Genomic DNA, 53,979 nt, shown 5'->3' with positions numbered 1-53,979 from the left:
CATGAACACTGCGGGCAGAAAGGCACTCTTCGATGAGTGCCTGCTTGAGTGCCAGGTTGTATTTCGTCATGGAACACCCTCCGGTTGGGGATCAGGTGTCCAACTTTCGGGGGTCAGTTCAACGGCGAGTCACTTTTTGTCAAACGCGACAAAAAGTAACCAAAAAACGCTGCGCTCCGTTCATCCGGCCCTGCGCTTCGCTCCGGGTCCCCTCACTCCGGCCTTGCTCCCGGGAGGACCGCGCTGCAGGGCCCATCCTGGGCCCCAGCGCTTGACGGGCATCCATGCCCGTCACCTCCCTCCGCAAGCCCTGCGTTCGGCCTCCTGAAGTCGCGAAGGTACGGGCGGCGCCTGGGCTGGCGTAGCTGTCGCTAGTGGAGAGGGGGTTAACCTTGCGATCAAGATCAAGATCAAGATCAAGATCAAGATCAAGATCAAGATCAACCCACAGCTACACCCGGAACTGCTCCATCAATACCTGCTGCTGGTTGGCCAAACGGTTCAGCGCCTGGCTGATCCTCGCCGACTCATCGGCCTGTCCGGCCAACGACTCGGTCACATCACGTATCCCCGCCACGTTGCGGTTGACCTCCTCGGCCACGGCGCTCTGTTCCTCGGCAGCCGAGGCGATCTGCAGGTTCATGTCGGTGATGACCGCCACTGCCTCGCCGATACGCTGCAGTGCCGGCAGCGTCTGCTCCATCTGCGCCGCGCTGTCCTGGGCCTGACGCTGGCCGGCGTGCATCGCGCCGACCACGTCCTGGGTGCCTTGCTGCAGCCCCTCGATCACCTGGCGGATCTCCTCCACCGAAACCTGGGTGCGCTGGGCCAGGTTGCGCACCTCGTCGGCGACCACCGCGAAACCACGCCCGGCTTCGCCGGCGCGGGCGGCCTCGATGGCGGCGTTGAGCGCCAGCAGGTTGGTCTGCTCGGCGATGGCGCGAATCACCTCGAGCACCGAGCCGATCTGCTCGCCGCGGCTTTCCAGGGCGCGCGCTTCATCCATAGCTGCGTCCATGCCGCCGGCCAGCTCGCCGATTGCCTCGCGAGTGGCGGCCACCCGCGCCAGGCCGTCGCGGGTCGCCTGGTCGGCGCCGCGCGCCGCTTGCGCCGCCTGGGCGGCATTGTGGGCGACGTCGTGGGCGGTGGCGCTCATCTCGTTGGCGGCGGTGGCTACCTGCTCGATCTCGCGGTGCTGTTGCTGCATGCCGTCACTGGTCTGACTGGCGATCAGCGCCGACTGGTCGGCCGTACCACGGGCCTCCTGCAGGGAACCCTTGAGCTGGGCGATCACCGGCTGGAGCTTGTCGAGGAAACGGTTGAACCAGCCGGTCAGCTGGCCCAGTTCGTCGTCGCGGGCGTAGTCCAGGCGTCGGGTCAGATCGCCTTCGCCGCTGGCGATGTCCTTCAGGCGCGCGGCCACGGCCAGGATCGGACGGGTCACGCCGCGAGCGGTCAGCCACACCAGCAACAGCCCCAGCACGGCGGCGCCCAGGCCGATCAGCAGGCTGACCAGGTTGGCGCTCTGGTTCTGGCTGTCCAGGCGCTGGTTGAGGGCGACGGCAGGGGCCTGCAGTACCTGTTCGGGCAGCTCGAGCAGGACCTGCCACGGCGCCGCGCCGGGGATCGGGGCGAAAGGCCGGGAAATGCGCATGGTGCCATCGTCCAGGCGCTCGACCGCCTGACCGGCGCGCAGCGTGCCGGCCAGTGCGGTGGCGCTGGCGCCGAAGGCCTGCTGCACGGTCTTGCTCAACTGGCTGGCGTCCTGGCTGTGGCCGGCGAGCAGGCCCGAGGGGCTGACGATGCTGACCTGGCCCTGGCCGTCGAACAGCTCCTGGCGGCCGGCCAGGCTCAGTTGCTGCAGGTTGTCCAGGCCGATGTCCAGGCCGACCACGCCCACCACCTTGCCGTTTTCCAGCAGTGGCAGGGCGATGCTGGTCATCAGTACCTGGTGGCCGTTGACCTCGTCGAAGTACGGGTCGAGCACACAGGCCTTGGCGGTCTCCAGCGGGCAGGTCAGCCAACGGTTGTAGGGCGAGCCGTTGGCGCCGATGCTGGTATCGGCGAGCATCGACTCGGGCATCGCCTCCACCTCGAGGTTGCCGGTGCCGGGCTGCGACCAGTACAGGGAGAAGCGGCCGCTGTCGTTGCTGCCGTTATCGGCCTGGCCGGCGAAGCGGGCGTCCTGCTGGTCCAGGGCGTTGGGCTGGAATACCAGGTACAGGCCGATCAGGTCGGCGTTGCCGGCCAGGGCGGCGCGCGCCTCGCGGCTGAGTTCGGTGCGCAGGTCGGCGCCGCCGCGGGCCTTGAGTGCCTGCACCAGACGGGCGAAGCCGTTGCCGTACTGATAGGCGTCCATGAAGTAGCGCTGGATACGCAGGGCCTGGGTCTCGCCGTGGGCCTGCAGGCGCAGGCGGGCGCTGTGGTCGAGCAGCTCGGTGTTGGCCTGGAACACCTGCTCGGCGCTGCGCCGGGCCTGGGTGAGCGAGGTGGCCACCAGCAGGGCGACAATGGCCAGCAGGCACAGGCCGGCAAGCAGGGTGATCTTCCACTGGATGGAGAGACGGCGCAGCAACATGGGCTTTTCCTTCTCGGGCAAACAGGACGCCCGCGGTCAGGCGGGCGTCGGCGGGGTCAGTCGGCGATGCAGTTCGGTGGCGCTACCCTGAAGGCCTTGGTCAGCCAGGCCAGGTAGAGCACGCCAAGCAGGGCCCAGACACCGCCGAACAACAACGAGTGTTCGTTCAGGTCCAGCCACAGCGAGACGATGATGCAGAAGCCTATCGTCGGCGCCACCAGATACTTGAGGTTGTTCGTCAGGCCCTTGTTGCGGCCCTCGCGGATATAGCAGTGGTTGATCACCGACAGGTTGACGAAGCTGAACGCCACCAGCGCGCCGAAGTTGATCACCGAGGTGGCGGTGACCAGGTCGAAGAAGATTGCCGACAGCGAGATCAGGCCGACCACGGCGATGTTCAGCACCGGGGTCTTGTAGCGCGGGTGCAGGCGGGCGAACACCCCGGCCGGGATCACGTTGTCGCGGCCCATCACATACAATAGGCGCGACACACTGGTCTGCGAGGCCAGGCCCGAGGCGATGGTGTTGATCACCGTGCAGGCGATGAACACCGACTGGAACAGCTTGCCGCCGACGTACAGGGCGATTTCCGGCAGGGCCGCTTCCTGGTCATGGAAGCGCGCCATGGTCGGGAAGTAGGCCTGGATGAAGTAGGACACGCCGATGAACACCACGCCGCCGATCAGCGCGGTGAGGAAGATCGCCCGCGGGATGGTCTTGCCCGGGTCGCGAGTCTCTTCCGACAGGCAGGTCACCGCGTCGAAGCCCAGGAACGAGAAGCACAGGATGGTCGCGCCGGCGGCCAGGGCGGCGAACTGGGTCTGGTCGTCGGCGAACGGCACCAGGCTCCAGGCGGTGCCCAACCCTTCGCCGTGGTCCAGGCCACGCCAGCACAGGTAGATGAATACACCGATGATCGCCACCTGCACGGCGACGAACAACAGGTTGAAGTGCGCCACCAGGTTGACGCTGCGCATGTTGATCAGGCTGATCAGGGTGACGAAACCGGCCACCCACACCCAGGCCGGTACCTCGGGGAACATCGCCGAGAGGTAGAGCTTGGCCAGCAGCGCGTTGACCATGGGCAACAGCAGGTAGTCCAGCAGCGACGACCAGCCCACCAGGAAGCCCACGTGCGGGTTGATGGCGCGCTGGGTATAGGTGTACGCCGAGCCTGATTGCGGGAAGCGCCGTACCAGGGTGCCGTAGCTCACGGCGGTGAACAGGATGCCGGCCAGGGCCAGGAGGTAGGCGCTGGGCACGTGCCCGGCGGTGATGCCGGAGACGATGCCGAAGGTGTCGAACACGGTCATCGGGGTGAGGTAGGCCAGGCCGATGATCACCACATGCCAGAGACGCAGGGACTTGCGGAATTGGGCGTTGCCGGGGGCGCTGTGGTCAGGCTGCATGCGGGCGCTGCTCCTTGATCGAAACAACGGGCACGGCGTATGACGGGCACGACAAGGTCGAGCGGATGGGCTCCATGTTGTTCACCTTTTATGTTGGAGCTGCGGGGGTGCGCGAAATAAACAACGACGGTCGTTTGGGTGTCAAGTTAAACATGACAGAGTGCCAAGTGGATGGAAGGTGAATCGGTTTATTTGGCCGTTATGCATTGTTTTTGGCCGATTGAGCAGATCGCAAGTCGATTTTGATGTTCGTAAAAATTGACAATTTTCCTTCGGCAAACCAAGTGCCCGGCTGTGCGTCGACACACAAAATGCCTCACGCATTACCGCGTGGGCCGGGTGCCAATGGTATTCTTGCCATCTGCGCGCGGCCTCGTTCCCGTGGACCGCTCTAACGACCTCCCTATGGACAGCAATCGGTTCTATTCATGAAGAAATCAGTAGGCATCCTCTCCGGTCTGGCCGTGGCCATCGCCGTCGCAACTACCGCTGGCGCCTGGTACACCGGCAAGCAGCTGCCCGCAGAGCTGGAGCGCTCCGTCGCGCGCGGCAATGAAGAGCTGAAGAAGGCCCTGGCTGGCAACGGTGGCAGCATGACCATCGAACTGGTCTCGCTGGACCAGCACTTCTTCACCAGCACCGCCCACTACCGCCTGAAGGCCGACAACGTGCAGCTCGGCGAAGCCGAGGCATTGAACTTCCAGGTGGGCGTGACCGATCAGATCGAGCACGGCCCGTTCCCCTGGTCGCGGGTCAAGGCCTTCAAGCTGATGCCGGTCATGGCCACCAGCAACAGCACGCTGGACAAGGATGACTTCACCAGCGGTTGGTTCACCGCCGCCGGCGACAAGCCGCCGGTCACCGCCCAGGTCAGCCTCGGCTATGGCGGCAGCGTCGACAGCGATATCCGCCTGGCGCCAGTCACGCTCAAGGAAGACGGCGGCAATGTCCTGGACTTCTCCGGCCTGCAGCTCACGCTGCGCGGCGACCGCGAAGGCAAGGCGGTGGAAATCCACAGCAGCGCCGAGCACCTCGAGCTGAACTTCGTCGACGAGCAGCAGGCGCCGGTGAAGATCCTGCTCAACGGCTTCAAGGCCGGTGGCAAACTCACCGAAACCGCCCACGACATGGTCTATGTCGGCAACTTCGACCTGGCCCTGGCCGACACCCAGGTGACCTTCGGGCCGAAGCAGGAAGTGCTGGTGCTCAAGGGCCTGCAGCAGAACAACCTGTACAACGCCGAGGGCGAGGCCAAGGACAAGCTGGCCGGGCGCCTGGAATACAAGGTCGACGACATCAGCTATGCCGGCCGCAAGGTGGGCAGCGCGGAAATGGTCCTGACCATGAAGTCCATCGACATTCCGGCCATGCAGGCGCTGATGGAGTGGTACCAGACCCAGCTGCCGCAGATGCAGCAGGCCGCCGCCGATGGCGAGGCGCCTTCGCTGGAGATGACCCCCGAGGAGCAGGCCAAGGTCCAGGGCGACCTGCAGAAGCTGCTGGTGGCCAAGCCGCAGGTGGCGGTGGAGAAGCTGGCGTTCAAGACCGCCAACGGCGAGAGCCACTTCAACCTGGCGATGGATTTCGCCAGCCCGAGCTCGTTCGACCTGCCGCCTGACCAGTTGGGCAAGCAGCTGCTGACGCAACTGAAGGCCAAGCTCAGCGTTTCCAAGCCGATGGTCGCCGACCTGGCCACCTTGCAGGCGCTGCTTGAGGGTGAGACCGATGCCCAGGCCATCGCCCAGCAGTCCAGCCAGGCCGGTGAAATGGTCGGCATGATGGCGCTGCAGAGCGGCATGGCCACGGTGCAGGGCAGTGATGTGGTGTCGAGCCTGCAATACGCCGACGGCATGGTCGACTTCAACGGCAAGAAGATGACCGTCGAAGAGTTCGCCATGCTGATCAGCGGCCACCTGGCGGCACTCCAGCCGCAGGGCTGATTGCTGGCTCGCGGTCCCTTTCGCGGGGCAAGCCCGCTCCCACGAGGTCGCCATGAATTGGATGGCTTCGTGGGAGCGGGCTTGCCCCGCGACTGCATTGGGGCGGCCAACGTAAAAACCTCTTTTGCATCCCTGCGATTGCCTGTAGCCTTCGCGTCCGATAAGAATCCGCGCCCGCAGAGGGGCCGAGACGCTGGCCGTCCGGCACCATTAGCCGATCTGCCAGGGCCGGGTGATACACTCGACTGACGCGCTCAAGCGCCCCGCAGGTCCAGCGATCATGACCCAGATTTCCGAACGCCTGTTGGTCCAGGCCCACCTCGATGCCAAGCAGCCCAACCCGCTGACGCCCGCGCAGGAGGCCGAATACCGTGCGGCCATCGCCGCCGAGCTGAAAAAGCAGAACGCCGTGCTGGTGGCCCACTACTATTGCGACCCGGTGATTCAGGCCCTGGCCGAGGAAACTGGAGGCTGCGTATCCGACTCGCTGGAGATGGCGCGCTTCGGCAAGAACCACCCGGCGCAGACCGTGGTGGTGGCGGGTGTGCGTTTCATGGGCGAAACCGCGAAGATCCTCACCCCGGAAAAACGCGTGCTGATGCCTACCCTGGAGGCGACCTGCTCCCTCGACCTGGGTTGTCCGGTGGAGGCATTCTCGGCGTTCTGCGACCAGCATCCCGAGCGCACCGTGGTGGTCTACGCCAACACCTCCGCCGCGGTGAAGGCCCGTGCCGACTGGGTGGTGACCTCCAGCTGCGCACTGGAGATCGTCGAAAGCCTGATGGACAACGGCGAGACCATCATCTGGGGCCCTGACCAGCATCTGGGGCGTTATATCCAGAAGCAGACCGGTGCCGATATGTTGCTGTGGGACGGTGCCTGTATCGTTCATGAAGAGTTCAAGTCGCGCCAGCTGGCCGACATGAAGGCGCTGTACCCGGACGCGGCGATCCTGGTCCACCCGGAGTCGCCGGAGGCGGTGATCGAGCTGGCCGACGCGGTGGGTTCCACCAGCCAGCTGATCAAGGCGGCGCAGACACTGCCGAACAAGACCTTCATCGTCGCCACCGACCGCGGCATCTTCTACAAGATGCAGCAGCTGTGCCCGGACAAGGAATTCGTCGAAGCGCCGACCGCCGGCAACGGCGCGGCCTGCCGCAGCTGCGCGCACTGCCCGTGGATGGCGATGAACACCCTGGAGCGCACGCTGGACTGCCTGCGCAAGGGCAGCAACGAAATCTTCGTGGAGCCTGCGCTGATCCCCAAGGCGATCAAGCCGCTGAACCGCATGCTCGACTTCACCCAGGCGGCGCGGTTGAAGTTGTCGGGCAACGCCTGACGCAAGGTGAGCATCACCCTGTAGGAGCGGCCTTGTGTCGCGAAAGGGCCGCGAAGCGGCCCCTGTTTTCCGCGTGAACCTGAACATCCTGGGGCCGCTGTGCGGCCCTTTCGCGACACAAGGCCGCTCCTACAGCGCGATCAGTGCCAGGCCTAGCGCCCCATCATCTCCTTGACCATCCGCTGCTGCTCCATGATCTCGCGCTGGCGCTGGTCGATCTGCGAGGCCAGCGGGAAGTTGCTGCCCGAGCGGCGCTTGGCGTAGTCGAGCTGCTGGATCGCCTGGTCGAAGTCGCCGACCAGGGTGAAGTACTCGGCGCGGGCGCGGTGCAGGCCGATGGTGTTGCCCGAAAGCCCGCGCACTTCGGCGACGTCGTACCACACGTCCGGGTCGTCCGGGCGGTTCTTGACCAGGTCGTCCAGCACCTTTTCAGCCTCGGCCGGCTTGTTCTGCTTGATCAGCAGGTCGGCGCGCACCTGTTTCAACGGATAGTTGGCCGGGTACAGCGCCTGCATGCGCTGGGCGCGTTGCTGGGCGTCGGCCAGGCGGTTGTTGGTGATGTCCAGGTCGATCTGCGCCAGGTTGTAGGTGATGTCGTTGGGCGCCTTGGCCAGCAGCGGCTTGAGGTTCTCCCGCGCTTCGTTGAGCTGGCCGCCCTTGATCTGCGCCAGGGCCAGGCCGTAGCGCGCGGCGTCCATCTGGGGATTCTCGTCGAGCTGGGCGCGGAAGCGCTTGGCGGCCAGGCCCGGTGTGCCTTCATAGGTGAGCTGTACCCGCGCGCGAATCAGCTGGTAGCGCAGGCTGTCTTCGACGCCACCCTTGGGCGCCTGCTCGGCGCGGTTGCGGGTGTCGGCCACCCGCGACTCGGTCACCGGGTGGGTGAGGAGGAATTCCGGCGGCCTGGCGTCGTAGCGGTACTGGCGCGCCAGGCGTTCGAACATGCTGGGCATGTTGCGTGGGTCGTAACCGGCTTTTTCCAGGTTCTGGATGCCGATACGGTCGGCTTCCTGTTCGTTCTGCCGGGAGAAGCGTCGCTGCTCCTGGATCGCCGCAGCCTGGGTGCCGGCAATCACGCCAATGCCGGCATCACCGCCGCCGCCCGCCGCCAGTACGATGCCGGCCAGCAAGGCCGCCATCATCGGCAGCTGCATGCGTTGCTGGGCCTCGACGCCGCGGGCGAAGTGGCGTTGCGACAAGTGCGCCAGTTCGTGGGCCAGTACCGAGGCGTACTCGCCTTCGGTCTGTGCATTGAGGAACAGGCCGCCGTTGACCCCGACGATGCCACCGGGCGCGGCAAAGGCGTTGAGCTCCTTGCTGTCGATGAGGATGAACTCCAGGCGCCGGTCCTGCAGTTGGCTGGTCTCGGCCAGCTTGTACACGCTGGTCTCGACGAAGTCCTTGAGCTGCGGGTCGTTCAGCTGGTTGACCTGGCCGCGCAACAGGCTCAGCCAGGCGCGGCCGAGCTGGTGTTCCTGTTGCGGCGAGACGATCGCGGAGCTGGCGTCGCCCAGTGACGGCAGGTCGTCGGCGTGGCCGGGAAGGGCCATCAGGCAGGCCAGCGTCAACAGGGTAGGGCGCAGTAGATTCATGCAGAAGCTCGCGTCGGTCAAAAGCCTTACTGTAGCCGGGTCGCGCGATGCCGACCAGTGGCGGTATCCTACCAGACCTTTCTGTCCATACCCCGGAGACGCGCCCGATGAGTGACACCCCGACCTGCGACGCCGAGCTCGACGCCAGCGGGCTGAACTGCCCGTTGCCGCTGCTCAAGGCCAAGATGGAACTCAATCGCCTGGCCAGTGGCGCGGTGCTCAAGGTGATCGCCACCGACGGCGGCTCCCAGCGCGACTTCCGCACTTTCGCCCAGCTGGCCGGTCATACGCTGCTGCACGAAACGGCCGAGGCCGGCGTGTACACCTACTGGCTGCGCAAGGCCTGAGTCTTTCCCAAGGATCGTCAATGTTCAAAGTGCTTCGCGACTGGATGCAGCGCTACTTCTCCGACGAGGAGGCGGTGGTGCTGGCGGTCCTGCTGTTCCTGGCCTTTACCGTGGTGCTGACCCTGGGCGGCATGCTCGCGCCGGTGCTGGCGGGCATGGTCCTGGCGTTTCTCATGCAGGGGCTGGTCAATGCCCTGGAGCGCTTGAGGGTGCCCTCCAGGCTGGCGGTCTGGCTGGTGTTCGCCCTGTTCATGGGCGCGCTGGCGGTGTTCATGCTGGTGCTTGTGCCGTTGCTCTGGCATCAGCTGATCACCCTGTTCAACGAGTTGCCGGGGATGCTCGGCAAGTGGCAGTCGTTGTTGCTGCTGCTGCCCGAGCGCTATCCGCACCTGGTGTCGGACGAGCAGGTGCTGCGCGCCATCGAATCGGTGCGTGGCGAGATCGGCAAGTTTGGCCAGTGGGCGCTGACGTTCTCGCTGTCGAGCCTGCCGTTGCTGGTCAACGCGATGATCTACCTGGTGCTGGTGCCGATCCTGGTGTTCTTCTTCCTCAAGGACCGCGAACTGATCGGGCGCTGGGTCAGCGGCTACCTGCCGCGTGAGCGCACGCTGCTCAACCGGGTGGGCGATGAGATGAACCGGCAGATCGCCAACTATATCCGCGGAAAGGGCATCGAGATCCTGATCTGCGGGATCGCCACCTATATCGCCTTCATTAGCCTGGGCCTGAACTATGCCGCCTTGCTGGCGCTGCTGGTGGGCCTGTCGGTGGTGGTGCCGTATGTCGGCGCGGTGGTGGTGACGGTGCCGGTGACGCTGATCGCGCTGTTCCAGTGGGGCTGGGGCGACCAGTTCATCTACCTGATGGCGGTGTACGCGATCATCCAGGCGCTCGATGGCAACGTGCTGGTGCCGCTGCTGTTCTCCGAGGCGGTGAGCCTGCACCCGGTGGCGATCATCTGTGCGGTGCTGCTGTTCGGTGGGCTTTGGGGGTTCTGGGGGATATTCTTCGCGATCCCGCTGGCGACGCTGTTCAAGGCGGTGCTCGATGCGTGGCCGCGGCAGGACAGGTCTGTGGCGCCAATGTTGTAGGTCTGGGGCTGCTTTGCAGCCCTTCGCGGCACAAGGCCGCTCCTACAGGGAACGCGATTCCTGTAGGAGATCACACAGCCCTTCCGGGCTGCGCTGTCGCGCAGGGAACTGTCCCCTGTGGGAGCGGCCTTGCGTCGCGAAAGGGCTGCGCAGCAGCCCCAGCAATTTCGATGATGGCTCGGAATATGGGGCCGCTGCGCGCCCCTTTCGCGACGCAAGGCCGCTCCCACAGGGTCCAGCTAAATCAATAAGTTACGGTTTGTTCCATGAGAGCGGCCTTGTGCCGCGATAGGGCGCAAAGCGCCCTCAAGATCTCAAGCCTTATCGAGACTCTGGGCTGCCGCCAACACGGCATCCACATGCCCCGGCACCTTCACCCCGCGCCACTCCTGGCGCAGCACACCGTCCTTGTCGATCAGGAAGGTGCTGCGGTCCACACCCATGTATTCCTTGCCATACAGCTTCTTCAGCTTGATCACGTCAAACAGCTGGCACAGCGCCTCGTCCTTGTCGCTGATCAGTTCGAAGGGAAACGCCTGCTTGGCCTTGAAGTTCTCGTGCGACTTGATGCCATCGCGCGACACGCCGAACACCACGGTGTTGGCGGCCTGGAACGCCGCGTGCTGGTCGCGGAATCCCTGGCCCTCGGTGGTGCAGCCCGGGGTGCTGTCCTTGGGATAGAAGTACAGCACTATCTGCTGGCCCTTCAGGTCAGCCAGGCTGACGGTCTGGCCGCTGGTGGCCTGGGCCTGGAAATCGGCGACGGGTTGGTCGAGTGCTACGGCCATGGGAGCTTCCTTACACGGGGTTCTGTGGGCGCCACGGTTCGATCAGCGCGTCCAGGTTCAGCGCGTCGGCGAAGTCGAGGAACTGGTCGCGCAGCCAGCTGATCTGGGTGCCGGCCGGCAGGATCACGGTGAACTGGGCGTTGAGCATGCTGCTGCCGGTCTGCGGCGCGAGGTAGGTGTCGCAGGTCATCGCTTCGAGCTCGACGCGGTGGTCGAGGAAGAACTGGCACAGCTCGTTGATGATGTCCGGGCGATAGGCGGCGCTGACGTAGGCCACGTAGGGCAGGGCCTGTGGGCGCACTTCCTGGTCGGCGCTGCGCACCACGTCCAGGGTCAGGCCGTGCTTCTTGCCCAGGCCCGGCAGGGTGGCTTCGAGGCGGGCCAGGGCATCCCAGCTGCCGCCGACCTGCAGCACCAGGGCGCTGGTCTCGCCGTGGCGCGACAGGCGCGAGGTGACCACCGCACAGCGGTTGTCGAAGGCCGCGCGGCTGAGAACGTTGGCCAGCTCCATGGGGTTGGGGCCCAGGGCGCTGATGACGAGGAATTGTTCGCGAACGGTGGGGGTGGACATGCAGCATTCCTAAAGCGATGAGCGGTCGATGCAGGACGGGGGCAAAGCCTCCTTTTTCAGCAGGGCCCGGGCCGGTTTTGGCGGCTGTGGACGCAGGCCGGGAGCACTGTCGACGGCCCGGCGGGCCGTGCTGCACCGATCAAAGGATCAAGGGTAGCGAAAAGCGACGCGAAGGGGAATGCTCCGCCCGCCTGCTTCGCTTGTGCAAGGCCGATGGCGCCAGTACCATTACCGCTCTCTTTTTCCGGCAGGAGCAGTTACATGATTGCGGGCAGTATGGTGGCATTGGTCACTCCCATGGATGCACAAGGGCGTCTGGACTGGGACAGCCTCGACAAGCTTGTAGACTTCCACCTGGAAAACGGCACCCACGCGATCGTAGCTGTCGGCACCACCGGCGAGTCCGCCACGCTGGATGTCGAAGAACACATCCTGGTCATCAAGCACGTGGTCGAGCGGGTCAAACACAGCAAGAAGCGGATCCCGGTGATCGCCGGTACCGGTGCCAACTCCACTGCCGAAGCCGTGCACCTGACCAAGAACGCCAAGAATGCCGGCGCCGACGCCTGCCTGCTGGTGGTCCCGTACTACAACAAGCCGACCCAGGAAGGCCTGTACCAGCACTTCAAGCACATCGCCGAAGCCGTCGACATCCCGCAGATCCTCTACAACGTGCCCGGCCGCACCTCCTGCGACATGCAGGCCGACACCGTGATCCGCCTGTCGAAGGTCAAGAACATCATCGGCATCAAGGAAGCCACCGGCGACCTGGTCCGGGCCAAGGCCATCCTGAACGGCGTCGACAAGGACTTCATCGTCCTGTCCGGTGACGATCCGACCGCCGTCGAGCTGATCCTGATGGGCGGCAAGGGCAACATCTCCGTCACCGCCAACGTCGCCCCGCGCGAAATGGCCGACCTGTGCGAGGCCGCCCTTGAGGGCAATGCCGAGAAGGCCCGCGCGATCAACGAAAAACTCATGCCGTTGCACAAAGACCTGTTCTGCGAAGCCAACCCGATTCCGGTGAAATGGGCGCTGGTGGAAATGGGCCTGATGCAGCAGGGCATTCGCCTGCCACTGACCTGGCTGAGCGAAGGCTGTCACGAAAAAGTCCGTACTGCCTTGCGCCAGTCCGGCGTACTGGTTTAATCGAGGAAGTACACCGCATGAAGCGACTGGCTGGTCTTTCCGCTCTCGCCCTGATCATCTCCAGCACCAGCGGGTGCGGCTGGCTGTGGGGCGAGGATGGCTATTTCCGCGACCGTGGCAGCGACTACCTGCAGGCGCAACCGACCGCGCCGATGCAGCTGCCGCCGGACGCCAGCAACGTCAAGCGCCTGGATCCGCTGCTGCCGATCCCGCGCAACGTGGCCGACGATCGCGCCACCGGCGAGTTCGAGGTACCCCGTCCACAGCCGCTGTCGGCCACCGCCGACATCAGCGATTTCAGCCTGCAGCGCAGCGGCAACAGCCGTTGGGTGCTGGCCCAGCGCTCGCCCGCCGAAGTCTGGCCGGTGACTCGCCAGTTCTTCGAGGACAACGGTTTCCGCATTGCCGAAGAACGTCCGCAGACTGGCGAATTCAACACCACCTGGCAGCGTTTCGACGAGCTGTCGGCCTCGCTCGGCCAGCGCCTGGCCAGCACCTCCAGCAGCCCGGATAGCGAAGTCCGCGTGCGGGTACGCATGGAGCCCGGCGTGCAGCGCAACACCTCCGAGGTGTATGTGGTCAGCGTCGAGCGTCCGGCCGGCAGCACTGCCGAGCCTGATTTCCCGTCCGCCTCCAGCAACACCGGCACCGACGCCCTGCTGGTCGACGAAATGCTCGCCAGCATGAACCGCAGCGCCGAGAAGGGCGGTTCGGTCTCGCTGCTGGCGGCGCGTGACTTCGATGCCCCGAGCCAGGTCAGCCTGAGCGAGGACGGCAGCGGCAACCCGGTGCTGTTCCTGGGCTCTGACCTGGACCGCGCCTGGTCCGGCGTCGGCCGTGCCCTGGAGCAGGGCGAGTGGCGTGTCGAGGACATCAACCGCAGCCTGGGCCTGTACTACATCAACCTGTCCGAGAAACCCGACGACAAGCAGAAGGAGCCTGGCTTCTTCAGCCGCCTGTTCGGCAGCGAGCCGAGCAAGGAAGAGCGTGAAGCCCGTGCCGAGCGCTACCAGGTGCGCCTGAGCAAGGTCGGCGACAACGTCCAGGTGACCGTCGAGAAGAACATCAACACCGTGGCCCCGGCCGATGTCGCCCGCCGCGTGCTGAGCGCGATCCAGGACCACCTGGGCTAAGTGCGCTTCGCGGTTCTAGGAAGCGGTAGCCAGGGAAACGGCACGCTCATCGCCAGTGGTGATACCTTCATCCTGGTCGATTGCGGGTTTTCCCTGCGCGAGACCGAGCGGCGCCTGGCGCTGCTCGGGGTGTCGGCCACGCAATTGAGCGCGGTGCTGGTGACCCACGAACATGCCGACCACGTGCATGGGGTGGGGTTGCTCTCGCGCCGCTACAATGTACCGGTCTACCTCAGCCAGGGCACGTTGCGCGGCATGCGCAAGCCGGTCGAGGTGGCCGGTTTTCTCGGTTGTGGCGATGTGCTGCAGATTGGCGATCTGCAGGTCAGCGCGGTCCGGGTCGAGCATGACGCCTACGAGCCGCTGCAGTACGTGATCAGCGATGGTCGTCGGCGCTTCGGCATGCTCACCGACCTGGGCAGTTACGACGCGCGGCTGTTGGAGCGCTATCAGGGGCTCGATGCCCTGCTGATCGAGGCCAACCACTGTCGCGACCTGCTTGCCCGCGGGCATTACCCGCACTTTCTCAAGCTGCGGGTTGGCGGCAGCCAGGGACATTTGAACAACCACCAGGCCGCGAGCCTGGTGGCCGAGTTGGGCTGGCAGAACCTGCAGCACCTGGTGCTGGCCCACCTCAGCAGCAAGAACAACCTGCCACATCTGGCCCGCCAGTGCTTCGTCGACGCCCTCGGGTGCGACCCGGACTGGCTCCAGGTGGCGAATCAGGAACATGGGCTCGACTGGCGCCAAATCGCCTAGCCCACCCACTCAAGCAAGCGGAGCCCATCATGGAAAAACGCGACGAACTCTACCGCGGCAAGGCCAAATCGGTTTACAAGACCGACGACGCCGACCGCTTGATCCTGCTGTTCCGTAACGACACCTCGGCGTTCGACGGCAAGCGCATCGAACAACTCGACCGCAAGGGCATGGTGAACAACAAGTTCAATGCCTTCATCATGCAGAAGCTCGAAGAAGCCGGCGTGCCGACCCAGTTCGACAAGCTGCTGGGCGACAACGAGTGCCTGGTGAAGAAGCTCGACATGATCCCGGTCGAATGCGTGGTGCGCAACTATGCCGCCGGCAGCCTGGTCAAGCGCCTGGGCGTGGAGGAGGGCATCAAGCTGGAGCCGTCCACCTTCGAGCTGTTCCTGAAGAACGACGAGAAGGGCGACCCCTTCATTAACGAATCCCACGTTGTCGCTTTCGGCTGGGGCACCGCCGAGCAGCTGGTCGAGATGAAGAAGCTGTCGCTGAAGGTCAACGAAGTGCTGAGCAAGCTGTTCGACGACGCAGGCCTGCTGCTGGTCGACTTCAAGCTGGAGTTCGGCGTGTTCCACGGCCAGATCGTCCTGGGCGACGAATTCAGCCCGGACGGCTGCCGCCTGTGGGACAAAGAGACCCGCAAGAAGATGGACAAGGACCGCTTCCGCCAGGGCCTGGGTGACGTGATCGAAGCCTACGAAGAAGTTGCCAAGCGCCTGGGCGTGCCGCTGTAAGCGGCGCGTTCACGCAAGCGCCTGATACCACGCGAATTTTTTTCAAAAAAGGTTTGCCAGAAACGAAATCGCTGGTATGATGCGCGCCATTGGAGAGATGCCGGAGTGGTCGAACGGGACGGATTCGAAATCCGTTGTACTGGCAACAGTACCTAGGGTTCAAATCCCTATCTCTCCGCCATACATGAGAAAGCCCCGAGATTAACGTCTCGGGGCTTTTTTCATTGCCCGTGTTTTTTATGGCGACTCGCTGATAGCGTGCGTCAGCATCGGGTCCGCGTTCCTGGAAAAGGAGTACCGGCAGCAGGAAAACCATGGGCCTTCGGCGCTTGCTGGCAACCTGCCACGATTTGCAGCGGCGCTGCTCTCGTAGAGAATCGCGACCTTTGTTTCGTAAGGACGCGTGCAATGAAGTTCGAGGGTACTTTTCAATACATGGGCAATCACGGGATCGTCTTCAATGTCTCGCAGATCACCCTGACCGACAGCGAGCGCGGACGCTTGCGCGAGCTGCATTTTGGCGAAGCGAAGAGTGCCCACTACGAGGTCAACAGCAAGGTCGTCGAGACGTACGACAAGATGCTGGCCAAAGGGCTGCCGTGCGTTATGAAGATCGGTATCTCCAAGCCGCTGACCCGCCAGCAGGGCGATACCCTCAATGCCCAGCGCACCAAGGTTGCCAACCTCGCCGCCTCAGCGTTCGCCGCCGCCGCCAGTTCTGTAGCATCGCCCTACGTTGGCGTGCCGGTGGGTGCTGGGGTGCGTGCCTATGCCAATGATGTCCTGCCCACCTACCATGCCGGCGATGTACTGGTCAGCATCGAGGCGCAGGTCAATGGCGGCATCGGTCCGCAGCACTCCACTTCGACCCTGATCATCAAGACCTGAGGGAGGCGCCTGTGTCCGAAATTACCTATGCGGTCATCGCACTGGTGCTTTATGGCCTGCTGGATCGGTTCCTCAGGCCTTACCCGCTGCGCAAGTGGCTCGGGGTGGCGCTGGTGGTGGTCGGTGTTGGCGGTTGCATCGTTGTCAGCCAGGCCCGTTTGTTCGGGGTGGACCTGGGGTTGCTGTCGGTGCTTGCCACGGGGTTGGGGGGGGGCCTGTTCGTGAGGCGGCGGCGATTCGAGCAGGTTGGTTGATGCGATAAAGGTCTTTACCGATATCTTTGTTGAAAGCCCCGTAGTTCGCGCCACGGGGCTTTTTGCATCAAATAGCGGGGCCATTTGTTACCGCGTGAGAGACATCTTGCGACAGTGCTTTGAAGCCGCCATTGCGTTCTGAGCTACGGCCTGTCAAAGCCGGTCGTTGAGTTGGCAACGACGGGTCGAGACTAGGCCTCGCATCGAGCAGCTGCAATGGCTTGAATGGGGAAAAGTGTGCTTGGGAAATGGACTACAGGGAGTCAGGAATGTCTGATGAAAATCTGTAGGAAGCTGAAAGGAACTACCCGCCTTTAACGTTTTAGCAAGTAGTTCAACCCGCTAGTTGCCGTGCCAACAACTTGTTAGTTGACCCCCGTCAACTAGTGCACCTGTACTAACGCCTTTCATTCTCACCGCCATTTCCCGTATGATCCGCGCGCCATCCGTTTGATGGTGGATCATGGACTTAAAGGATTTTTATGAAAAAGCTGATCAAAGCTACTGTCGCTGTTGCTGTCGTTTCGGGCGTTGCCCTGCTGTCCGGTTGCACTGGCCAAGTCTACAACCAGCCTAAGAACTGCTCGTACGACTACCTGTTCCACCCATCGGTTTCCATCTCCAAGATCATCGGCGGCTGCGGCCCGATCGATAAACTGCCTCAGCAGCAGTAATCTCGGAAATACCCTGATCGGGCCTCTTCTGGCCTGATCCAAGACCCCCGGCCATGGATGTGGCCGGGGGTTTTTGTTTGTCTGGGCCGCTCTTTGCCGGGGGGGCGCCTGGGGCGTGCATTGGCAATTGATCGCTGCTGGCATATCGCCAACTGTTCCATTGCCGTTCCCGGCCGCTCGCTATAGTGCATGACACCCTGACTGACAGCCTCAGGACGAGTCTGGATCCCCGACCATGGACGGCATACGGCCCGCATTCCACTGCGTGTGCCGTCTGCACGCCTGCGCGTTCGCGCTCCTTTCTTCTTCCCTGGCCCGTCGAGTCTCAACCCGGCGCCCCGGCGCTGTTCGAAGGCAAGGGAGATGCATCGAGATGGCCACCTACCCCGTCCAGATCACCAACAACACCAACCTGGCGCTGGACATCTACACCACCCTCAACAAGAACCCCGCGACCGATCCGCCTTCCACCAATCCGGCGGACTACACTGCCGTGTACACCCTGCAAGGCTCGGTGGGCGCCAACCAGAGTACTACCTTGCCACTCACCGAGAGCCTGGCGCGGCTGGTGATCGTGCGCCAGAGCGACCAGTTTCCCTTGCTGGTGCAGGTGGCCAATGCCCTGCTGCCGGACTCGGAGCAGGTGCAGGTCGGCAACCAGGATGTCACCACGGCCAACTCCGGTTGGGCGTTCTACCAATCGTTCATCAGCCAGCCCTTCACCCCCACCGCCCTGGAATTCTCCGAGCTGGTCAGCGATACCCCGGCCAACGCCCTCAACGACAAGGCCGCCTCTTTCTTCGCCGCCAATGGCTACCCCGGGGTGAGTTTCGCGCTGTTCTCGGCCCTGGGGTACTGGGCCAACAACCAGCTGTACGCCTATCCGGGTACCTATTACTGCTACGAGCCACCCAGCGGCAACTCCATGGGCTTCATCCTGCCCACCACCTCGGTGGGCACGCTGACCATTGCCGACGGCAAGGCCAACTACAGCCCCAGCACGGGCGGCGGCACTGCGCTGCAGTTCCAGTACGGCCAGTTGACCAGCCCTGGTGCCGACGACAAACACGGCTTCAACACCACCGGGTTCATCCGCGACCTGACCTGGGAAGGCAAGCCCGACGTGATCACCTGGGCCTTTGTCGGTACCTATGACGGCCAGCAGTTCATCGCCCAGTCCTACCAGAATCCGCAACTACCCTGGTACGCGGTGGCCTACGACATGGCCTATGGCGCGCTGTTCACCGTGCAGCTGGCGATGACCCTTGACGCCGCGATCAACCTGCTGGGCACCGTGGCCAACGGCATGCAGTGGCTGGCGCAGAACACCGGCAAGCTGATCAGCCGTATCCAGGACAGCCTCAACAGCACCGGTGACACCGCTGGCGCCGGGAGTGGCGTGGGCGACGCGGCCGATCCGGTGAACGTCGACGTGGATATCGACGTGGATATTGACGTCGATGTGGACGTGGATATCGACATTGACATCGATGTGGACGTCGACGTGGATATCGACATCGATGTCGACGTCGATTTCATCGCCGTGGTCGATGTGGACGTGGATGTGGACATCGACGTGGACATCGATGTGGTGACCGACACCGAGACGGACATCGACATCGACGTCGACGTGGACATCGACACCGATGTGAACGTCGAGCCCGGCGCGCTGATGAAGGTGGTCAACGGGGTCGGCAACTGGATCATGACCAAGGCCTTGCCGACCCTGATCGAGGGGGCGGTGATCTATGTCGCCTTCCAAAGTGTCGGCGCGATCTTCCAGGCCTGGAAGAACCAGGACGAGAAGGACATCGAGAACCTGCAACCGCGCCAGAGCACCGGGGTGGGCGTGCTGGTCAACTACATGTTGCAGGACGACAAGCCAGTGGCGGCTCGCTGGCAGACCTTCAGCCAGTACGTGGCCGAAGTGCAGGGCGATCCGAAGACCGTCGGGGTGACGATTTCCACGCTGTTGCAGACCGGCAACACCAAGGCCGACAACGATGCGGCCAACTGGCGCTGGTCCAGTGACGACGAGAACCAGGTGGTGGCCAGCATGGCGCCCTACACCGGTGACCAGGCCTACAAGGCCTTCGTGATACTCGGCAACGCCACCTACCAGGGCAAGCCACTGCCGGTGAAGGTGGGGGCGAGTGTTGCGATGAAGTACCTGGCCGCGCAAGGCGCCTGAGGAGCGAACCGCATGAGCATGACGACCCGCAACAACCGCGAACACGCGCAAGCCACCCATTACCCGAGTGCCGAGGAGCACCGTCGCCGCTGGCGGCGGCTGGCCCAGGCCATTGCGGCCAGGGCCGCGGACATCAGCGACGACCCGGCCCTGCTGGTTTCGCCGCAGCGCCCCGGCACGCTGGAGATCCTCGGCTCGGGCATCGAGGCCTCGGACTTCAGCCGCAGCGACGAGGCGCGGATCCTGGCCGCCGACCATGTGTTCTATTGCGTCGCCGACCCGGCCACCAAGATCTGGATCCTCTCCCAGCGTCCGGACGCCTATGACCTGTACGTGCTCTACGACGACAGCAAGCCGCGGTACCTGACCTACATGCAGATGACCGAGGCCATGCTGCATCACGTGCGCAACGGCGAGCATGTGGTCGCGATCTTCTATGGCCACCCCGGCGTCTTCGTGCTGTCGACCCATCGCGCCGTGACCATCGCCCGCCGTGAAGGGCATCACGCCAGCATGCGTGCGGCAGTCAGCGCCCTTGACACCCTGTGTGCCGACCTGGGCGTGGACCCCAGCCAACCCGGCATGCAGATGTACGAAGCCACCGACATGCTGATCCGTCGCCGCCAGCCGGACCCGGGGCTGCACCTGGTGCTCTGGCAGGTCGGTCTGATCGGCGAGCTGGGCTACCGACGCCAGGGGTACCTGAACAGCAACTTCGCCGTGCTGCTCGACTACCTGGAGGATCTCTACGGCCCGGAGCACCCGGTGATCAACTATGTCGGTTCGCGCTACCCGGGGATTGATCCGCTGATCGACCGGCAGACCCTGGCCAGCCTGCGCGATCCGCTGGCGCAATCGTGGGTGACCGGTATCTCCACCTTCTACCTGCCGCCACGCACCGCAGGGCAGTCGGATCCGCAGATGCTCGAGCGGCTGGGGCTGATCCGCCCAGGTCAACCGGTGCGCGCCGCCAGTGACCCGTTGCGGGTGATCGATCGCTACGACAAGCGTGAGCGTCGTGCCTTCAGCGATTTCGCCCGCTTCGATGTGCCGGCCAGTTACCAGTGGCAGGCCGACACCGGTGCCGGGCGTTTCATTCTTGCCTTGTCCGACGATGCCGAGTTGCGCCGGCAGTACCGCGACGACCCCCAGGCCGCGGTGCAGGCCTGGGGTGGGCTGGATGCCCGCGAACGGCATCTGCTGGGGCAACGCGACCCGGGCGCGGTGCAACTGGCGGCCAAGGGCGCCGATGCCCAGCGTCACCCCGGCAATCGGGAAGGGGTCGAGCACCTGCTGACCTATACCTCAGCCAGCAGTGCCTTGCACCGGGCGCTCAGCGCCGCCGCGCCGGGCGAACTGCGCGCTGTCGCCGCGGCCTGGTCGCGCAAGGCTGGCCTGAGCATCGACTGGCCGGGCATGAATGCCGAGCTCAATGCGCTGCTGCAGTCGAGCCTGGCGCCCTGGAGCGGCTTTTACCTCGACAGCAGTCGGCGCATGAGCCTCTCGTTGTTCAGCCGCATGAAGAACGCTGGCCTGCGTGTCGACCTCGATGGCAAACCGCTGGTGGGCGTGCGCTATCAGTCGGGTGTGCTGACCTGGAGCGCCGAGGCCGGCAATGGCAGTTCCGGCTACCTGCAATCCGATCTCTCGGTGCAGGGCGGGCGCAGCTGGATAGGGCTGGTGTGGCCCGCCGGGGAGCAGGCCGGGAGCGGCTACAAGGTGGCCTTGCGCGGGCAATCGCTGGCGCGTCCGGCCTGCCTGGCGGTAGGGGATTATCGGGTCGCCGGGGAGGCGCTGCGCATCGTGCCCTCGGCCTCGGCGAGCCAAGGGGTGGATGTGTTGCGCGAGGGCGTGGCATTGCCCGGCGAAGTACTGTTCAACGGACGTGACACACGCATCGGTGAGCGACGCCTGGCATTGTCGACGCGTCGTTTCGAGGATCTGGCGCAGTGGGCCCAGGGCGCTTACCGCCTGCGCCTGGTGCATGGTCGCCTGGCTGAGTTGCTGGCCTTGCGCCTGGGACCCTACGGGTTGGAGATCGCCGGCAAGCCGGTAACCGCCGAGTTTCGCGAGGGACGCATCCAGTGGCAGGGTGGCCCGCCGGCCGTGGAGTCCGGCCAGTTGGACGTGACCCTCGATCCGATCACGCTCAAGCCGCTGTTGCATGGCCAGGGCCGCAGCGCCGCAGGCAGCAAGGTGCAACTGCGCGGCATGGCCCTGATCGAGCCGCTGTGGATAGGCCAACTGCTCGAGCAGCCACGGCTGGGCTTGCCCGAATGGGCCTGGCAACACCTGGTGGCGGTGATGGTGGCGGCCAGCGACAAGGGCGGGATCTTCCTCTGGCATGGCTATGACCGCGCGCGCGGCAACCTGCGCCTGTTGCGCGAGGCGCTGGCGCGGTTGCGCCAGGATGAAATGGAGGATGCCGGATGAACATGCGCGTGCAGCCGTTGCTGGCCGGGGTGGATCGTGCCTGGCTGATGGCCGAGGCCGGTGCCCGGCCCCGGCGCAACCGTCTGGTTCTCGATTACGACACCCGGCGCTTTCCCTTCGCTGCGGCGCTGACGCGGGACGTGTACAAGGTGCAGCGCCTGGACCGGCTGCACCTGTATCTGCGCCAGCACTACCTCGAGCGTGGCCGCCCGGCGCGGCTGCGCCCCAGGGACAACCTGCTGCTCAGCGACATGATGGAGCGTCAGCCTGCCACGGCCGATTTCTGGACCCTCTACCACGCCTTCATGCTCCAGGTGCTGGCGCCGTTGGTTGGGCGTGGCATTTCCTATACCAGCCACCCGAAGCTGCGCGTGCATCTGGCCGGCACGCCCAGCGTGAGTTCGTTCCACCACGATATCTGCGTTACCGAACGTATCGACCAGGTCAACTTCTGGATGCCGTTCACCGATGTCGAGGCTGGCGCCGCCCTGTGGCTGGAAAGCGACTATGGCAGTGCCGACTACAGCCCGGTCAGCCTGCGCTACGGCCAGGTGCTGATCTTCGATGGCGGCTACCTGGGACATGGCTCGATGCGCAACGACAGCGAGCGTACCCGGGTCAGCCTGGACATGCGCTTCTCCTACAAGAAAGCCACCACCCGCGCCGAAGGGGTCGCCTTGCTCGACCACCTGGCCGGGATCCTCGCGCCTGACAGTGTCAGTGAAGGAGTACCGACATGAACAATCAAGCCTTGCAGAGCCTGCTCGATGGCCTGGTCGACCCCGGCTACGCCACCCGGCCGCCCAGGGCGGTGTCGCTGGTGCACTACGGCCCGGACGGGGTGAACGTCGCCACCCGGGGCCGGGCCGAGTACCACGCCCAGACTGATGGCGGCCTGGAGGTGCGCTACCGCTCGGTGGACGGCGGGGGCGCGCCGCATGCCGACAGCCACCTGCTGATCGATGCCCAGGGGCGGGCGCGCACCTCGATCACCCGTCTGCTCGATGACCAGGGCCAGGTGCGGCGCTCGGTGTTCGGCCAGTACGACGCCCTGCACCTCACTGCCGCCGGCACGCCGTCCCACGGCCTGGCCACGCTGTCGGTAAACGATGCCCAGGGGCGTGTCGTCCACCAGGCGCAGATGGCCTACGACGAGGAATGTTATGCCAGCTACAGCACCCGCCAGTTCGATGCCGATGGCCGTCTGTTGGGGCGCACCTGCGTTTCCTATGGGCAGGCGCAGATGGCCGGGACCCGACTGACCGGGGGCATGCTTGCCGTAAGTCATTCCGATGGCCGAGGCACACGGACCTACAGCGCCAAGTCCTACCTGGGTTCCACCGGGGTGCCTTACCAGGTGATCGGCACACGCTACATCGAAGGCGGCAATGCCGTACTGGAGCACATCAACTCCGACTACGGCGGCGTGCTGTTCGACGCCCGCCGCCAGGTCCATGGCGGCGAACTGGTGGTACGCACCTATGCCGCCTGCGGCAAACCCCGTAGCGCCACGGCCCTGCGCTATCGCCAGGGGCAACTGGTGGGCCGGCAGCGGCTGGACCTGGAAGGCGTCATGACGGTGCTCAGGCCTGCGCCGTTGCTCTGCTCCTGCGCCCCCTGGACACCCAACCGCGCCGCCGATCGCAGCAGCGTGCAACGGCGCCAGGACGGCAGCCTGTTGCAGCGGCGCGAAGACTGGTTCACCCAGCCGGGCAGCAGCGGCACGCCTCGCCGCACCCTGGTGACCCTGTATGCCCGCGACGGCCAGCGGGTGATTCGTGTGACCGATGTGGACTATGCCGGGGCGCAGTTCGACAGCCGCGGCCTGCCGGTCGCCGGCAGCATCCTGTCCACCCACTACCAGGCCGGGGTGCGCAGCACCACGGCGTGCATCGCGTATTGATGTGTCATTCACCGCAACCAGCAAGGAGAGCAACGTGAACACTGCCAATACCGCCAAACTGAGCACCGCCACGCAGATCAACGAGACCGTCAAGCTGAGCAACCAGTCCGGTGTCGACGTCGTGGTGCTCGATGCCCATGCCGCCAGCGGCACCAGCGAACAGGGCTACCTGCAGGACCTCAAGTTCCTGTCGATGGCCAGCGGCAACGTGCTGAAAAACGGTGCCAGCACCACCGCCACGCTGCATGACACCTATGTCAACAGTCAGCACCAGACCGCCGTTTCGCATCTCTACAACCTGCTGGTGTCCAGGACCGACTCGTTGTTTCCGGTGATGACCGTGGGCGAGCAGCTCGACTTCAACACCGAGACCTACCCCGACATCAATATCACCGCAGCGGCGGCGAAGAACATGCAGACCGCCCTGACGTTCTGCCAGAACATCATGACTTCGCCTTCGTCGCAGATGTCGGCCAACTTCCAGTCGGCCATGAAGGATGCCTTCAGCAGTGGTTCGGTCGCCGATGGCAATGCCAAGATGGCGGCGTTCTTCAACCAGTACCCAACCTTCGCCGGCCTGGACTTCCCCAGCTATGTCGCGGTCAGCACCTGGATGCGCGGCTTCGCCTATCTGTGGGGAATGAACGACCAGGGCAAGCCGGGCGCGACCTTCTACGTGTACTCGGCGGCCACCGGGCAGAATGCCAAGGGCGCGACTTCCGAGGGCACCATCACCTTTACCCGCAAAGCCAATGCGCCATCGCCAGCCGACCCCACTGACCGTCAGAGCGCCTATACCATCACCCTCACGTCCCAAGGCAGCAGCAAGACGCTGCAGTTCTCCAATGGCCAGCTGATCGACAGCAGCGGTGGCGCCATCACCCTGAACTGCACCTTCGGCTACAAGGGCACCTTCACCGGCAAGGATTCGGACACCACGGCACTGACCTTGCTGGCCGGCACGATGCTGGGCAAGTCGGTGATCGCCATCCCGCTGGCACCGGAGTCGGGCTGGGACAAGTTCTGGTCGAACCTGACCTTCGGCACCGTGTTCAAGTACTTCATGGAAGCCATGGGGCTGTGGATGGCGCTGGACTTCCTCAAGCAGAAACTGACCGCCAAGAACGACAAGCTGGCCGAGGACAAGGCCAACGAGAACGATGGCAAGGACCCGACCTCCGAGCAGGTGCAGGAGGCGCAGAACGATGGCCAGCAGGTCGGCGACCAGGCCCGTGCCGACAACCAGGCGCAGCTCGACAACGCCTCGGGCGACGTGCAGGCCGAGGTGCCGAGCGAGGCGGATTTCTCCTCCTCGGTCAGCGAAGTGCGCGCCAGCGGCAGTTCGGCCTACAAGTCGGTGGCCAGCGACAACACCGGCGGGGCGATTGAAAGTGCGGCCGAACAGGTAAGTGATTTGGCCGAAATTGAAAACACCGACCAGTTGCAAGAGGCTAACGATGACCTACTCGAGGCCAAGGGCCAGCTCGATGCTGGCGACATTTCGTCGGCCAACGCCAATGTCACCACTGTCAACGAGCAGTTGCCGCAGATCGTCGAGGATATGGGGAGCGCCGTGAGTGAAGAACTCGCGGAGCAGGTGAAGGAGGCCGTGGAGGTGCAGGCCGAGGCGACCGAGCTGTCCGAGGAGGTCAACGACACCGCCGAGGAAACCGAGGGCGGCACCGAGGAGCCGTTCGAGGACGGTGTGTTCCCGGAGGTCTGAGGTAGTGCAAACAGGCGCGGCCCACCCTGATGCGAAGTGCCGCATTGACAGGCAGGGCCGCGTTTGTTTGTGCTGGCAATTCGGTTACAATCCGTAAATCGTTTCAGCCTTGTCGGTCAATCCGACCAAAGGCTGGCGCGTCCAATGTCTCTCTGGCTGCTGAACAATGATCACAACAAGCCTGCGCTGAAGAACATGGAATACCTGGGCCAGCCACAGGCCCACCCTCCGTTCTACTGACTGGAATCGATCAATGTTCAAGAAAGCTGGCAAGACCTTGCTGGGTCTGGCAGTCGCGGCGAGCTTCATGCAAGCGCACGCCGAAGACACCAAGAAAGTCGACGTGCTGCTGGTTGGCGGCGGCATCATGAGTTCCACCCTGGCGGTCTGGCTCAACGAGCTGGAGCCGAGCTGGTCGATGGAAATGGTCGAGCGCATGGACGGCGTCGCCGAAGAAAGCTCCAACGGCTGGAACAACGCCGGTACCGGCCACTCCGCGCTGGCCGAGCTGAACTACACCCCGGAAGACAAAGACGGCAAGGTCAACATCACCAAGGCCATCGAGATCAACGAGTCGTTCCAGATCTCCCGCCAGTTCTGGGCCTGGCAGGTACGCCAGGGCGTGCTGAAGAACCCGCACTCGTTCATCAACACCACCCCGCACATGAGCTTCGTCTGGGGCGATGACAACATCAAGTTCCTGAAGAAGCGCTACGACGCCCTGCAGGCCAGCCCGCTGTTCCGTCCGATGCAGTACTCGGAAGATCACGCGCAGATCGCCAAGTGGGTCCCGCTGATGATGGAAGGCCGCGACCCGAACCAGAAGCTGGCCGTGACCTGGACGCCGATCGGCACCGACGTCAACTTCGGTGAGATCACCCGTCAGTTCGTCGGTCACCTGAAGACCAAAGAGAACTTCGACCTGAAGCTGTCCAGCGAAGTGCAGGACATCACCCGTAACGAAGACGGCTCCTGGCACGTCGAGTACAAGAACCTGAAGGATGGCACCGCGCACGCCACCGACGCCAAGTTCCTGTTCATCGGTGCCGGCGGCGGCGCGCTGAAGCTGCTGCAGAAGTCGGGCATCCCGGAGGCCAAGGAATACGCAGGCTTCCCGGTGGGCGGCTCGTTCCTGGTGACCGAGAACCCGACCGTTGCCATGCAGCACATGGCCAAGGCCTACGGCATTGCCTCGACCGGCGCGCCACCCATGTCGGTTCCGCACCTGGACACCCGTGTGCTGGACGGCAAGCGCGTGATCCTGTTCGGGCCATTCGCCACCTTCTCGACCAAGTTCCTGAAGAACGGCTCGTACCTGGACCTGCTGAGCAGCACCACCACCCACAACGTCTGGCCGATGGCCCGCGTCGGCATCGATCAGTACCCGCTGGTCGAGTACCTCGCCGGCCAGCTGATGCAGTCCGACGACGACCGTTTCGCCGCCCTGCAGACCTACTTCCCGAACGCCAAGAAGGAAGACTGGAAACTGTGGCAGGCCGGTCAGCGCGTGCAGATCATCAAGCGTGACGCCGACAAGGGCGGCGTGCTGAAGCTGGGCACCGAGGTCGTGGCTTCCGAAGACCGCACCATCGCCGGCCTGCTGGGCGCCTCGCCAGGTGCCTCGACCGCCGCGCCGATCATGCTCAACGTGCTGGAAACCGTGTTCAAGGAGAAGGTCGCTACCCCAGAGTGGCAGGCCAAGATCAAGGAGATCGTCCCGAGCTACGGTACCAAGCTGAACGATTCAGCCGCCGCCACCCAGAAAGAGTGGGACTACACCGCCGAAGTCCTGCAGCTGGAGAAGCCGCCGGTGATCGACCAGAGCGTCAAGACCAGCGTGGCGCCAGCCGCACCGGTCGAGAGCAAGCCTGCGAACGACATGGCGCTGTAAGGCCAGACGGTTGCCGGGCTTGCCCGGCAACACCAACCACGAGGATCGCCCCTGGCGGCCTCGTGGTTTTTTTGTGCCTGAGTTTTGCCTGGACCAGGGGCCGGTAGGAGATCGCCCAGCCCTTCGGGCTGCGCTGTCGCGCAGGGAGCTATGCCCCTGTGGGAGCGGCCTTGCGTCGCGAAAGGGCTGCGCAGCAGCCCCAGCAATTTCGATTGTGGCTCGGAATCTGGGGCCGCTGCGCGCCCCTTTCCGACCGGTTCGACGCCTCGGCAAGGCCGCTCCCACAGGGCCAGCCTAAGCCGGTGCCTGGCACCGCGTTGCCTGGAAGCTCAACGCTGCTCGAGAATACTGCCCAGCAACCCCGGGAAGCGGCTTTCGAGCGCGTCGCTGCGCAGCGAGTTCATATGCGTGGTGCCAACATTACGGGTGTGCACCAGCCCGGAATCGCGCAATACGCGAAAGTGATGGGACATGCTGGACTTGGGTCGGCCGCCGTCCAGCTCGCCGCAGCTGGCTTCGGCAACCCCCGCGAGGTGGCGAACGATTTCCATGCGCACAGGGTCGCTCAGGGCATAGAGCAGGCGCTCCAGCGTCAGGTCTTCGGGGTTGGGGTGGGTATAGGCTCGCATGGACGACATGATAACGGGGGTTTCACAAATTGCCATAGTTCGAATATGATCGAACAATCGTATCCACCCTGTCCCTGGAGTTACCTCATGGCCGCCTTGTTCGAACCCTACACCCTCAAAGACGCCACCCTGCGCAACCGCATCGCCATCCCGCCGATGTGCCAGTACATGGCCGAAGATGGCCTGATCAATGACTGGCACCAGGTGCATTACGCGGGCCTGGCCCGTGGTGGCGCCGGCCTGGTGGTGGTCGAGGCCACCGCGGTGTCGCCGGAAGGGCGCATCACCCCCGGCTGTGCCGGTATCTGGAACGATGCCCAGGCCCAGGCCTTCGTGCCGGTGGTCAAGGCGATCAAAGCTGCAGGCTCGGTGCCTGGCATCCAGATCGCCCACGCCGGTCGCAAGGCCAGTGCCAATCGCCCCTGGGAAGGTGACGACCATATCGCCGCCGACGATGCCCGTGGCTGGGACACCATCGCTCCGTCCGCCATCGCCTTCGGCGGCCACCTGCCGAAAGTGCCCAAGGCCATGACCCTGGACGATATCGCCCGGGTCAAGCAGGACTTCGTCAATGCCGCGCGCCGTGCCCGCGATGCCGGCTTCGAGTGGATCGAACTGCACTTCGCCCATGGTTACCTGGGCCAGAGCTTCTTCTCCGAGCACTCCAACCAGCGTACCGACGCCTACGGTGGCAGCTTCGACAACCGCACGCGCTTCCTGCTGGAGACCCTGGCCGCCGTGCGTGAGGTGTGGCCGGAGAACCTGCCGCTGACCGCTCGCTTCGGCGTGGTGGAGTACGATGGTCGTGACGAGCAGACCCTGCAGGAGTCCATCGAACTGGCCCGTCGCTTCAAGGCCGGGGGCCTCGATCTGTTGAGTGTCAGTGTCGGCTTCACCATTCCTCAGACCAACATCCCATGGGGCCCGGCATTCCTGGGGCCGATCGCCGAGCGGGTGCGCCGCGAGGCGAAGCTGCCGGTGACCTCGGCCTGGGGCTTTGGCACGCCGGAGCTGGCCGAAGGTGCGTTGCAGGCCAACCAGCTCGATCTGGTGTCGGTGGGGCGTGCGCACCTGGCTGACCCGCATTGGCCGTATGCCGCTGCCAAGGCACTGGGCGTGGACAAGGCGGCGTGGACGCTGCCGGCGCCTTATGCACATTGGCTTGAGCGTTACCGCTGAGTGAGGCTGGGGCTGCTTTGCAGCCCTTTCGCGACACAAGGCCGCTCCCACAGGGAACGCGCATGCCTTGTGCCGCGAAAGGGGCGCACAGCGCCCCCGGCAATTTCAGAACCGATCCAGCCGGTACGCCTGTTCCACCTCGCCCCCCGTAACCAACCGCCCCACCCATTCCGCCGTCACCGCCGCCTGGGTCAACCCCAGGTGCTGGTGCCCGAACGCCAGAAACACCTTGCCATTGGCCACCCGGTCGATCACCGGCAGCGAGTCTGGCAACGAAGGCCGGAACCCCATCCACGGCGTCGCCCCCGCGGCATCCAGCTCCCGCCGGAACAAGCCCTTGCTCAATCTATGCAGTTGCCACGCCCGTTGCATGCTCGGCGGCGCCTTGAGCCCGGCGAACTCCACCGTGCCGGCCAGGCGCAGGCCGTCGGCCATGGGCGTCATGATGAACTTGCGCTCCAGCGAGGTGACGGCGAACGGCAGGCGCTGCTGCTCAGCCGGCAGCATCAGGTGGTAGCCGCGCTCGGTGTCCAGCGGTACCTGCCGGCCGGTCAGGGCGGCCGTGAGCCTGGCCGAATGTGCGCCGGCGCTGATCAACACCTGGCGGGCCTGGAGGGGACCCTGGTCGCTGGCGAGGCTGATGCCCTGGCCATGCACCCGGCCACCATCGACCTCGGCGCGCAGGAAGCGCACGCCGCTGGCCCTGGCGGCGCTGAACAGTTCGCAGACCACCTGGTAGGGGTCGAGGAAGTGACCGGTGCGCGGGAAGAACAGGCCACCCAGGATCGACGGGCTCAGCTGCGGCGCCGCCTCGCTAACCGTTTCTGCCGACCACAGGTCCACGGGCACACCCTGTGCCTGCATGCGGGCGCGCAACGCCGCGAGCGCCTGACGCGACTCTTCGCGTTCGAACACCAGCAGCGAACCATCCTCCTTGAGCAGGTGGCTGCGCTCGATGGAGGCAAGCAGCCGTTGCCAGGCGCCGAGGCTGCTTTCATTCAGCACGCGTAGGCCTGCCACGCTGCGCTGGAACGGCGCCGGACGCAGGTTCAGCAGCAGGCGGGTGAACCAGGGCAGGGCCCTGGGCAGGTATTTCCAGTCCAGGCGCAGCGGGCCCATCGGGTCCAGCAGCATGGCCGGCAGGCGCTTGAGGATCGACAGGTCAGCGATGGGAAACACCTGCTCGGTAGCCAGGTGCCCGGCATTGCCAAACGAAGCGCCGTGGCCCGGCGCCTGGCGATCGATCAGCAGCACCCGACGACCCTGGCGGGCCAGCTGCAGGGCGCAGGCGACGCCGACGATGCCGGCGCCGACCACGGCGATGTCCGTGTCAGTGGCGGTCATGGCTCAGCCTTCCCGCCGGCCATCGAGCAGGCGGCGCAGCTGCAACGGATTGCCATGTTGCAGCGGATCGGGCAGCAGTGCATCGGGGAAGTCCTGGTAGCACACCGGGCGCAGGAAACGCAGGATCGCCGCAGTGCCCACCGAGGTGCCGCGGGCGTCGGAAGTGGCCGGGAACGGACCGCCGTGGACCATCGCGTCGCACACTTCGACGCCGGTCGGCCAGCCGTTGACCAGGATCCGTCCGGCCTTGCGCTCGAAGGTAGGCAGCAACTGGCGGGCGCGGTCGAGATCGTCGGCGTCCAGGTGCAGGGTTGTGGTCAGTTGTCCTTCCAGGTGCTCGGCAACCTGGCGGACTTGCTCGTCGCTGTCGCACGCAACCACCAGCGAGGCGGCGCCGAACACTTCGGCCTGCAGCGCTGGATCGGCAAGAAACGCCTGGGCCGAGGTGACGAACAGGTGCGCCTGGCACTGGTTCGGGCCTTGATGGGGCTGGCTGCTGGCGACCTGACGGGCATTGCGGTTCTCACCCAGTGCGGTAATGCCATTGGCATAGGCGCTGGCAATGCCGGGGGTGAGCATGGTCTGTGCCGCGGCCTGCCGGACATGTTCGGCGGCGGCGTTGATGAATCGTTCGAGGGCCGGGCCCTGGCGGGCAATCACCAGCCCGGGGTTAGTACAGAACTGGCCGGCGCCTTGGGTCAGCGAAGCGACGAAGCCCTGGGCCAGAGGTTCCGCTCGGGCTTGCAGGGCAGCCGGGAAGAGGAACACCGGGTTGATCGAGCTCATTTCGGCATAGACGGGGATCGGCTCCTGGCGTGCCTGGGCGGCCTGGTACAAGGCGAGGCCACCGCTGCGCGAACCGGTGAAGCCGACGGCCTTGATGCGTGGGTCGCTGACCAGACCGATACCGACCTCGCGGCCGGCGCCGTACAGCAGCGAGAACACGCCGTCGGGCAGCTCGCACTGCGCGACCGCCCGGGCCACGGCCTGGCCGACCAGTTCGCTGGTACCGGGGTGGGCGCCATGGGCCTTGACCACCACCGGGCAACCGGCGGCCAGTGCCGAGGCGGTGTCGCCGCCGGCCACCGAGAAGGCCAGCGGGAAGTTGCTGGCACCGAACACCGCCACCGGGCCCAGGGGGACCTGTCGTTGGCGCAGGTCGGGGCGCGGCAGTGGCTGGCGCTCGGGCAGGGCGTTGTCCACGCGCACGTCTAGCCATTCGCCGGCCCGCACCACGCGGGCGAAGGTGCGTAGCTGCATGCAGGTGCGGCCACGCTCGCCCAGCAGGCGTGCCTTGGGCAGGCCGGTCTCGGCGTTGGCGCGGTCGATCAGGGTGTCGCCCAGGGCCTCGATCTGCTCGGCGATGGTTTCGAGAAACTGGGCGCGTTGTTCCAGGGTGGTTTCGCGGTAGGCATCGAATGCCGCCCAAGCCTGGGCGCAGGCCTGGGTTACCTGTTCGGCGCTGGCGCCGGCGTAGGGTGGGTCGAGCGGGGTGTCGGTGGCCGGGTCGATGGCGTGGATCGCGGCCTGGGTGCCTGTGATGGCGCGTTGGCCGATCAGTAGATTGCCGGTGAGGGTCATGGGGTGTCCTGGAGAATCTGGGTGAGGTCTGGACCTGCTGGGGCGCTATGCGCCCCTTTCGCGACACAAGGCCGCTCCCACAGGTATTGCGATGATCAAGCCAGGTTCTGCTCGGCGGACCAGTTGGCGTACCAGTTGCGGAACAGCGCGTACTGCTGTTCGGCATAGTGGCGCTGGGCGTCGGTGAGGGCGTCGGTTTCGTTGAAGTGCAGGCGGTACTCGGTGTCGCCGTTGAGCACCATCAGGTGCTTGTAGTACAGCACCAGGTCGCAGCCTTCATCGAACGACGACAGCACCGCCAGCGCCGCCTCCAGTTCCCGGGCCTGGCGTCGGGCCTTGGCATCGCCCCTGGCGGCGCGCTTGCTCAGGCTGACCAGTTGCAGCACTTCGCGCGGCAGCGCGTTGCCGATGCCGGTGATGGCGCCGGTGGCGTTGCAGTTGACGAACCCGTGCACCACTTGCGTGTCGACGCCGACCATCAGGGTCACATCATCGTCCTGGGAGGTGATGTGTTCGGCGGCGTAGCGCAGGTCGGCGGCGCCGCCGAACTCCTTGAAGCCGATCAGGTTGGGGTATTCGCGGCGCAGGGCGAAGAACAGGTCGGCGCGGGTGGCGAAACCGTAGTAGGGGCTGTTGTAGATCACCGCCGGCAGCTTCGGCGCGGCGGCGAGGATCGCCGAGAAGTGATGCTGCTGGGCGGTCAGCGAGGCGCCACGGGACAGCACCCGGGGGATGACCATCAGGCCGGCAGCGCCGACCTTGGCGGCGTGGGCAGCGTGGGATACCGCTTCACGGGTGTTCACCGCGCCGGTGCCGACGATGGTCGGGATGCCGGCGGCCACCAGGCGCGCCACGCCCTCCTGGCGCTCGGCCTCGGTCAGCAGCGGCCAGTCGCCCATCGAGCCGCAGTACACCACCGCGCTCATGCCGGCGTCGATCAGTTCGCGCCCCTTGCGCACCAGGGCGTCGAAGTCCGGCTTGCGCGCGGCGGTGCAGGGGGTCATCAGGGCGGGCATGGTGCCGGTGAAGATGTTGTCGGTCATTGTTGTCACTCCTGGCGGTATTCAGTGGGAAATGAACGGGGTCAGATGCCCCAGGCGAACGGATCCTGTTCGTCGATCAGTAAGGTGCTGTCGGCGGTCATGTGGGCACGGCCGGTGATGAACGGACGAATGCGTTCGCCGTCGCGCTCGTAGCGGCCCTGGAACTGGCTGCCGGTGATGCTGGCCTGGACCCAGGCCTGGCCTTCGGCGAGCTTGCCGTCGGCGGCCAGGCACGCCAGCTTGGCGCTGGTGCCGGTGCCGCAGGGCGAGCGGTCGTAGGCCTTGCCGGGGCACATGACGAAGTTGCGGCTGTCGGCGTTGGCGTCGTCGGCGAACAGCTCGACATGGTCGATCGGGGCACCGTGTTCGCCGGTGATGCCCTGGGCCTCGAGGGCCTTGAGCAGGGTCCAGGTGTAGTCGGTGAGGGCTTCGCGGTTGTCCAGTTCGATGCGCTGGCCGTGGTCGGAAACCAGGAAGAACCAGTTGCCGCCCCAGGCAATGTCGCCATGCACCAGGCCATGGCCCGGCACGTCCACCGCCACCTGCCGGCGGTAGCGGTAGGACGGCACGTTGCCGACGGTGACGGCGCCGTCGTCATGCAGGGTGGCGCTGACCTGGCCGACCGGCGTGTCGATCTTGTGCATGCCCGGTTCGATCAGGCCAAGGTGGAGCAGCGAGGCGACCAGGCCGATGGTGCCGTGGCCGCACATGTTCAGGTAGCCGGCGTTGTTGAAGAAAATCACCCCGCAGGTGGCATCCGCAGAGACCGGCGGGCAGTACAGCGCACCCACCAGCACATCGTTGCCGCGAGGCTCCAGCAGGCAGGCGCGGCGCCAGTGATCGTGCAGCTCGCGCAGTTCGTCGCGCTGCTCGGCCATGCTGCGGCCGTGCAGGGGCGGGAAGCCTTTCATCACCAGGCGGGTCGGTTCGCCGCCGGTGTGGGAGTCGATGACGTGGATCTCTTTCATAGGTCAGTTCGTTCCAAAGTGTGGGCAATCGTGGGAGCGGGCTTGCCCCGCGATGAGGCCGCTTGCCCTGAATCGCGGGGCAAGCCCGCTCCCACGAGTTCCCGTCAGTTCTCAGGAGGCCAGTGCAGCCGGCTCGTGCCCGCGATTAGCTTCGGTACCCGCTTCGCTTTCATCCTCGCCATCGAGCCGCACCAGCCGGGCCGGCACGCCGGTGGCCGCACCCCAGTAGTAGATGCCCAGGGCACTGGCGGCGACGATCACCGTGTCCAGCGGATGGCCGATCACGCCCAGGCCGCCGAAGCTGCCCAGCCAGGAAAGGAAGATGGTCACGGCGTAGAAGCCGATCAGCCAGGCCGACGAGCGCACCTGCTGGCCCAGCGACAGGTGTTCGGTGGGCACGAAGCGGCGGCACAGCAGGTACAGCACGAACATCACGATCTGCAGCGCCAACAGCCAGGACACGGTGTTCCAGCCCGACCAGTAGACGATCAGCGCGGCGATGATGAACGACAGCGGGCCGAGCACGCCCATGCCCTTGACCCGGAACGGCCGGGCCATGTCCGGGGCGCTGCGGCGCAGGGCGGCGACCGATACCGGGGCCACCGCGTAGCTCAGCACCAGGGCGGCGGACACCACGTTGATCAGCGCTTCCCAGGACGGGAACGGCAGGGTCCAGAACACTGCCAGGCCGAAGGTCAGCCACAGTGCGGGGCGCGGGATGCCGGACTGCTCGTCGATGCGGGTGAAGTACTTGAAGAAGGTGCCGGTCTGCGCCCAGCCATAGATCACCCGTGGGGTGGCATTCATGTAGATGTTGCCGCAGCCGCTGGGCGAGATTACCGCGTCAGCCACCACCAGGTAGGCCAGCCAGCCGACGCCAAGGGCCAAGGCGATGTCACGGTAGGGCAGGGCCAGTTCCTTGGTCACCCCAGCCCAGCCGTTGGCAATCATTTCGGTCGGCACGCTGCCGAGGAACGCCAGTTGCAGCAAGGCGTAGATCGCGGTGGACAGCAGCACCGAGAGAATCAGCGCGATGGGGATAGTGCGCTGCGGGTTCTTCACCTCGCTGGCCACCGAGATGATCGGCGTGAGCCCCAGGTAGGCGAAGATGATACCGCCGGCCGACACCGCCATTTCCACGCCGGACAGGCCGAACGGCGCGAAGCCCTGGACCTCGAAGTTCTCCGGCTTGAAGAAGGTGAACAGCACCCCGATCACCAGCAGCGGCACGATGAACTTGAACACGCTGACCAGGTTGTTGGCTTTGGCGAAGGTCTTCACGCTGCGGTAGTTGAGCAGGAAGAACAATCCGAGCAGGGCGAACTGCACCAGCCAGCCGAGCACCGTCGGGTCGCTGGAGCCGGTTTTGGTCAAGGACGGGAACCAGGCCGCGGCGTACTGGCGCGAGGCGACCACCTCGATGGCGATCAGGCTGGAGAAGGCGATCAGGGTGATGAAACCCATCAGGTAGCCCAGCAGCGGGCCATGGGAGTACACCGGGTAGCGCACCACACCACCGGCCCGCGGCAGGGCGGCGCCGAGCTCGCAGTAGACGATGCCCAGCAGCAGCACGGCGAAGCCGCCGAGGAACCAGGAGAGGATGCCGGCCGGGCCGGCGATGGCCGAGACATGGCTGGCGGCGAACAGCCAGCCGGAGCCGAAGATGGCGCCCAGGCCGATGAAGGTGAGGTCCAGCAGGGACAGCTGTTTCTTGAATTTGCCTGACATGGTTGCGCCTTTTTGTAGGTTTTGGATAGGCAGGTCTGATGTCACGATGCGGCGGCATGCGCCGCGTTCTTGTAGGTCATGGGGCGGCTTGCGTGGGGCATAGAGTGGACCGATCGAGGCCGGGGTTCTTGATGGTTTTCTGCAAGGTGGGTGACGAAATCGGCACAGTCGAAGAAAAGACTGGCGAGCTGGGGCGGTGGCTGGATAGGCTGGATTGCATAGCCGGCAAGGCCTGGAGAGATGCAGTGGCAATACCGGCCTCTTCGCGGGAGACCTGATTGAATGTCACACGACTCACTGGCAACCCTGTACCAGACCCTCGACCAGCACCGCCCCGAATCCCTCGAGGCCCTGCTCACCGGTGTGGTCTGGCTGCTGCCCATGCTCGACGTGATCGCCAACGCGGCGGTCTTCATCAAGGACGACCAGGCCCGCTACGTCCTGGCCAACCGCACACTGGTCCAGCGCTGCGGCCTGAAGCACCTGCAACCGCTGCTGGGCAAGACCAGCGCCGAGGTGTTCCCGGCGCGCCTGGGCCCCGGCTACACCGAGCAGGACCGTCGGGTGCTGGAGCAGGGGCTGGTGCTGGAAGACCAGCTGGAGCTGCACCTGTATGGCAGCCGCGAACCGGGCTGGTGCCTGACCCACAAGCGTCCGCTGTACGACCCGGCGGGGACGATCATCGGCCTGGTGGGTATTTCGGTCGACCTGCAGTCAGCCGCCGACACCCACCCCGCCTACCAGCGCCTGGCAGCGGTGGATGCGCATATCCGCGCGCATTTCCACCAGCCGATCAGCATGGGCGAGCTGACCCGCATCGCCGGGATTTCGGTGGCGCAGCTGGAGCGTTACTGCAAGCGGGTGTTCCACCTCACGCCCCGGCAGATGATCCACAAGGCCCGCCTGGAGCATGCACATCAACTGCTGCACAGCGACCTGCCGATCATCGAAGTGGCCTTGCGCTGCGGCTACACCGACCACAGCGCCTTCAGCCGGCAGTTCAGGCAACTGACCGGTTTCACCCCGCGCCAGTACCGCCAGGCGACGGCTCAGGAGGGTTGAAACAGGGCGCGCGCCTCGTCGAAACACTGTTCGGCGATGGCCGAGCGCGGCTCGCTGCGGCGCAGCAGCAGGCCGACCGGGCTGTGGATGCTGGCTTCCTGCACCGGGATGATGCGCATGTGCTTGCTGAGGTCTTCCAGGCCGCAGTCCAGCGGCATGATCGCGCAGCACACGCCGGTGTTAATCGCCTGGATCAGCTGGAAGGTCGAGTCGCTCTCGAGCACGGCATTGGGCGCCAGGCCCCGGCTGCGCAAGCTCAGGTCGAGGGACTGGCGGTAGTGCATGCCCTTGCTCAGCAGGCCCAGCGGCAGCTCGCCCAGGTCTTCCCAGCGCAGGCTGTCGGCCTCGAACTGGAAGTGCCGGGTGTCGTGCAGCAGGCCCATGGTGGTGGTGCTCAGCTCGATCACTTCGAAGAAGCTGGTGTTGACCTGGTCGAGGTAGCAGATGCCCAGGTCGAGCTGGTTGCGGCTCAGGCCGTCGATCACTTGCTCGGAGCTCAGCGACGACAGCTGGAAGTGCAGCTCGGGGTATTTCGCGCGCAAGGGCATCAGCAGCTGCATGGGGTTGAAGCTGGCCAGCGGCACGGTGCCCAGGCGCAGGCTGCCGACCACCTGGCCGCGACAGCTGGCGGCCTCGGCCTGCAGGCCGTCATGGGCGGCAAGCAGGGTGCGGGCCCAGGCCAGGATACGTTCGCCGGCTTCGGTGAAGCCTTCGAAGCGCTGGCCGCGCTTGACCAGCACCAGGTCCAGTTCGTCCTCGAGGTTGCGCAGGCGCATGGACAGGGTCGGCTGGGTGATGTGGCACAGCGCCGCGGCCTGGCCGAAGTGGCGGGTCTGGTCGAGGGCGATGAGGAACTTGAGCTGTTTGATGTCCATGGTGCGGCCTGGGGTTGCGGGGTGGGTAGACCTTAACCAAGAGTGAAGCACCTGGCTAATCCTTGATGAACATTTCACCGACCCGGTAGCGGGGCCGATAGCGGCGATAGAAATCGTCGATCATCCGGTACGCCCTATCGATTGGACGCTGCCGGGGCATGTCTCTAACGTGGCCGCGAAGCCAATCCTGGAGCAAAGGCCATGAGCGTGAAACCGGACGCGGTGTTCGTACCGCTGAACATCGCGGTGCTGACCGTCAGCGACACCCGCACCTACGACACCGACACCTCCGGCGAGCTGCTGGCCAGCCGCGCCGTCGGCGTGGGCCACCGCCTGGTGGCGCGGGAGCTGCTCAAGGACGACCTGTACAAGATCCGCGCCCAGGTCGCCACCTGGATTGCCGACGACCAGGTGCAGGTGGTGCTGATCACCGGCGGCACCGGTTTCACCGGGCGCGACAGCACGCCGGAGGCGGTGGACTGCCTGCTGGACAAGCGCATCGACGGTTTCGGCGAGCTGTTCCGCGCCCTGTCGATCCTCGATATCGGTACCTCTACGGTGCGGAGCCGGGCCCTGGCGGGCCTGGCCAACGGCACCCTGGTGTGCTGCCTGCCGGGCTCGACCGGTGCCTGCCGCACGGCTTGGGAAGGCATCCTCGCCGAGCAGCTGGATGCGCGGCACCGGCCTTGCAACTTTGTAGCGCACCTGAAGCCGATCGGGGCCTGCGAAAGCCGAGGCTAGGGCTTTCCTATACCGACTGTTCAGCTCAGCACATGATCCACCGGCACCAACGCCGGTGGCAGCGGCTCATGCCCCAACGCCCCCAGCACATCGCGCTCGACGGTGCGCACCAGCGCATCGGTCGGCAAATCGTTCTCGTCCCGGCCGAACGGGTCTTCCAGTTCGTTGCCAATCGCATCCAGGCCGAAGAACGTGTAGCTGACGATGGTGGTGAACAGCGGTGCCAGCCAGCCCAGCGGTTCTGCCAGGGCGAACGGCAGCAGCAGGCAGAAGATGTAGATGGTGCGGTGCAGCAGCAGGGTGTAGGGGAACGGTAGCGGCGTGCCCTTGATTCGCTCGCAGGTGGCCTGTACGTCCGACAGGCCGGCCAGGCGCTGCTCCAGGAGGGTGTAGCGGAACTCGCTGATCGCGCCGTCCTTTGCCAACCGTGAGCACTGGGTACCGATGTCGCGCAGGATACCGTCGCACAGGTTGTGCGCGGTGATCGGCGCGTCTTCGGCCAGCCAGGTGCGCGCCAGGGGCAGTTCGTCTTCGTTGCGCAGCCGGGCATTGAGGGCATGGGCGAAGCCGCACAGGCCACGCAGCATCTGCGCGCGCAGCTGCTGATCCTCGATCGCCACGCTTTCACGCACGAACGAGCGCACCTCGATGATCATCCGCCCCCAGGCCTTGCGGCCCTCCCACCAGCGGTCGTAGCAGGCGTTGTTGCGAAAGCTCATGAAGATCGACAGCGACAGCCCCAGCAGGGTGAAGGGCGTGGCGCTGACCGGGTAGAACAGCGCCGGGTAGTGCCGCTCGACCAGCACGATCAGTGCCGCCAGCAAGGTCACCGCCAGGCAGCGCAAGGCGATGCGCTGGACGATCGAGCCCTTGAGGGTGAACAGCACGCGCAGCAGGTCGGGGCGTGAGTGGACGATCAAGACGGTTCCAGAGGCGGCCGATCAGCCGCCGGTCATGTTCATGAAGCGCAGGATCTGCACCTCGCCGCCCACTTCGAAGTGGTGGCGGTAAGGCTTGAGGTGCATGGCGTCGCGCAGGGTCTTTTCCAGGCGGGCGCTGTCGCCGGGGTGCTGGCGCAGGACCTGCTTGAGGTCCACCGAGTGCTCGTTGCCCAGGCACAGCAGCAGGCGGCCTTCGACGGTCAGGCGCACGCGGTTGCAGGTGGCGCAGAAATTGTGGCTATGCGGCGAGATGAAGCCGACCCGGGTATCGGGCGCTTCGGCCAGGCGCCAGTAGCGCGCCGGGCCCTGGGAGGATTCGGCTGACTCGACCAGGGTGAAGTGCTCGGCCAGGCGGGCGCGCACGTCGTCGCTGGAACAGAAAGACTCGCCGCGCTCGTGTTCGCTGATGACGCCCAGGGGCATTTCTTCGATGAAGGAGATGTCCAGCTCGCGGTCGATGGCGAAGCGCACCAGGTCGACGATTTCGTGGTCGTTGCGGCCCTTGAGCACCACCGCGTTGAGCTTGGTACGGCGAAAGCCCGCGGCGCGCGCCGCGTCGATGCCCGCGATCACCTGCTTGAGGTCGCCGGTACGGGTCAGGGCGCGAAAACGCTCGGGGTCAAGGCTGTCGAGGCTGATGTTCAGGCGCGAGACGCCGGCATCGAACAGCGGCTGGGCCAGGCGGCCGAGCTGCGAGCCATTGCTGGTCAGGCACAGTTCGCGCAGGCCGGGCAGGGCGGCGATGCGCGCGCACAGCCCGACGATGCCCTGGCGCACCAGGGGCTCGCCACCGGTCAGGCGGATCTTGCGGGTGCCCAGGGCGACGAAGCGCTCGGCGACCAGGTACAGCTCCTCGAGGCTGAGAATCTGCTGGCGCGGCAGGAACTGCATGTCTTCGGCCATGCAATAGACGCAGCGAAAATCGCAGCGGTCGGTGACCGACATCCGCAGGTAATCGACTTTGCGGTTGAAACCGTCGATCAGGGCCTGGGGGTTCTTTTCCACGTTCGCGCTCGACCTGTGCAGTGGCTGGGGGGCGGCGAAAGGCCGCAGACAAGGTTCAAGCTATAACCTGCGCCCAGTGACGTCAAATTGCTTTCCCCGACCATTCGATCAGTCTCCTCTATCACGGCTGCAGGCCACGGAGCACAAGGGCCCTGCCGGGTGATCGAGACGGTTTATCACGCTGTCATTTATTTCGATTGGACGCACTGGGAGCGGCTTCTTAGGCTGGAAAAAACACCGTGCGGAGAAGCGCAGCATGAGCCAGGACGAACACATCAGGGACTACAAGGGGCCGGCCGCCGGCTGGGGCGCGCTCAAGAGCGTGACCAAGAGCTGGCTGGGCAGCGAGAACGCCTTCAAGAACCTGCGGGCCATGCTCAAGACCAACCAGAACGGCGGTTTCGACTGCCCGGGCTGTGCCTGGGGCGAGTCGCCGGAAAGCGACATGGTCAAGTTCTGCGAGAACGGTGCCAAGGCGGTCAACTGGGAGGCCACCGGTCGCTCGGTGGATCCGGCGTTCTTCGCCCGCTACAGCGTCAGCGCCTTGCTCGAGCAGACCGACTACTGGCTCGAATACCAAGGGCGTATCACCCACCCGATGCGCTACGACGCGGCCACCGATCATTACGTCGAAACCAGCTGGGACGAGGCGTTCGCCCTGATCGCCCGGCATCTCAACGGCCTCGAGTCGCCGGACCAGGCCGAGTTCTACACCTCGGGCCGGGCCAGCAACGAGGCGGCGTTCCTCTACCAGCTGTTCGTGCGCGCCTATGGCACCAACAACTTCCCCGACTGCTCGAACATGTGCCACGAGGCCAGCGGCGTTGGCATGGCCGAAACCCTCGGGGTGGGCAAGGGCACCGTGGTGTTCCATGACCTGGAGCTGGCCGATGCGATCTTCGTCATCGGCCAGAACCCTGGCACCAACCACCCGCGCATGCTCGAACCGCTGCGCGAGGCGGTCAAGCGCGGCGCCCAGGTGGTCTGCTTCAACCCGCTCAAGGAGCGGGGCCTGGAGCGCTTTCAGCACCCGCAGCACCCGTTCGAGATGCTCAGCAACGGCTCCGAGCCGACCAACACCGCCTACTTCCGCCCGGCGCTGGGCGGAGACATGGCGGCCATGCGCGGGATCGCCAAGTTCCTCCTGCAGTGGGAGCGCGAGGCGCAGTTGAACGATGAGCCACCCGTGTTCGATCACGCGTTCATTGCCGAGCACACCAGCGGTGTCGAGGATTACCTGACGCTGGTTGATACCACGCCGTGGGAACACATCATCGAGCAGTCCGGCCTGAGCAAGGCCGAGATCGAGCTGGCCGCGCGCATGTACCGCAAGGCCGAGCGGGTGATCATGTGCTGGGCCATGGGCGTGACCCAGCACCGCCATTCGGTGCCGACCGTGCAGGAAATCGTCAACCTGCAGCTGTTGCGCGGCAACGTCGGCAAGCCCGGCGCCGGCCTGTCGCCGGTGCGTGGCCACAGCAACGTGCAGGGCGACCGCACCATGGGTATCGACGAGAAGCCCAAGGCGGCGCTGCTCGATGCACTCGAGAAACGCTTCCAGTTCAAGGTGCCTCGCGAGCACGGCCACAACGCGGTGCTGGCGATCCAGGCCATGGAGGAGAGACGGGCCAAGGTGTTCGTTGCCCTGGGCGGCAACTTCGCCCAGGCCACCCCGGATACGCCGCGTACCCACGCGGCGCTGCGCAACTGCGAACTGACCGTGCAGATTTCCACCAAGCTCAACCGCTCGCACCTGGTGACTGGGCGTGATGCGCTGATCCTGCCGTGCCTGGGCCGCACCGAGATCGACATCCAGGCCGAAGGGCCGCAAGGCGTCACCGTGGAAGACACCTTCAGCATGGTGCATATCTCCCATGGCCAGCTGAAGCCGCGCTCGCCGCTGCTGCGCTCGGAGCCGGCCATCGTCGCCGGCATGGCCAAGGCCACCTTGGGCAGCAAGCCGATTGACTGGGACTATGCGATTGCCGACTACGGTCGCATCCGCGGCATGATCGCCGACGTCATCCCGGGCTTCAGCGAGTTCAACGAGCGCCTGCAGCATCCGGGTGGCTTCCACCTGGGCAACAATGCTGCGGACCGTAATTTCCGCACCGCCACCGGCAAGGCGCGGTTCACCGCGAACGTGCTGCCCGAGCAGTTGGTCAACGCCCAGGTGCTGGCCCGTGGCGACAAACCCGACCTGATCCTGCAGACCCTGCGTTCCCACGACCAGTACAACACCACGTTGTACGGGCTGGACGACCGCTACCGTGGGGTGTTCGGCCTGCGCGAGGTGGTGTTCGTCAATGAGGCGGACATCCGCCAGCTGGGCTTCGAGCCGGGCGAGGAGGTGGACCTGGTGTCACTCTGGGAGGATGGTCGCGAGCGGCGGGTCTCGGGGTTCCGCCTGGTGGCCTATGACGTGCCGCAAGGCCAGGCGGCGGCCTACTATCCGGAGACCAACCCGCTGGTGCCGCTGGAGAGCTATGGCGAAGGGACCTACACGCCGACCTCGAAATTCGTGGCGATCAAGCTGGAGAAGGCCAAGCCTGGTAACCGGATCGAGGCGACGATCACCCCCGACTGACAGGGCGTGGGTGATGGCGTGGGAGCGGCGCCACCGTCCGTTCTTAGCGCCCCACCGGATACGCCGTGGTGTACTTCATCTGCTCCATGGCAAAGCTGGAGGTGATGTTCGACAGCCCGTCGGTGCTGGTGATCAGCCTCTTGTAGAAGCGGTCGTAGGCGGCAATGTCGCCCACCACCACCCGCAGCATGTAGTCCCAGTCACCGGACATGCGGTACACCTCCATCACCTCCTCGAACGCCGTCACCGTGGCGGCGAACTGCGCCAGCCAGGCACTGTCGTGACGCTGGGTCTTGAGCTGGACGAACACCGTCAGGCCCAGGCCCAGGCGCTCGGGGTCGAGCAAGGCGACGCGGCCGCGGATGTAGCCTTCCTCTTCCAGGCGCTTGACCCGTTTCCAGCACGGCGTGGTGGACAGGTTGACCGCCTCGGCCAGGTCCTTGAGGGACAGCGACGCGTCGCGCTGGAGCAGGGTGAGGATGTGCTGGTCGAAACTGTCCATGGCGTCGTCTGGCGGGGTGGAGGAAAGTTTTCCAAGATTAGCCGCATGGTGAGAACGTTGAAACCCTTTCGGGCGCCTCGTCGACAGCAACGTTCTGTTGGCGCCTGGGCCCGGCGGATATGAGATAGTGGCGGTTTTCCATCCTCAGTCAATGGACCCGACCATGTCCGACAAACCGCGCAATTTCGCCACCCGCACCATCCACGCCGGTGAGCAGTCCAGCGTCGCCGACAACGCCATCTTCCCGGCCATCGTCACTTCCAGCTCGTTCATCAAGCGCGGCCTGGACGACAACCCCGAATACGCCTACAGCCGTGTCAGCAACCCGACCCGGCACGCCTACGAGACCTGCGTGGCCGCACTGGAGGAGGGCGTCGGCGCGGTCGCCTGCGCCTCGGGCGTCAGCGCCACCGCCACAGTGCTCGAACTGCTGTCCAAGGACGCCCATGTGGTGGTGATGAACGGTGTCTACGGCGGCACCTTCCGCCTGCTGGAAGACTACCGCGGGCGTACCTCTGGCCTGACCACCACCTATGTCGACCTCAACGACGTCGAGGCCGTGGCCGCGGCGATCCGCCCGGACACGCAACTGATCTGGATTGAGTCGCCGACCAACCCGCTGCTGCACCTGGTGGACATCAAGGCGGTCTGCGACCTGGCCCGCGCCCGTGGGGTGATGACCTGCATCGACAACACCTTCTGCTCGCCCTGGAACCAGCAGCCGATCACTCTGGGCGTGGACCTGGTGATGCATTCGGCGAGCAAGTACATCGGCGGCCACTCCGACCTGACCGGCGGCGTGGTGGTGGCGGCCAATCACGAGCTGCTGGGGCGCTTGCGCAAGATCAGCATGGCGGTCGGCGCGATCCAGGGGCCGTTCGACTGCTACCTGGCGCTGCGCGGGCTGAAGACCCTCGACGTGCGCATGGAGCGCCAGAGCGCCAACGCCCTGCGCGTGGCGCAGTTCCTCGAACAGCATCCGCAGGTCGAGCAGGTCTACTACCCGGGGCTGGAAAGCCATCCGCAGCATGCGCTGAGCAAGCGCCAGATGCGCACCGGCGGCGCGGTGGTGGCGCTGCGCATCAAGGGGGACCGGGCTGCGGTCAACCGCCTGGTCGAGGCGCTGTCGATCTTTGTCCTGGCTGATTCGCTGGGCGGGGTGGAGAGCATGATCAACCACTCCTGGAGCATGTCGCACAACTCCCTGAGCCCGGAGCAGAAGGGCGTGATGGGGATCAGCGAGAACCTGGTGCGGTTGTCGATCGGGATCGAGGACTACCGGGACCTGATCGAGGACCTGGATGCGGCGCTGAAGGCTTCAGCTTCCGTGTGATGGCTGCCGGCCCATTCGCGGGTAAACCCGCTCCCACAGGTACTGTACTGATTTCAATGTGGGTGGTGGCCCTGTGGGAGCGGGTTTACCCGCGAAGAGGCCGGCAAATGTTCTGGTTCAGTCAGGATTTGGGCGGATGGACGATCCGTTCGATCTCTTCCTTGATCAGAGCGCGTTCTTTTCGAAGTCGATTGAGGTTGTCATCCGTAGTGAGGCCGGTTTTCTCAACGTTCTCAATGTCATGATCCTTCTCGGTGTAGCGTTTCTTCAGCTCTGCGAGTTTGTGGTTTTCCTTCGCAAGCGCATTGAAGTCATCTTCCTTTACGCCAAGGTCTTCAAATAGATTGTGCGGAACTGGCATTTCTCCACCTCTCTCAGGGTTGGTAAGCGAACCTGAACCAAGAGGATAGTCGCCTTTGCCGCATTGCGGGACTGGGTTAGGCTGTCGCCCATCCCTGCGTAACCGGAACCTGCGCCATGCCTCACCTGAACCTGGAATACAGCGACAACCTGCGCGAGCTCAATGTCGACGTGCTGCTGCTGCGCCTGAACCACGCCCTGGTCGGCAGCGGCCAGTTCGCCGAAGAGCTGGACATCAAGAGCCGTGCCCAGGCCTTCGCCCAGTACCGGGTCGGTACCGCGCCGGGCGAGCGGGCCTTCGCCCATGTGCGCCTGGCGATCCTCAGCGGGCGCACGCCGCAAGTGAAGCAGCAATTGTCCAACAGCCTGCTCGAGGTACTGCGCGACGCGATCCCCGGCCAGCCCGGCCTGGACATCCAGCTGTGCGTGGAGGTCCTGGATATCGATCGCGAGCCGTACGCCAAGCTTCGCCTGCCTGGCTGAATGGCAGCTGAATGAAAGTTGTTTAATGGATGAAAGACGTCGGCATACTAATTGTTGGCGTCTTTTTCACAAAAAATTGATGCTAGGCTTTCTAGAGTTCGGCCAACTTCCCAACCTGCCCGTCCGGGCGTGTTGGCCGCTGATGAACTCTTGTTGCGAACGCCATGCTGAAACTCAAATCCCTGCGGACCGAATGGGTCACGTTGCTGGCCAGCCTGTACCTGTTGATCGGCTTCAATAGCTTGCTTTGGCAACACCTGGAATCCATCGTGCCGCCGGGCATGGTGGGGCTGTGGCTGAGCCTGGCGTTCGCCGTGCTGATGCTGTTCGCCTTCAATCTCATACTTACCTTGCTGGCGTTTCGTTATGTTCTGAAACCGGTATTGATCGTGTTGTTCCTCAGTGGCGCAAGTGTCGCTTACTTCATGAATCAATATGGCGTACTTATTGATGCCGGCATGTTCCGCAATGTCGCCGAAACCAATGTCGCGGAAGTACGCGATCTGCTCTCGTTGAAGTTTGCCCTGTATATCCTGCTGCTCGGTGTGCTGCCGTCGCTGCTGGTGTGGAAGGCCAGGATCGACTATCGCCCATGGCACCGCGAACTGCTGGGCAAGCTGGTGGTGAGTGGGGCCTGTGTCGCGGCCCTGGGCTCGGTGGCGCTGGTCAACTACCAAGGGTTGGCATCGTTGTTTCGCAATCACCATGAACTGCGCCTGATGCTCACGCCGAGCAACATTGTCGGGGCCTCCATCGGTTATGTCAGCGAGCAGGTGGGCAGCGCCACCCGGCCATTCCAGCGCTATGGCGAAGATGCCCGTCGCGATGTCGCCTGGCAGCAACATGCGCGCAAGTCGCTGACCGTACTGGTGGTCGGCGAGAGTGCCCGGGCGGACAACTTCGGCCTGCTCGGCTATGCCCGCGATACCACGCCGCGGCTGGTCAAGGAGCAGGGCCTGCTGAGCTTCACCGACGTCCACTCCTGCGGCACCGAGACCGCCGTGTCAGTGCCCTGCATGTTCTCCGGCATGCCGCGCAAGGACTACGATGCTCGCGTGGCCAAGAACCGTGAGGGCCTGCTCGACATCCTCCAGCGCGCGGGCCTGGCGGTGCAGTGGCGTGACAACCAGTCCGGCTGCAAGGGCACCTGCGACCGGGTGCAGTTCATCGATGTGAGCAACCTCAAGGACCCGGCGCTGTGCGCCAGTGGCGAATGCCATGACGAGATCCTGCTGCAGGGCCTGGCCGAGCTGTTGGACAACCTCGACCAGGACACCGTGCTGGTGCTGCACCAGATGGGCAGCCATGGCCCCGAGTACTTCAAGCGCTACCCCGCAGGCCACGAGCCTTTCACCCCGGTGTGCCGCAGCAATGCCCTGAACCAGTGCAGCCAGCAGGAAATTGTCAACGGCTACGACAACACCCTGGCCTACACCGACAAGGTGCTGGCCACCTTGATCGATACCTTGCGCAGCCGGCAGGACAAGGTCGACACCGCGATGATCTATCTTTCAGACCATGGCGAGTCGCTGGGTGAGTACAACCTGTTCCTGCACGGCACGCCCTACATGATCGCGCCGGACCAGCAGAAGCACGTGCCACTGCTGGCCTGGTTCTCCGACAGCTACCGCCAGGACTTCGGCCTGGACACCGAATGCCTGGGCAAGCTGCGCGATGCACCGTTGTCCCAGGACAACCTGTTCCACTCGATGCTCGGCCTGCTGCAGGTGCGCACCGAGGTCTACCAGCGATCGCTGGACATGTTCGCCAGCTGCCGGCCGTGGCTGGCGGCCAAACGCTGAGCGGGCGACCGCCCGGCACCATGGATGGCGCGAGGTTTCACCCCCAGGGGCCGCGCCGTATATACTGCGCGCCAATGTTAGTGGGAGAGCCTCGTGGCCATCGAAATACACTGGATCCGTGACGACCAGACCCTGGCCGAACACTGCCGAAGCTGGCGCGAACAGCCCTTCGTGGCCCTCGACACCGAATTCATGCGGGTCGACACCTTCTACCCCAAGGCCGGCCTGATCCAGATCGGCGTCGGCCAGTGCGCCTATCTCATCGACCCCTTGCTGATCCGCGATTGGCAGCCGCTGGCCGGGCTGCTCGAGGACAGCGGCGTGGTCAAGGTGCTGCATGCCTGCAGCGAAGACCTGGAAGTGCTGCTGCGCCTGACCGGCAAGCTGCCCCAGCCGCTGTTCGACACCCAGCTGGCCGCCGGTTACCTGAACATCGGTTTCTCCATGGGCTACTCGCGCCTGGTGCAAGAGGTGCTGGGGCTTGAACTGCCCAAGGGCGAGACCCGTTCCGACTGGCTGCAGCGCCCGCTGTCGGACACCCAGGTGAGCTACGCCGCCGAGGACGCCGTGCACCTGGCCGAGCTGTTCGATGCCCTGCGCCCGCGCCTGTCGGATGACAAGTACGCCTGGGTGCTGGAGGATGGCGCCGAACTGGTCGCCGCGCTGCGCCGCGAAGTCGAGCCCGAAACCCTGTACCGCGACGTCAAGCTGGCCTGGAAGCTCGGCCGCCAGCAACTGGCCGTGCTGCGCGAACTGTGCGCCTGGCGCGAGCGCGAGGCCCGCAGCCGCGACGTGCCGCGCAACCGCATCCTCAAGGAACACTCGCTGTGGCCCATGGCCAGGAGCCAGCCCGACAGTCCGTCGGCACTGGCGAAAATCGACGAGATGCATCCGCGCACCATCCGCCAGGACGGTGAGCAACTGATCCAGCTGATCAAGCGCGCCGCCAGCCAGCCCCAGGAGCAGTGGCCCGAGACGCTGCCCGAGCCGCTGCCGATCGAAGCCGCCGGCATTCTCAAGCGCCTGCGCGCCATCGGTCAGGCCGAAGGCGAGCGGCTGGGCATCGCCCCGGAACTGATGTTGCGCAAGAAAGCCCTCGAAGCCCTGCTCAAGAGCGGCTACCCCGACGGCCCCTATCAACTGCCCGATGCGCTGCGCGGCTGGCGTCGCGAGCGCATGGGCCAGGCCCTGCTGGACGACCTGGCGGGCGCCGGAGATTCCCGATGAAACGTATCTGCTCGATCTACAAGAGCCCACGCAAGAACGAAATGTACCTCTACGTGCTCAAGGCCGAGGGCCTGGAGCGTGTGCCGGAGGCGCTGCTGCCATTCTTCGGCAAGCCGGTGCATGCTTTCGACCTGGTGCTGACGCCCGAGCGCACACTGGCCCGCGAGGACATCGCCAAGGTGCTGGAGAACCTCGACAAGCAGGGTTACCACCTGCAGATGCCGCCGCCGGATGACGACTACATCGAGCACTTGCCCGAAGAGCTGCTGCGCCGCAACGACCCGGCCTGACCCAGGCGCGATTCCCTTTCTACCTGCGGCCCGCCAGGCGGGCCGCTTCCGTTGTTTGCCAAGGTTGTTTGTCACATGCGCGTTCTGATCGCTGAACAGGATCATGCCAACTATGCTCGCCTGCTGGGCGAGGCAGCGCCGGACCTTGAGGTCCTGACCAGTGGCGACTCCGCCGAACTGGCGCGCCTGGCCCCCGACTGTCCGGTGTGGCTGGGCCAGCCGGACCTGCTGGCCAGCCTGTTGCGCCAGGGCCACAAGCCTCGCTGGATGCAGTCGACCTGGGCTGGTATCACCCCGTTGCTGGCCGACGGCCTGCCACGCGACTACCGCCTGACCCGGGCGGTGGGCATCTTCGGCCAGGTGATGGCCGAGTACATGTTGACCTACATGCTTGGCCATGAGCGCGATGTGCTGTCGCGCCTGGTCAGCCAGGTCGAGCGGCGCTGGGATGACCGCCCGGGGCGGACCCTGGAAGGGCGGCGGGTGCTGATCGTCGGTACCGGAGATATCGGCCAGCAAGTTGCCGAGTTTCTCGTGCCCTTTGGTGTCATCTTGTACGGGGTGGCCAGCAGTGCCCGTGAGCAGGCGCCGTTCGTCGAGGTGGCGGGGCTCGACCAGTTACCGCGCCTGGTCGGCGAGGTCGACTACGTGCTCAACCTGTTACCCGACACACCGGCCACCCACGACCTGTACGATGCGGCACTGTTCAAGTGTTTCCGGCCCAGCGCCCTGTTCATCAATGCCGGGCGGGGTGTGGCGGTGGTCGATGCCGACCTGGTCGAAGCGCTCAAGCAGGGCCACCTGGCCGGCGCGGTGATCGATGTCTGCCGCCAGGAGCCGTTGCCCCAGCGCCACCCGTTCTGGACCGCCTGGGGGCTGCTGCTGACCGGGCACAGCTCGGCGCCGACCTCGCCGGCGGCGATGGTGCGGTTGTTCGTCGAGAATGCGCGGGCGTATGCGGCGGAGCAGGAACTGCGGGGCGAGGTGGATTTCCAGCGAGGCTATTGACCTGAACCGGCCTCTTCGCGGGTAAACCCGCTCCCACAGGGATATCACCGCTCACAAGAGCAGTGACACACCTGTGGGAGCGGGCTTGCCCGCGAAGAGGCCGGCCCAGGCGACAGAGAATTACAGGCTGAACTCACCCTCGGCCGCCAGTTCGCTCAGCGGCCGGCGCGGGCTCGGCACTTCACGGGCCTGCAGGCCCTCGGCCAGGGTCGCCTTGTCGCCCAGCTTGCCGATCGCCACCATTGCATGCAGCGCGTAGCCCTCGGGAATTTTCAGCTCGTGGCGGGCAAGGTCCTGGTCGAAGCCGGCCATGCCGTGGCTGTGCCAGCCGCTGATGCTCGCCTGCAGCGCCAGATGGCCCCAGGCCGAACCGGTATCGAAGGTGTGCCACAGCGCAGGCTTCTCTTCGTCGGAGCCGGGCGCGGCGAAGGTGGTCTTGGAGATGATCAGCACCAGGGCCGAGGCGTGCTGCGCCCAGCTGCGGTTGAACTCGTTGAGGATGCCCAGGTAGCGCTCCCAGCTCGGCGTGTCGCGACGGGCGTAGAGGAAGCGCCACGGCTGCGAGTTGTAGGCTGAAGGCGCCCAGCGCGCAGCCTCGAGGAAGCTCAGCAGGGTTTCCTGGCTGATCGGCTCGGCGGTGAAGGCGCGGGGCGACCAGCGATTGATGAACTGCTCGTTGATGGCATAGTCGGCGATACGGGGGGTGGCGCTCATGGGGGCTCCTGCAAGGGCGGGGGAAATACCGCACGCTACTGCGTCCGGTGAGCACTGACAAGCGGTCTGGCGTTGCCGCCGGACTGCCTCTAGACTGGCGCCGCCGCGCGCCGCGGCTTGACGTTGACTGCAGGAAACCGTGTGATGATCGCCGATACCGCGCCCTTCTGGCGGCGCAAGACCCTCGACCAGCTCGATGACAAGGAGTGGGAGTCGCTCTGCGACGGCTGCGGCCTGTGCTGCCTGCAGAAACTCGAGGACGAGGAAGACAACAGCGTCTATTACACAAGCATCGCCTGCAAGCTGCTGGACCTGCAGACCTGCCAGTGCAGCGACTACCTCAATCGCTTCGAGCATGTTCCCGACTGCATCCAGCTCACCCCCGGCAAGGCCGACCAGTTCAAGTGGCTGCCGCCTACCTGCGGCTATCGCCTGGTCAGCGAGGGGCAGGACCTGCCAGCCTGGCATCATTTGATCAGTGGTGATCGCCAGCAGGTGCACGAGCAGCGCATTTCCCGGTCGGGGCGGATGCTCAGCGAAAACGATGTGGATGAAGACGACTGGGAAGACCATCTGATCTTCCGCGCGGGTTGAGTGTCCGGGAACAAGGAGTTTTTTATGCGTCGCCCGTTGTTGCTGATTGTCGGCCTGCTGGCCAGTTCGCAGGTCCTGGCGAAGAAAGTCGACCTCGATTACCAGGTGCGCCTGCTGCCGCAGAGCGGCCAGGCCGAGGTGCGCCTGACCCTGGCCGACGGCAGCGCGGTGCGCAGCCTGGACTTCGACCTGGGCAAGCCTGGTGCCTACAGCGACTTTCTCGCCGATGGCCAGTGGCAGGTGCAGAACGGGCGTGGCGTCTGGCACCCGGCGGCGGGCAAGACCAGCCTCAGTTACCGCGTGCTGCTCGACCAGCAACCCCGTGGCGCCGCTCATGAGGCGCGCATCACGCCGCACTGGGCGCTGTTTCGCGGCGACCAGCTGGTGCCGCCGGCGCGCCTGGATCAGCAGGATGGCACCGAACTGGTCTCGCGGCTGACCTTCGACCTGCCGGCGGGCTGGAAGAGCGTCGAAACCGCCTGGCCACGCATCGGCCGGCAGAAATTCCGTATCGACGATGTGTCGCGGCTGTTCGACCGGCCCACCGGCTGGATGCTCGCCGGCAACCTGGGCAGTCGTCGGGCGCGCCTGGGCGACACAGAGGTGACCGTGGCCGCGCCGCAAGGCCAGGGCATGCGGCGCATGGACACGCTGACCCTGCTGACCTTTGTCTGGCCGCAGTTGCAGGCGGTGTTCCCGCGCAACCCACCGAAGCTATTGCTGGTCGGTGCCCGTGACGAGATGTGGCGGGGCGTGCTGGCCGGCAACAACTCGCTGTATCTGCACAGCACGCGCCCGTTGGTCAGCGAAAACGGCTCCAGCCCGGTGCTCCGTGAGCTGGTGCAGCTGTTTGCCCAGATCAACGACCGTGACGGCAGCGATTGGCTGGGCGAGAGCCTGGCCGACTACTACGCTACCGAGCTGCTGCGCCGCGCCGGCGGTATGAGCGATGATCGCTACGAGGCGCTGCAGGCCCGTCAGCACAAGCTGGCGGCCAAGGTGACCCACCTCAAGGGCGCCAAGGCCGATGCCGCGCAGGTGGCCCGTGGCGTGCTGCTGCTCCAGGCGCTGGATCGCGAGATCCGCCTGCACCACCACGACAAGCGCTCGCTGGACGACGTCGCCCGTGCGCTGATGCGCCTGTCGAGCGTCAGCACCGATGAGTTCGTGCAGATCAGCGAGAACGTGCTCGGGCGCCAGTCCGAAGTATTGCAAAGCAAGGTATTGCGCTAAGCGCAGGATCTATCGCGGCAAGCCCGTTCCCACGATCCCGGACATCATTTTGAACGTGGGCTCGTGGGAGCGGGCTTGCCCCGCGATGCTTTCAACCGCCGGTCACCGTCGCGGTACGGGTCGCCGCCTCGGCGCTGGCCTTCAGCGCCTTGAGCTCGGCAGCGCCTCGTTCTATGTCGCGATGCAGGCGCAGGTACTCGGCGCGATGCCGCAACCACCATGCCTTGGTCGAGCAATGCCCGCTCACGCCACGGGCCAGCGCCAAGCCGCCTACGGCAACCTGCAACATCCCTATCAGGCCACCGTGGCGCAGCCCCTTGCTGATCATCAACGCGCCCCCAGCCAGGGAGCTGACGCGCTCCAGGCCGTGGACATTGTGTTTCGGTGCGTCCGTTGTCCAATGGATATTGTGCATTGCCAGGTCTCCTCAGGTTGGTGATATCCAGCAGACTTTGACCAGCGTGCAAGCGTTCAGTGTAATTTTCCGCGTGGTTGCCCCGGTCAACTTCGAGGCTATCCTGAGCAAGGTTGGTTTATAACACTTGGCTGTGGGTGCCGTTGGCGAGCATGTTGGTTGTAATGAAACTTTTGATCAGCGTATTTAATCAGTCGTGACATGGTTTGGCTGCCGTGGCTGAACGACTGTGGAGAATTTCTAAGTCTCGATGTTGCTGTTGCTGTTGCTGTTGCTGTTGCTGTTGCTGTTGTTCTTTTGCTTTTGCTTCTAAGCGCGCGATATCCCAGGCGATACAAGTTGCGACTTCAGGAGGCCGAACGCAGGGCTTGCGGAGGGAGGTGACGGGCATGGATGCCCGTCAAGCGCTGCGCCCCAGGATGGGGCGTTCAGCGCGGTCCTCCCGGGAGCAAGCCCGGAGTGAGGGGACCCCGGAGCGAAGCGTAGGGGCCGGATGAATGGAGCGAGGATTTTTTGGTTCCTTTTTGATCCTTCAAAAAGGGACCCGCCGTAAGGGCGGAAAGGTGACTATGCGTCACCATCGCAAATGAATGCGCATATAACTTTCAAAACTCATGCTCTAAAAGTCAAAGTCAAAGTCAAAGTCAAAGTCAAAGTCAAAGTCAAAGTCAAAGTCAAAGTCAAAGTCAAAGCTAAATGCAGTCGGCGTCGGTTTTAATAGTTGTAAGTGCATTCATTTGCGATGTCGACACATAGTCACCTTTTCGCCCTTACGGCGAGTTCCTTTTTGAAGGATCAAAAAGGAACCAAAAAATCCTCGCTCCATTCATCCGGCCCTGCGCTTCGCTCCGGGTCCCCTCACTCCGGCCTTGCTCCCGGGAGGACCGCGCTGCAGGGCCCATCCTGGGCCCCAGCGCTTGACGGGCATCCATGCCCGTCACCTCC

46 protein-coding genes, 1 tRNA gene and 2 pseudogenes are annotated in these 53,979 nt (G+C 64.9%); 30 read left to right on the top strand and 19 right to left on the bottom strand.

Features of this window, described 5'->3' with window-relative positions; translation table 11 throughout:
• Positions 1 to 451: 451 nt before the first annotated feature.
• From DMX06_RS26900 to DMX06_RS21590, 3 genes and pseudogenes are all read right to left on the bottom strand, one after another.
• Positions 452 to 961: pseudogene (locus tag DMX06_RS26900) on the bottom strand (methyl-accepting chemotaxis protein); the annotation flags it as partial.
• Positions 962 to 1,309: 348 nt separating this feature from the next.
• A pseudogene (locus tag DMX06_RS26895) lies at positions 1,310 to 2,359 on the bottom strand (PDC sensor domain-containing protein); the annotation flags it as partial.
• Positions 2,360 to 2,634: 275 nt separating this feature from the next.
• Positions 2,635 to 3,987: an APC family permease gene (locus DMX06_RS21590; RefSeq protein ID WP_110739270.1), complete on the bottom strand. Its 1,353-nt coding sequence runs from the start codon at positions 3,985 to 3,987 to the stop codon at positions 2,635 to 2,637.
• 428 nt (positions 3,988 to 4,415) lie between these two features.
• Between DMX06_RS21590 and DMX06_RS21585 the strand changes: the two genes are divergently transcribed.
• Together DMX06_RS21585 and nadA are read left to right on the top strand one after the other, a co-directional pair.
• The gene (locus DMX06_RS21585; RefSeq protein WP_110739269.1) at positions 4,416 to 5,927 is read left to right on the top strand and encodes a YdgA family protein; all 1,512 of its coding nucleotides are present in this window, start codon (positions 4,416 to 4,418) and stop codon (positions 5,925 to 5,927) included.
• 280 nt (positions 5,928 to 6,207) lie between these two features.
• On the top strand, positions 6,208 to 7,266 hold the full coding sequence (gene nadA / locus DMX06_RS21580) for a quinolinate synthase NadA (RefSeq protein ID WP_110739268.1): 1,059 nt from the start codon (positions 6,208 to 6,210) through the stop codon (positions 7,264 to 7,266).
• A 152-nt stretch (positions 7,267 to 7,418) separates the two neighbouring features.
• Here the strand turns inward: nadA and DMX06_RS21575 are convergent, their stop codons facing one another.
• Positions 7,419 to 8,855 carry a M48 family metalloprotease gene (locus DMX06_RS21575; RefSeq protein WP_110739267.1) on the bottom strand — a complete coding sequence of 479 codons (1,437 nt, stop codon included), beginning with the start codon at positions 8,853 to 8,855 and terminating at the stop codon, positions 7,419 to 7,421.
• Positions 8,856 to 8,962: 107 nt separating this feature from the next.
• Here DMX06_RS21575 and DMX06_RS21570 point away from each other — a divergent pair, with 107 nt between their 5' ends.
• Both DMX06_RS21570 and DMX06_RS21565 read left to right on the top strand, forming a co-directional pair.
• Positions 8,963 to 9,202, top strand: a complete 240-nt coding sequence (locus DMX06_RS21570) for a sulfurtransferase TusA family protein (protein ID WP_110739266.1) — start codon at positions 8,963 to 8,965, stop codon at positions 9,200 to 9,202.
• Positions 9,203 to 9,222: 20 nt separating this feature from the next.
• Positions 9,223 to 10,293 carry an AI-2E family transporter gene (locus DMX06_RS21565; protein ID WP_110739265.1) on the top strand — a complete coding sequence of 357 codons (1,071 nt, stop codon included), beginning with the start codon at positions 9,223 to 9,225 and terminating at the stop codon, positions 10,291 to 10,293.
• Positions 10,294 to 10,607: 314 nt separating this feature from the next.
• Here the strand turns inward: DMX06_RS21565 and DMX06_RS21560 are convergent, their stop codons facing one another.
• Both DMX06_RS21560 and DMX06_RS21555 read right to left on the bottom strand, forming a co-directional pair.
• On the bottom strand, positions 10,608 to 11,081 hold the full coding sequence (locus tag DMX06_RS21560) for a peroxiredoxin (RefSeq protein ID WP_110739264.1): 474 nt from the start codon (positions 11,079 to 11,081) through the stop codon (positions 10,608 to 10,610).
• 10 nt (positions 11,082 to 11,091) lie between these two features.
• Positions 11,092 to 11,652, bottom strand: a complete 561-nt coding sequence (locus DMX06_RS21555; RefSeq protein WP_038705592.1) for a glycine cleavage system protein R — start codon at positions 11,650 to 11,652, stop codon at positions 11,092 to 11,094.
• Between the two features lie 261 nt (positions 11,653 to 11,913).
• On the opposite strand from DMX06_RS21555, the gene dapA reads away from it, so the two are divergent.
• The 14 genes from dapA to mqo all read left to right on the top strand — a co-directional run bounded on the left by dapA (position 11,914) and on the right by mqo (position 27,390).
• Positions 11,914 to 12,801: a 4-hydroxy-tetrahydrodipicolinate synthase gene (dapA, locus tag DMX06_RS21550; RefSeq protein WP_110739263.1), complete on the top strand. Its 888-nt coding sequence runs from the start codon at positions 11,914 to 11,916 to the stop codon at positions 12,799 to 12,801.
• Between the two features lie 17 nt (positions 12,802 to 12,818).
• On the top strand, positions 12,819 to 13,934 hold the full coding sequence (gene bamC, locus DMX06_RS21545; protein ID WP_046856746.1) for an outer membrane protein assembly factor BamC: 1,116 nt from the start codon (positions 12,819 to 12,821) through the stop codon (positions 13,932 to 13,934).
• On the top strand, positions 13,935 to 14,693 hold the full coding sequence (locus tag DMX06_RS21540) for an MBL fold metallo-hydrolase (protein WP_110739262.1): 759 nt from the start codon (positions 13,935 to 13,937) through the stop codon (positions 14,691 to 14,693). It abuts the gene before it with no gap.
• Between the two features lie 29 nt (positions 14,694 to 14,722).
• Entirely contained in the window at positions 14,723 to 15,433 is a 711-nt protein-coding gene (gene purC / locus DMX06_RS21535) for a phosphoribosylaminoimidazolesuccinocarboxamide synthase (protein ID WP_011535129.1), read from the top strand.
• A 91-nt stretch (positions 15,434 to 15,524) separates the two neighbouring features.
• Positions 15,525 to 15,614: transfer RNA gene (locus DMX06_RS21530), tRNA-Ser, on the top strand.
• Between the two features lie 227 nt (positions 15,615 to 15,841).
• Positions 15,842 to 16,321 (top strand): hypothetical protein, encoded by a 480-nt coding sequence (locus DMX06_RS21525; RefSeq protein ID WP_110739261.1) that lies wholly within the window; start codon positions 15,842 to 15,844, stop codon positions 16,319 to 16,321.
• 11 nt (positions 16,322 to 16,332) lie between these two features.
• Positions 16,333 to 16,575, top strand: a complete 243-nt coding sequence (locus DMX06_RS21520) for a hypothetical protein (protein WP_110739260.1) — start codon at positions 16,333 to 16,335, stop codon at positions 16,573 to 16,575.
• A gap of 482 nt (positions 16,576 to 17,057) precedes the next feature.
• Positions 17,058 to 17,249, top strand: coding sequence for a DUF4223 family protein (locus DMX06_RS21515; protein WP_023630554.1), 192 nt, complete (start codon positions 17,058 to 17,060; stop codon positions 17,247 to 17,249).
• A gap of 373 nt (positions 17,250 to 17,622) precedes the next feature.
• Positions 17,623 to 19,440, top strand: coding sequence for a hypothetical protein (locus DMX06_RS21510; protein WP_110739259.1), 1,818 nt, complete (start codon positions 17,623 to 17,625; stop codon positions 19,438 to 19,440).
• A 12-nt stretch (positions 19,441 to 19,452) separates the two neighbouring features.
• Positions 19,453 to 21,873, top strand: coding sequence for an SAM-dependent methyltransferase (locus DMX06_RS21505; RefSeq protein ID WP_110739258.1), 2,421 nt, complete (start codon positions 19,453 to 19,455; stop codon positions 21,871 to 21,873).
• Positions 21,870 to 22,613, top strand: coding sequence for a hypothetical protein (locus DMX06_RS21500; RefSeq protein WP_051555777.1), 744 nt, complete (start codon positions 21,870 to 21,872; stop codon positions 22,611 to 22,613). Before DMX06_RS21505 ends, DMX06_RS21500 begins: the two co-directional genes overlap by 4 nt.
• Complete coding sequence (locus DMX06_RS21495) at positions 22,610 to 23,776, top strand: hypothetical protein (RefSeq protein ID WP_110739257.1); 1,167 nt, start codon at positions 22,610 to 22,612, stop codon at positions 23,774 to 23,776. The genes DMX06_RS21500 and DMX06_RS21495 overlap by 4 nt, the downstream gene beginning before the upstream one ends.
• Before the next feature lie 34 nt (positions 23,777 to 23,810).
• The gene (locus tag DMX06_RS21490; protein ID WP_110739256.1) at positions 23,811 to 25,499 is read left to right on the top strand and encodes a hypothetical protein; all 1,689 of its coding nucleotides are present in this window, start codon (positions 23,811 to 23,813) and stop codon (positions 25,497 to 25,499) included.
• 253 nt (positions 25,500 to 25,752) lie between these two features.
• The gene (gene mqo / locus DMX06_RS21485) at positions 25,753 to 27,390 is read left to right on the top strand and encodes a malate dehydrogenase (quinone) (protein ID WP_110739255.1); all 1,638 of its coding nucleotides are present in this window, start codon (positions 25,753 to 25,755) and stop codon (positions 27,388 to 27,390) included.
• A gap of 329 nt (positions 27,391 to 27,719) precedes the next feature.
• On the opposite strand, the gene DMX06_RS21480 is transcribed toward mqo, so the two are convergent.
• Positions 27,720 to 28,055: an ArsR/SmtB family transcription factor gene (locus DMX06_RS21480; RefSeq protein ID WP_110739273.1), complete on the bottom strand. Its 336-nt coding sequence runs from the start codon at positions 28,053 to 28,055 to the stop codon at positions 27,720 to 27,722.
• 51 nt (positions 28,056 to 28,106) lie between these two features.
• Between DMX06_RS21480 and DMX06_RS21475 the strand changes: the two genes are divergently transcribed.
• Positions 28,107 to 29,198, top strand: coding sequence for an NADH:flavin oxidoreductase/NADH oxidase (locus DMX06_RS21475; RefSeq protein WP_110739272.1), 1,092 nt, complete (start codon positions 28,107 to 28,109; stop codon positions 29,196 to 29,198).
• Between the two features lie 105 nt (positions 29,199 to 29,303).
• On the opposite strand, the gene DMX06_RS21470 is transcribed toward DMX06_RS21475, so the two are convergent.
• From DMX06_RS21470 to DMX06_RS21450, 5 genes are all read right to left on the bottom strand, one after another.
• Positions 29,304 to 30,542: an NAD(P)/FAD-dependent oxidoreductase gene (locus DMX06_RS21470; RefSeq protein ID WP_110739254.1), complete on the bottom strand. Its 1,239-nt coding sequence runs from the start codon at positions 30,540 to 30,542 to the stop codon at positions 29,304 to 29,306.
• Between the two features lie 3 nt (positions 30,543 to 30,545).
• Entirely contained in the window at positions 30,546 to 32,123 is a 1,578-nt protein-coding gene (locus DMX06_RS21465; RefSeq protein ID WP_110739253.1) for an aldehyde dehydrogenase (NADP(+)), read from the bottom strand.
• Between the two features lie 95 nt (positions 32,124 to 32,218).
• Entirely contained in the window at positions 32,219 to 33,166 is a 948-nt protein-coding gene (locus DMX06_RS21460; RefSeq protein WP_110739252.1) for a dihydrodipicolinate synthase family protein, read from the bottom strand.
• A 41-nt stretch (positions 33,167 to 33,207) separates the two neighbouring features.
• Positions 33,208 to 34,134 carry a 4-hydroxyproline epimerase gene (locus DMX06_RS21455; RefSeq protein ID WP_110739251.1) on the bottom strand — a complete coding sequence of 309 codons (927 nt, stop codon included), beginning with the start codon at positions 34,132 to 34,134 and terminating at the stop codon, positions 33,208 to 33,210.
• Between the two features lie 111 nt (positions 34,135 to 34,245).
• Positions 34,246 to 35,862 carry an APC family permease gene (locus DMX06_RS21450; protein ID WP_110739250.1) on the bottom strand — a complete coding sequence of 539 codons (1,617 nt, stop codon included), beginning with the start codon at positions 35,860 to 35,862 and terminating at the stop codon, positions 34,246 to 34,248.
• A gap of 282 nt (positions 35,863 to 36,144) precedes the next feature.
• Between DMX06_RS21450 and DMX06_RS21445 the strand changes: the two genes are divergently transcribed.
• The gene (locus DMX06_RS21445) at positions 36,145 to 36,924 is read left to right on the top strand and encodes an AraC family transcriptional regulator (protein WP_110739249.1); all 780 of its coding nucleotides are present in this window, start codon (positions 36,145 to 36,147) and stop codon (positions 36,922 to 36,924) included.
• Here DMX06_RS21445 and DMX06_RS21440 read toward each other — a convergent pair.
• Positions 36,912 to 37,799, bottom strand: coding sequence for a LysR family transcriptional regulator (locus tag DMX06_RS21440; RefSeq protein ID WP_110739248.1), 888 nt, complete (start codon positions 37,797 to 37,799; stop codon positions 36,912 to 36,914). The genes DMX06_RS21445 and DMX06_RS21440 overlap by 13 nt on opposite strands.
• Positions 37,800 to 38,000: 201 nt before the next feature.
• On the opposite strand from DMX06_RS21440, the gene moaB reads away from it, so the two are divergent.
• Positions 38,001 to 38,540 (top strand): molybdenum cofactor biosynthesis protein B, encoded by a 540-nt coding sequence (moaB, locus tag DMX06_RS21435; RefSeq protein ID WP_110739247.1) that lies wholly within the window; start codon positions 38,001 to 38,003, stop codon positions 38,538 to 38,540.
• A gap of 20 nt (positions 38,541 to 38,560) precedes the next feature.
• Here moaB and DMX06_RS21430 read toward each other — a convergent pair whose 3' ends face one another.
• Entirely contained in the window at positions 38,561 to 39,460 is a 900-nt protein-coding gene (locus DMX06_RS21430; RefSeq protein WP_110739246.1) for a bestrophin family protein, read from the bottom strand.
• Positions 39,461 to 39,481: 21 nt separating this feature from the next.
• Positions 39,482 to 40,486 carry a GTP 3',8-cyclase MoaA gene (gene moaA / locus DMX06_RS21425; protein ID WP_110739245.1) on the bottom strand — a complete coding sequence of 335 codons (1,005 nt, stop codon included), beginning with the start codon at positions 40,484 to 40,486 and terminating at the stop codon, positions 39,482 to 39,484.
• Positions 40,487 to 40,742: 256 nt separating this feature from the next.
• Here moaA and DMX06_RS21420 point away from each other — a divergent pair, with 256 nt between their 5' ends.
• Positions 40,743 to 43,073, top strand: coding sequence for an FdhF/YdeP family oxidoreductase (locus DMX06_RS21420; RefSeq protein ID WP_110739244.1), 2,331 nt, complete (start codon positions 40,743 to 40,745; stop codon positions 43,071 to 43,073).
• 43 nt (positions 43,074 to 43,116) lie between these two features.
• Here the strand turns inward: DMX06_RS21420 and DMX06_RS21415 are convergent, their stop codons facing one another.
• On the bottom strand, positions 43,117 to 43,575 hold the full coding sequence (locus tag DMX06_RS21415) for an Lrp/AsnC family transcriptional regulator (RefSeq protein WP_110739243.1): 459 nt from the start codon (positions 43,573 to 43,575) through the stop codon (positions 43,117 to 43,119).
• A 151-nt stretch (positions 43,576 to 43,726) separates the two neighbouring features.
• Here DMX06_RS21415 and DMX06_RS21410 point away from each other — a divergent pair, with 151 nt between their 5' ends.
• Entirely contained in the window at positions 43,727 to 44,908 is a 1,182-nt protein-coding gene (locus DMX06_RS21410) for a trans-sulfuration enzyme family protein (protein ID WP_110739242.1), read from the top strand.
• Positions 44,909 to 45,029: 121 nt separating this feature from the next.
• Here DMX06_RS21410 and DMX06_RS21405 read toward each other — a convergent pair whose 3' ends face one another.
• Positions 45,030 to 45,269 carry a YdcH family protein gene (locus DMX06_RS21405; RefSeq protein ID WP_081100331.1) on the bottom strand — a complete coding sequence of 80 codons (240 nt, stop codon included), beginning with the start codon at positions 45,267 to 45,269 and terminating at the stop codon, positions 45,030 to 45,032.
• Between the two features lie 116 nt (positions 45,270 to 45,385).
• On the opposite strand from DMX06_RS21405, the gene DMX06_RS21400 reads away from it, so the two are divergent.
• From DMX06_RS21400 to DMX06_RS21380, 5 genes are all read left to right on the top strand, one after another.
• Positions 45,386 to 45,751 carry a 5-carboxymethyl-2-hydroxymuconate Delta-isomerase gene (locus tag DMX06_RS21400; protein ID WP_110739241.1) on the top strand — a complete coding sequence of 122 codons (366 nt, stop codon included), beginning with the start codon at positions 45,386 to 45,388 and terminating at the stop codon, positions 45,749 to 45,751.
• 164 nt (positions 45,752 to 45,915) lie between these two features.
• The gene (locus DMX06_RS21395; protein WP_110739240.1) at positions 45,916 to 47,553 is read left to right on the top strand and encodes a phosphoethanolamine transferase; all 1,638 of its coding nucleotides are present in this window, start codon (positions 45,916 to 45,918) and stop codon (positions 47,551 to 47,553) included.
• A gap of 93 nt (positions 47,554 to 47,646) precedes the next feature.
• On the top strand, positions 47,647 to 48,780 hold the full coding sequence (rnd, locus tag DMX06_RS21390; RefSeq protein ID WP_110739239.1) for a ribonuclease D: 1,134 nt from the start codon (positions 47,647 to 47,649) through the stop codon (positions 48,778 to 48,780).
• Complete coding sequence (locus DMX06_RS21385) at positions 48,777 to 49,070, top strand: YcgL domain-containing protein (RefSeq protein ID WP_110739238.1); 294 nt, start codon at positions 48,777 to 48,779, stop codon at positions 49,068 to 49,070. Before rnd ends, DMX06_RS21385 begins: the two co-directional genes overlap by 4 nt.
• 75 nt (positions 49,071 to 49,145) lie before the next feature.
• On the top strand, positions 49,146 to 50,078 hold the full coding sequence (locus DMX06_RS21380) for a D-2-hydroxyacid dehydrogenase (RefSeq protein ID WP_110739237.1): 933 nt from the start codon (positions 49,146 to 49,148) through the stop codon (positions 50,076 to 50,078).
• Positions 50,079 to 50,198: 120 nt separating this feature from the next.
• Here the strand turns inward: DMX06_RS21380 and DMX06_RS21375 are convergent, their stop codons facing one another.
• Complete coding sequence (locus DMX06_RS21375; protein WP_110739236.1) at positions 50,199 to 50,792, bottom strand: nitroreductase family protein; 594 nt, start codon at positions 50,790 to 50,792, stop codon at positions 50,199 to 50,201.
• Between the two features lie 144 nt (positions 50,793 to 50,936).
• On the opposite strand from DMX06_RS21375, the gene DMX06_RS21370 reads away from it, so the two are divergent.
• Together DMX06_RS21370 and DMX06_RS21365 are read left to right on the top strand one after the other, a co-directional pair.
• Complete coding sequence (locus DMX06_RS21370; RefSeq protein ID WP_110739235.1) at positions 50,937 to 51,386, top strand: YcgN family cysteine cluster protein; 450 nt, start codon at positions 50,937 to 50,939, stop codon at positions 51,384 to 51,386.
• A 24-nt stretch (positions 51,387 to 51,410) separates the two neighbouring features.
• On the top strand, positions 51,411 to 52,619 hold the full coding sequence (locus tag DMX06_RS21365; RefSeq protein WP_110739234.1) for a hypothetical protein: 1,209 nt from the start codon (positions 51,411 to 51,413) through the stop codon (positions 52,617 to 52,619).
• A gap of 91 nt (positions 52,620 to 52,710) precedes the next feature.
• Here DMX06_RS21365 and DMX06_RS21360 read toward each other — a convergent pair whose 3' ends face one another.
• Positions 52,711 to 53,034: a YgaP-like transmembrane domain gene (locus DMX06_RS21360; protein WP_110739233.1), complete on the bottom strand. Its 324-nt coding sequence runs from the start codon at positions 53,032 to 53,034 to the stop codon at positions 52,711 to 52,713.
• Positions 53,035 to 53,979: the final 945 nt, after the last annotated feature.

The organism is Pseudomonas mosselii (assembly GCF_003205295.1).
Classification (GTDB): domain Bacteria; phylum Pseudomonadota; class Gammaproteobacteria; order Pseudomonadales; family Pseudomonadaceae; genus Aquipseudomonas; species Aquipseudomonas mosselii_B.
The sequence above is the reverse complement of the archived record's forward strand: the minus strand, read 5'-3'. Positions and strand labels throughout refer to the sequence as shown.

Excerpts from the sequence above, each read along its gene's own strand:
- DMX06_RS21590 (WP_110739270.1), bottom strand. The coding sequence starts at position 3,987 with ATGCAGCCTGACCACAGCGCCCCCGGCAACGCCCAATTCCGCAAGTCC.
- DMX06_RS21585 (WP_110739269.1), top strand. The coding sequence starts at position 4,416 with ATGAAGAAATCAGTAGGCATCCTCTCCGGTCTGGCCGTGGCCATCGCC.
- nadA (WP_110739268.1), top strand. The coding sequence starts at position 6,208 with ATGACCCAGATTTCCGAACGCCTGTTGGTCCAGGCCCACCTCGATGCC.
- DMX06_RS21575 (WP_110739267.1), bottom strand. The coding sequence starts at position 8,855 with ATGAATCTACTGCGCCCTACCCTGTTGACGCTGGCCTGCCTGATGGCC.
- DMX06_RS21570 (WP_110739266.1), top strand. The coding sequence starts at position 8,963 with ATGAGTGACACCCCGACCTGCGACGCCGAGCTCGACGCCAGCGGGCTG.
- DMX06_RS21565 (WP_110739265.1), top strand. The coding sequence starts at position 9,223 with ATGTTCAAAGTGCTTCGCGACTGGATGCAGCGCTACTTCTCCGACGAG.
- DMX06_RS21560 (WP_110739264.1), bottom strand. The coding sequence starts at position 11,081 with ATGGCCGTAGCACTCGACCAACCCGTCGCCGATTTCCAGGCCCAGGCC.
- DMX06_RS21555 (WP_038705592.1), bottom strand. The coding sequence starts at position 11,652 with ATGTCCACCCCCACCGTTCGCGAACAATTCCTCGTCATCAGCGCCCTG.
- dapA (WP_110739263.1), top strand. The coding sequence starts at position 11,914 with ATGATTGCGGGCAGTATGGTGGCATTGGTCACTCCCATGGATGCACAA.
- bamC (WP_046856746.1), top strand. The coding sequence starts at position 12,819 with ATGAAGCGACTGGCTGGTCTTTCCGCTCTCGCCCTGATCATCTCCAGC.
- purC (WP_011535129.1), top strand. The coding sequence starts at position 14,723 with ATGGAAAAACGCGACGAACTCTACCGCGGCAAGGCCAAATCGGTTTAC.
- DMX06_RS21525 (WP_110739261.1), top strand. The coding sequence starts at position 15,842 with ATGAAGTTCGAGGGTACTTTTCAATACATGGGCAATCACGGGATCGTC.
- DMX06_RS21515 (WP_023630554.1), top strand. The coding sequence starts at position 17,058 with ATGAAAAAGCTGATCAAAGCTACTGTCGCTGTTGCTGTCGTTTCGGGC.
- DMX06_RS21510 (WP_110739259.1), top strand. The coding sequence starts at position 17,623 with ATGGCCACCTACCCCGTCCAGATCACCAACAACACCAACCTGGCGCTG.
- DMX06_RS21505 (WP_110739258.1), top strand. The coding sequence starts at position 19,453 with ATGAGCATGACGACCCGCAACAACCGCGAACACGCGCAAGCCACCCAT.
- DMX06_RS21500 (WP_051555777.1), top strand. The coding sequence starts at position 21,870 with ATGAACATGCGCGTGCAGCCGTTGCTGGCCGGGGTGGATCGTGCCTGG.
- DMX06_RS21495 (WP_110739257.1), top strand. The coding sequence starts at position 22,610 with ATGAACAATCAAGCCTTGCAGAGCCTGCTCGATGGCCTGGTCGACCCC.
- mqo (WP_110739255.1), top strand. The coding sequence starts at position 25,753 with ATGTTCAAGAAAGCTGGCAAGACCTTGCTGGGTCTGGCAGTCGCGGCG.
- DMX06_RS21480 (WP_110739273.1), bottom strand. The coding sequence starts at position 28,055 with ATGGCAATTTGTGAAACCCCCGTTATCATGTCGTCCATGCGAGCCTAT.
- DMX06_RS21475 (WP_110739272.1), top strand. The coding sequence starts at position 28,107 with ATGGCCGCCTTGTTCGAACCCTACACCCTCAAAGACGCCACCCTGCGC.
- DMX06_RS21470 (WP_110739254.1), bottom strand. The coding sequence starts at position 30,542 with ATGACCGCCACTGACACGGACATCGCCGTGGTCGGCGCCGGCATCGTC.
- DMX06_RS21465 (WP_110739253.1), bottom strand. The coding sequence starts at position 32,123 with ATGACCCTCACCGGCAATCTACTGATCGGCCAACGCGCCATCACAGGC.
- DMX06_RS21460 (WP_110739252.1), bottom strand. The coding sequence starts at position 33,166 with ATGACCGACAACATCTTCACCGGCACCATGCCCGCCCTGATGACCCCC.
- DMX06_RS21455 (WP_110739251.1), bottom strand. The coding sequence starts at position 34,134 with ATGAAAGAGATCCACGTCATCGACTCCCACACCGGCGGCGAACCGACC.
- DMX06_RS21450 (WP_110739250.1), bottom strand. The coding sequence starts at position 35,862 with ATGTCAGGCAAATTCAAGAAACAGCTGTCCCTGCTGGACCTCACCTTC.
- DMX06_RS21445 (WP_110739249.1), top strand. The coding sequence starts at position 36,145 with ATGTCACACGACTCACTGGCAACCCTGTACCAGACCCTCGACCAGCAC.
- DMX06_RS21440 (WP_110739248.1), bottom strand. The coding sequence starts at position 37,799 with ATGGACATCAAACAGCTCAAGTTCCTCATCGCCCTCGACCAGACCCGC.
- moaB (WP_110739247.1), top strand. The coding sequence starts at position 38,001 with ATGAGCGTGAAACCGGACGCGGTGTTCGTACCGCTGAACATCGCGGTG.
- DMX06_RS21420 (WP_110739244.1), top strand. The coding sequence starts at position 40,743 with ATGAGCCAGGACGAACACATCAGGGACTACAAGGGGCCGGCCGCCGGC.
- DMX06_RS21415 (WP_110739243.1), bottom strand. The coding sequence starts at position 43,575 with ATGGACAGTTTCGACCAGCACATCCTCACCCTGCTCCAGCGCGACGCG.
- DMX06_RS21410 (WP_110739242.1), top strand. The coding sequence starts at position 43,727 with ATGGACCCGACCATGTCCGACAAACCGCGCAATTTCGCCACCCGCACC.
- DMX06_RS21405 (WP_081100331.1), bottom strand. The coding sequence starts at position 45,269 with ATGCCAGTTCCGCACAATCTATTTGAAGACCTTGGCGTAAAGGAAGAT.
- DMX06_RS21400 (WP_110739241.1), top strand. The coding sequence starts at position 45,386 with ATGCCTCACCTGAACCTGGAATACAGCGACAACCTGCGCGAGCTCAAT.
- DMX06_RS21395 (WP_110739240.1), top strand. The coding sequence starts at position 45,916 with ATGCTGAAACTCAAATCCCTGCGGACCGAATGGGTCACGTTGCTGGCC.
- DMX06_RS21385 (WP_110739238.1), top strand. The coding sequence starts at position 48,777 with ATGAAACGTATCTGCTCGATCTACAAGAGCCCACGCAAGAACGAAATG.
- DMX06_RS21380 (WP_110739237.1), top strand. The coding sequence starts at position 49,146 with ATGCGCGTTCTGATCGCTGAACAGGATCATGCCAACTATGCTCGCCTG.
- DMX06_RS21375 (WP_110739236.1), bottom strand. The coding sequence starts at position 50,792 with ATGAGCGCCACCCCCCGTATCGCCGACTATGCCATCAACGAGCAGTTC.
- DMX06_RS21370 (WP_110739235.1), top strand. The coding sequence starts at position 50,937 with ATGATCGCCGATACCGCGCCCTTCTGGCGGCGCAAGACCCTCGACCAG.
- DMX06_RS21365 (WP_110739234.1), top strand. The coding sequence starts at position 51,411 with ATGCGTCGCCCGTTGTTGCTGATTGTCGGCCTGCTGGCCAGTTCGCAG.
- DMX06_RS21360 (WP_110739233.1), bottom strand. The coding sequence starts at position 53,034 with ATGCACAATATCCATTGGACAACGGACGCACCGAAACACAATGTCCAC.